The sequence below is a fragment of the Clostridia bacterium genome (assembly GCA_024653205.1).
In the GTDB taxonomy this organism is placed as follows: Bacteria; Bacillota; DSM-521; order Neomoorellales; family SLTJ01; genus JANLFO01.
Genome location: JANLFO010000012.1, coordinates 1 through 57,425, shown reverse-complemented (window position 1 = coordinate 57,425; position 57,425 = coordinate 1). Strand labels below are relative to the sequence as shown.

Below are 57,425 nucleotides of genomic sequence, written 5' to 3'. Positions count from 1 at the left end.
CTACAAGACGGCCGAACTGGTTAGTCGCCTGCGGCAGCAGGAGGCCGAGGTGGAGGTTGTCATGACCGAGGCGGCCACCCGCTTCATCTCTCCCTTAACCCTGTCTACCTTGGCCGGCCGGCCGGTATGGACGGATATGTTTGCCGTTTCCGGCCCCGTACCGCACGTGGAGCTGGCCCGCAAGGCGGAACTGGTGATCGTAGCCCCCGCCACCGCCGACCTGATGGCCAGGATGGCAATAGGCCTGGCGGACGAGCTCCTGACGGCGCTCATCCTGGCTACGCGGGCTCCGGTTCTGGTGGTCCCCTCCATGAACGCCAATATGTATACGCATCCGGCTACCCGGGACAACCTGCGCCGATTGAGCGAGCTGGGGTATCATCTTCTGGAACCCGAAAGCGGATTCCTGGCCTGCGGGGAGACGGGACCGGGCCGGCTTCCCGAGGTCGAGACCATCCTGGAGGCGGCCGCCCGCCTGCTGGTCCGGAGGGCGAGCCTGAAAGGCGTCCGGGTGGTGGTGACCGCCGGGCCGACCCGGGAGTACCTGGACCCGGTGCGGTTTCTGGGTAACGCCAGTTCCGGGAAGATGGGCTACGCCGTGGCCGCCGAGGCCCGGGACCGGGGGGCGGAGGTGGTGCTGGTGACCGGGCCCACCGCTCTGGCGCCTCCACCCGGGGTGAAGGTGGTCCGGGTGGAAAGTGCGGAGGACATGTTCCGGGCGGTCATGAGCCACGCCGCCGAGGCCCGCGTGGTGGTGAAGGCGGCGGCGGTGGCGGATTTCCGCCCGAAGGCCAAGGTCCCCGGCAAGATCAAGAAGGGGGAGGCGGAGACTTTGGTCATGGAACTGGAGCGCACTCCGGACATCCTGGCGGAATTGGGGCGGGTAAAGCCTCAGCACCAAGTCCTGGTAGGTTTTGCCGCCGAGACCGACGATCCGCTCCGCCATGCCCGGGATAAGCTCCAGGCCAAGAACCTCGATCTGATCGTCCTGAACGACCTTTCCCGGGCCGGGGCGGGATTTGAAGTGGACACCAATATAGTGACCCTGATCTTCCGCGACGGTCGGGTACGGGAACTGCCGCTCATGAGCAAGATGGAAGTGGCGCGGCGGCTGTGGGACGCCGTCGAGGAGCTGCTAACAACCGATAAGGAGTGAGGGCAATTGGCGGGCAAGTTCTTCACTTCGGAATCAGTGACCGAGGGCCATCCGGACAAGATGGCCGATCAGATCTCCGACGCCATTCTGGATGCCTTGCTGGCTCAGGATCCTTTTGCCCGCGTTGCCTGCGAGACCACGGTTACCACCGGCCTGGTCTTGGTCGCAGGAGAGATAACCACCAATTGCTACGTGGACATTCCCCGGGTGGTCAGGGAAACCATCCGTGAGATCGGCTACACGCGGGCCAAGTTCGGCTTTGACGGCGACACCTGCGCCGTGCTTACCGCCATCGACGAGCAGTCGCCGGACATTGCCCTCGGCGTTAACCGGGCTCTGGAAGCGCGCCAGGCCCAGGGCGAACTGGACGAGGTTGAAACCCTGGGGGCCGGAGACCAGGGCATGATGTTCGGCTACGCCACCACCGAGACGCCGGAATTCATGCCCTTGCCCATATCCCTGGCCCACGCCCTGGTCCGCCGGCTGGCGGAGGTGCGCAAGAGCCGGGAGATACCCTACCTGAGACCGGACGGCAAGTCCCAGGTCACGGTGGAGTACGATAACGGGCGTCCGGTAAGGGTAGAAGCAGTGGTGGTGAGCACCCAGCACCGGCCGGACATAGACATGGATACCCTCAAGGAAGAGGTAATGGAGAAGGTAATCCGGAAGGTCATTCCCCCGCACCTGATCGACGCGCGTACCCGGTTCTACATCAACCCTACGGGCCGGTTCGTTGTGGGCGGACCGCAAGGCGATACCGGCCTCACCGGCAGGAAGATAATCGTCGATACCTACGGAGGGATGGCCCGGCACGGCGGCGGATCCTTCTCGGGTAAGGATCCCACCAAGGTCGACCGGTCCGCTTCCTACGCCGCCCGCTACGTGGCCAAGAACCTGGTAGCCGCCGGCCTGGCGGAGCGCTGCGAGGTACAGCTGGCCTACGCCATCGGGGTGGCCCGACCGGTAGCGGTCAACGTGGATACCTTCGGTACCGGCCGCCTGGACGACGAAGAACTGGCCCGGCTGGCTCAGGAGCACTTCGACCTGCGGCCCGGCGCCATCATCCGTGACCTGAACCTGAGGCGGCCCATTTACCGGCAGGTGGCAGCTTACGGTCACTTCGGCCGCCCGGACCTCGACCTGCCCTGGGAGCGGCTGGATAAGGTGGAGGACCTGAGGCGGGATGCCGGCGCTTGATCTGCCGGAGGCGCAGGATCGGCCCCGCCTGGCCTGGTGCTGCGGGTATACGCCGGAGGAGATTATCGAGGCGGCAGGTCTGACGCCGTACCGGCTGGCACTCCTGCCCCATCGCCCCAGGAGTGCGGCTGCCTGGCTGCCGCCGGACTTCTGTTCCTACGCCCGTTCGCTGGCCGAGGCGGCCTTGTCCGAGGAGGGGTACCACCGGGCCGGAGTAATAATAGTCAATTCCTGCCAGGCCATGCTCCACCTGTACAATTTCTGGCGGCGGGCAAGACCGGGAGACTTCGTATATCTGCTGCACGTTCCCCGCCAGGGCGGCGAAGAGGCGGTTACATATTACGCGGAAGGACTCCGGCGTCTCTGGCAGGCCATAACCGCCCACTTCCGCGTCAGGGCCTCGGAGGCGGACCTGATCGAGACCATCGGTGTCTACGCCCGGGTTCGGTCCCTGGTGGAGCGGCTGAGGAGATTGAGGCGCCGCCGGCCGGCGCCGCTCACCGGGGCACAGGCGGCGGAAATCATGGCCCTGGCGGCCCGGTCGGCCAAGAGGGACTTTGCCCTTTGGCTGGCCGATCAACTGCCCTTCTGGGAGGAAGCGGCCGGGAAAGGCCGTGCGGTCGCCGGAAGTCCCCTGCCCGGTCTCGGCGATGCGCCGGCTTCCCCGGAGGAAGAGATACGGTGCGTGGTCACCGGCAGTGCCGCTCCCCCGGAGTTCATGGCCGCTCTGGAAGGACAGGGCGTGACCGTGGTGGCGGACGACCTGTGCACCTGCGGCCGCTACCTGGAGCCGGGCGGCATGCCGGAGCCCGGAGCGGCTTTTGATCCCTTCCTGTTTCTGGCTTGGCATTACTTGAATCGATCCCCCTGTCCCCGCATGGTGGAGGGGGACAGGCGGTGGCGGCGGCTGGTGGAGCTGGTGGAAGAGTACCGGGCCGGAGGCGTTATCTATTTCGGTCTCAAGTTCTGCGACTACCATCACTATGCCTTTCCGTTGGTGCGCAGCCGTTTGCAGGCGGCGGGAATGCCGTGCCTGCGGCTGGAGGGCGAGTACTGCTCCAACGACACCGGCCAGATGGGCACGCGGGTTCAGGCGTTTGTTGAGGCGCTGGGCAGTCGGCGGGGGTAGGGAGCATGAGGGATACCTGGCGCCGGCTTCTGGCCGGCCGCTGGCCGTACTGGCTGGCGAAGCTCTACCTGAAACGACGGCGGTACGGGTGCCGGGCTCTATGCAGCCTGGCCCTGACGGGAGCCGACCAGGTGCGCGCCTGGTACCGGGGGGAGCGGCCCGTGGTGTGGACCACGGCCTTCGTTCCCACCGAACTGATCTACGGTATGGGGATCATGCCCCTGGCGGTAGAGGTAATAGCCGCCCTGGTCACCGGCATGGGACTCGCGCCCCGTCTCCTCTCTGCGGCCGAAGCATCCTGGTATAGCTCGGACCTCTGTTCCTTTCATCGTACGGTAATGGGCGGGGCCTTACTGGACTGGTGGCCGCGCCCGGTCGCCCTGGTAGCCAGCACTCACCTGTGCGACGGCGCACCCCGGCTGTTCCACAACCTGGGTCGGCTTTACGGGGTTCCGGTCCGGATCATAGACGTGCCCGCCGAGTTCTCTTCCGAGGCCCGGGCCTACGTGGCCGGGCAACTCCGGGAACTATCCCGATGGCTGGCGGAGGTGACCGGCAGGAAGTTTCACCCCGAGGGCCTGGCGCGGGCCCTGGATCTGTCCAACCAGGCCCGGAGCTGGCTGATGGAGGCCAACCGGTATCGCCGGTCCGATCCCAGCCCCCTGCCCGGACAGCAGGCCCTGGACTTCCTCTGGCTGGGCTTTATGGGCCAGGGCGGCGAGGCGGCGGCGGGCATTTACCGGCAGCTGGCCCTGGAACTCAAGGCCCGGGCCGAGGCTTCCGGCACCGGGCCGTCGGACCGCCACCGTCTGCTGTGGCTGCACCTCAAGCCCTACTACCGAACGGAATTGTGGGACCTGTTGTCCGAGCACGGGGCGGTGGTTGCCTTCGAGGAATTCAGCCACGTTTACTGGCCGGAGCTGGCTCCGGATTCGCCCTGGACCGGCCTGGCCCAGAAGATGCTTTCCCACTTTTCCCTGGGGCCGGTAGAGCGACGGATAGAAGTGATCCGGCAGCTGGTGCGGGACTACGGCTGCACCGCCGTAGTCCAGTACGGGCACTGGGGCTGCCGGCAGAGCAACGGCTCAACCGGGATACTGAAAGAGGCGCTGGAGAAGGACGGGGTTCCCTACCTCTGGTTGCCGGGCGATTGCGTTGACGCCCGCACCTATGCCGTAGGCCAGACCCTCACCCGACTGGCCGCCTTCCTGGAAATGCTCGAGGCCCGCCGGCCGCCGGGCGGCGGGGCGCATAGGGGGGAACGGAATGGCTCTGGTAGCCGGGATTGACGTGGGCTCTCTTTCTACCGAGGTGGTACTTCTCACCCTGGACGGGGAGGTGGTGGCGGCAGAGATCGCCCCTACCGGCACCAGGGGGTGGGAAACCGCCCGCAGCGCCCTGGAGAGGGCGCTGCAGAAGGCAAGAGCTGCCCCCGAGGCGGTCGCGAGGGCGGTGGCCACCGGCTACGGCCGGCACAAGGTGCCCTTCGCCCACCGGGCGGTTACGGAGATATCCTGCCACGCCCGGGGGGCCTTCTTCCTCGAACCCGGGGCCCGCACCGTAATCGACATCGGCGGGCAGGACAGCAAGGTGATCCGCCTGGATGGAGAAGGCCGGGTGGTGGACTTTGTCATGAACGACAAGTGCGCTGCCGGTACGGGACGGTTCCTCGAGGTCATGGCGCGGGCGCTGGAAGTGGAGGTAGAGGACTTCGCCGCGCTGGCCGCCCGCAGCCGCCGGGGAAAGACCGTCACCAGCACCTGCACCGTATTCGCCGAATCCGAGGTGGTGTCCCTGCTCTCCGAGGGCGCAGAGCCGGCGGACGTGGCCCGGGGCCTGGCCGAGGCCGTGGCCGCCAGGGTAACGGCCATGGCCCAGCGCCTGGGAGTAGAGCCGGAGGTGGTAATGACCGGCGGAGTGGCCAAGAACCACGCGGTGGTGGCAGCCCTGCGGCGGGAACTGGGGCTTCCCGTGCAGGTTCCGGCGGAGCCGCAGATCGTCGGCGCGCTGGGCGCAGCCCTGTTCGCCCGGGGCGAAGCCCTGCGTACCGCCACCTCGGCCTAGGCGGGGAGGAAGCGCTTTGACCCTGCGCCTGCTTCTGGGCCGCGCGGGAAGCGGTAAGACGTACACCTGCCTCCGGGAAATCCGCGAGGAGCTGGCCCGTGACCCCTGGGGCGCACCCCTGCTGTTCCTGGTGCCGGAGCAGGCTACCTTCCAGATGGAGTACGCTCTGGTGAGCGCCCCGGGCGTGGCGGGCAGCGTGCGGGCCCGGGTGGTCAGCTTCCGGCGCCTGGCCCGCGAGGTCCTGCAGCGGGTCCGGCCGGCCGGCCGCCGGCCCCTGGACGAACTGGGCCGGCAAATGCTCCTGCGGCTGGTCCTGAGACGTCACCGCCACCGCCTGGGGCTGCTCGCCGATTCCGCCCGGCGTCCGGGTTTCATCGCCGAACTGTCCCGCGCCTTCCGGGAGTTCCGGCAGTACCGGATGGACCCGGGGGCGATGCGCAGCGGCGTGGACGCCTCGGCCGAGCCTCTACTGGCCGCCAAGCTGGACGATCTCCGGTTGCTGTGGGAGGCCTACCACGCCTTTCTCGAGCAGGGTTACTACGACCCCGACGAACTCCTCTCCCTGGCCGCCCGCCGGCTGCTCGAAGGCCGGCCGTTCGTCGGGGCCGCCCTCTGGGTGGACGGGTTTGCCGGGTTTACACCTCAGGAATACCACCTGCTGGCGGCCCTCTTGGCCCAGGCGGAACGCGCTACCGTTGCCCTGTGTCTGGACCCGGCCGAGGCCGCAGAACCCGAACCCGCGGCCTTTTACCCGGTCGCAAGAACCTACCTTCGCCTGAAAGACCTCGCCGCGAGAATGGGGCTGGCCTGCCGGGAGGAAACCGTGCCTCCGCCCGGCCACGACAGCACCGGCGGCTTTCCCCGCTTTGCCGCCAACCCGGCCCTGGCCCACCTCGAGCAGGAGTTCACCCGCGCCTCACCCCGGACGTACCCCGAGGCGCCGCCGGGTATAGCCGTGTTCCGCGCCCCGGACCCCTGGAGCGAGGTGGAAGAGGCGGCCGCCGAGATACGGCGCCTGGTACAGGGCGGCTATCGCTGCCGGGACGTGGCGGTAATGGTGCGCAATCTTGAGCAGTACCGCCGGATTATCGAGCCCGTCTTTCGCGCCCACGGCATCCCCTACTTTCTGGACTACCGCCGGCCGGCATCCCACCACCCTCTGGTACGTCTTCTAATGGCAGCGGTTGAGGTGGTAACCTCGGGCTGGGCCTCCGAACCCGTATTCCGGGCCTTAAAGACCGATCTCTGGCCCCTCGGCCGCCGGGAGGTCGACGGCCTGGAGAACTATGTGCTCGCCTACGGCATCGAGGGCAGCACCTGGACACAGGCCGAGCCCTGGGACCATCACCTCGGTCCCGACCAGGACCGGCGGGGATTTGCCTGGCTGCTGGAGGAAATCGACGGCCTCCGGCGCCGGCTGGTAGACCTCTTCGGGCCTTTGGGCCGCCGCCCTCCCGACCACCGCCAGACGGGCAGGGAATGGATCGCCGAACTGTGGGGGCTGATCGATAACCTGGAGGTGGCGAAGAGGCTGGAACGGTGGGAGGAAGAGGCCTGGCAGTTGGGAACCCCCGACCTGGCCGAGGAGCACGGCCGGGTCTGGCAGCAGGTGGTTGCCCTGTTCGAGGAACTGGCGGAGGTTCTGGGAGAGGAAGTGCTGGACGCCGCGGAGTTTGCCGAGGTGCTGCGCGCCGCCCTGGAAGGGCTCTCCCTGGGTCTGATCCCGCCCGGCCTCGATCAGGTTCTGGTAGGCTCGATAGAGCGCTCCCGCCAGCCGGACCTGCGCGCCGCACTGGTGCTGGGGCTCAACGAAGGAGTCTTTCCGGCGCGGGCCGTAGAGGAGGGGCTTTTCGACGACCGGGAACGGGAACTGCTGGCCCGGCAGGGCTTTGAGCTGGCCCCCACGCGCTACCAGAGGCTGCTGGCGGAGGACTACCTGGCCTATATTGCCTTTACCCGTCCCCGGGAAACCCTCTGGCTGAGCTACTGCCTGGCGGACGAAGAGGGCCGTCCCCTGCGTCCCTCGCCCTACCTGGCGCGGTTGAGAGACCTTTTCCCCGCTCTGGAAGAAGCGCACCCCGCCCCGGTCCCGGCCGCACCGGAGGAAAGTCCCGCCAGCCGTGAGTCCGGCAGGCTGCCTTCCCGGCTGGTGGAGGCACGGTTTCCCGAGCCGGTGGTCCTGAGCGTATCCCAGCTGGAGAGCTTCGCCCGCTGTCCCTTTGCCTGTTTTGCCGGTCACTTCCTGGATCTGCGGCCCCGGCCCCGGGCCCGAATGGATAAGCTCAGACTGGGGCAGTGGCTGCACGCCGCCCTGTACGAGATAACCCTGGAGCTATCGCGTGAGGGACGCGACTGGAGCGGGCTCACGGCCGAGGACGTAACCCGCTGCTCTCGCCGCGCCGTGCGGGAACTGATGAACGGGTTTGGTTCCGGCCGGAGCTCCGGCACCGGCGGGCCGGCCCTTTGGAGCGGGTGGCTCGAGCGCCTGGTGGGGCGCGCCGTGGAAATACTGGTGCTTCACGCCCGCGCCGGCGGTTTCCGGCCCGTGGCTGTGGAGGTCGCCTTCGGGCCCGGGTCCGACCTGGAGCCGCCGGCGGTCGAACTGGCCGGGGGTCGCACCGTTTTCCTAGCCGGGCGGATCGACCGCCTGGAAGCCGCCCGCGGCAGCGGGGGATGGTACCTCCGGGTCATCGATTTCAAGAGCGGCCAGCTCCTGGCGGCGCGCCGGGAGGTTTTGGCCGGGCTTGCCCTGGCCCTGCCCCTGTACCTGGAGGCCGCCAGGCTCAACGCCCCGCGCCTGCTGCCGGAGGCCGGACCCGCCCGCCCGGCCGGCATGTTCTACTTTCCCCTGGGCAACCCCGTAACCCTGAGCCGGGGACCGCTGGAACCGGAAGAGGCGACAACCGCCGGACGGCGCGGTTTCCGGCTCCAGGGCTGGTTCCTGGCGGAGGAAGAGGTCGCGGGACTGATGGTCCGGGATGCCGCCCTGCGGCCGCACCTGCTTCCCGGCGGGGGGAGGGCGAGAGGGGAGCCCCGGGCCCTATCGGATGGCGAGATGGAGCGTTTGCTGGCCGAGGCCCGGCAGAAGGCGGCGCAGGTGGCGGCCGCCATCCTGGAGGGGGAGATCTCTCCCCGGCCCGCCAGGATACGCGGTCAAACCGATTGCCCCCGGTGCCCGTACGCAGCCGTCTGCCGGCGGGGGGTGGAAGCGTGAAGGCGGCCGCTGAAGCCCGCTGGACCCCGGCCCAGTTGGAGGCGGCCGAAAGACGCGGCGGCGCCTTGCTGGTGGCGGCCGCCGCCGGGACGGGAAAGACGGCGGTCCTGATCGAGCGGATAAGGCGATGGGTTCTGGCGCCGCCGGGGGTGGATCTGGACCGTCTCCTGGTGGTTACCTTCACCGAAGCTGCGGCCTCGGAGGTCAGGGAGCGATTGGCCGACAGCCTGCGCCGGGCGCTCGAGAAGGATCCGGAAAACCTTCACCTCAAGCGTCAACTTGTGCGGCTGGGCCAGGCCTGGATCTGCACCCTGCACTCCTTCTGCCTGCAGCTTCTGCGGCGCTACTTCTACCACGCGGGGCTGGACCCGGAATTCCGCGTGGCGGGAGAGGAGGAATGCAAGCTCTTACAGGCCGAAATCGCCTCCTCGGTCCTGGAAGAAGGCTACGCCGAGAATCCCCGGGCAGTAATCCGGCTGCTGGAGCATTACGGGAGCGGGCGCGGCCCGGAGGCCCTTCTGGAACTGGTGCTGCACCTCTACCGCTTCAGTCTGAGCCATCCGCATCCGCAGGAGTGGCTGGACGAGGTGGCCGCCAGCTTCCTGCAGGCTCCTGCGGCCGAGCCGGAACAGCTGGTCTGGACGCAGGAGGTAAAGGACGCGCTGGCGTTGGAACTGGTCACGGCGGCAGAATGGCTGGCGGCGGCAGGAGAAATCGCCTCCGGCGCCGAGCCCCTGGGGGTGTGGGCACCGGTCCTGGCCGGGGAATACCGGACCATGGAAGACCTGGCCCGGGCGGCCGGGGATGGTCCCTGGGAGGAATGGCGCCGGAGGCTCGGCAGCTTCGCCTTTGGCCGGCTCCCGGCCGCCCGGCGGGAGGACCCCTCGCGTCCCTTTCCGGAAAGGGAACGGGCCCGCGAGCTGAGAGACCGCGCCAAGGAACGGGTGAGGGCTCTCAGGGAATACTACGGGGAGCTATCGGCCGAACGCATCCGGGCGGATCTGGCCCGCGTGGCCCCGCTCATGCAGGGGCTGGTGCGGCTCACGCAACGTTTCGCCGAAGCCTACCGCCGGGCCAAAGAGCTCAGAAGAATACTGGACTTCGCCGACCTCGAACACTATACCGTGCGGCTGCTGGAAGACCCGGAGCTTCCGGTAGCCGGGGAACTCCGCGCCCGCCTGGTGGAGGTCCTGGTGGACGAATGCCAGGACCTCAACCCGGTTCAGGAGGCCATACTCCGGCTCCTGGCCCCGGAGAACCTGTTCATGGTAGGCGACGCGCGGCAGAGCATCTATCGTTTCCGCCTGGCGGAGCCCCGCCTTTTTTCGGAAAGACTGCGCCGGCTCAAGCCCCAGGGCCGCCTGATCAACCTCAACGTCAACTTCCGCAGCCGGCGGCCGGTGCTCGAGGCGGTCAATTTCCTCTTCCGGCAGCTCGGCGAGAGCGGCGAGCAGGACCCCGATGATCTGGTCTACGGCGCTTCCTACACGCCGGCGGACCCGGCCGCTGCCGCCGAGGGTCCGGTGGAGGTTTACCTGCTGGAGCCGGCCCATAACGAGGGCGAGGAGCCGCAGGAGGAGAGCGGGCCGGAAAGGGAAGCCCGGCTGATAGCCGGCCGGCTGCGCAGGATGGTGGAGGGCACTCCGGAGAAACCCGGGCCGGAGTTCATGGTGTGGGAGGGAGACCGGTACGTGCCCGTAGGATACGGGCACATCGCCGTGCTCCTGCGGGCCACGCGCGAGCGGGCCAATGCCTACGCCGAGGTCCTGCAGCGAATGGGGCTACCGGCCAGGGCCGAGCTGTCTGCCGGGTATTTCGAGGCCCCGGAGGTGCGTCTGCTGACCGCCCTGCTGGAAATAGCCGATAACCCCTACCAGGACATACCCCTGGCGGCGGTGCTTCGCTCTCCGGTGGTGGGGCTGACCGACGAGGAATTGGCCGAGGTACGCCTGTGCCGGCGCGGCACCAGCCTCTACGAGGCGCTGCTGGCCGCTTCCGCCTCGGCTCCTCACCTCAAGCCGTTCCTCTCCCGCCTGGACCGGTGGCGCACCCTGGTAAGGCAGCGGCCCCTACCCGACGCCATATGGCAGCTCCTGGAAGAAAGCAGCCTCTACCGCCTGGCAGGTGAACTGGCCGAGGGCAGGCAGCGCCAGGCCAACCTGCGGGCTCTGATCGGCCTGGCCCGGAAATTCGAGAGCACCGACGGCCGGGGCCTCGGAGCCTTCCTCGACTACCTGGAGCGGCTGCGGGAAAGCGACGCGGACCTGGGTCCGGCAGCGCCGGGCGCCGGGCAGGGGCAAGCCGTGCGCATAATGAGCATTCACAAGGCCAAGGGGCTGGAATTTCCTGTGGTGGTCCTGGCGGACCTGGGGCGGCCGTTTAACCTCGGGGAAACCAAGGGCGACCTGCTGCTGCACCGCGACCTGGGCCTCGGCCCGATGCTGGTGGACCCGGAGCGGGGTTACAAGTACCCCACCTGGGCCTGGCTGGCAATCCGGGAGCGCAACCGCCGGGAGGTGCTGGAGGAGGAGAAGCGTATACTGTATGTGGCCCTTACCCGGGCGCGCGAGCGCCTGATCCTGGTGGGCACCCAAAGAGACCTGGCGGCCAGGGCCCGGGAGTGGAGCCGGGCCGCGTGGCGGCAAGGGTGGTCGCTGGGCCCGGCCTGGCTGCGGCAGGCCAACTGCTACCTCGACTGGCTGGGTCCGGCGCTGGCCCGGCACGCTGACGGTTGGCCGCTGCGCCGGCTGGGCGGCGGGCCCGGGCCAAAAGACGGCGCCGTAGCCAACCATCCCTCCCGGTGGCAGGTGTTTCTGCTCCCCGAGGTTTGCCTGCCCGCGGGCGTGGCGGAGACCCGGGTGCGTGGCACGGCACGAGCGGGTGGAGCAGGGCAGGCTGCGGCCGAGACTTCCCAGGGCGCGTTCGACCGCCAGTTGGCGCAGACCGCGGCCAAGGTCACGGTAAGCGAGTTGATGGCGGCGCTGGAGACCGAGGGTGATCTTCCCGGGCGGCCGCTTTGGAGGAGCAGTCTTCGCACGAAACCCGCCTTTCTCGGTGCCCAGGCCGAGACCGAGGCCGAGCGGGTGGGCCGGATCACCCACCTGGTGCTGGAGCACCTGGACCTCTCGGGCGATCTGGACCGGCAGGACCTGGAAAAGCAGTTGGCCGGCCTGACGGAAAAGGGGCTGCTTACCCCCGAGGAGGCGGAACGGGTCGACACCGCCTCGCTGGTTTGGTTCTGGAGTTCATCGCTGGGCAGGGAACTGCGTGCCCGGGCCCGGCGGTTGGCGCGGGAGGTCAGCTTCGGGGCAGGACTGCCCGCACGGCTCGTACACCCGGAGCTGCCCCCAGAAACGGCGGCAGAAGAGAAGGTACTGGTGCAGGGCAAGATCGACCTGCTGGCGGAAGTGGAAGACGGCTTCCTGCTGGTGGACTTCAAGACCGGCAGGGAGCCCGAGGAACGGGAACGGCTGGCAACCTATGTCCGGCAGTTGTTCTACTACGCCCGGGCGGTAGAGGCCGTTTTCGGACGGAAGGTTAGGGAGGCCTATCTGGTCTTCCTGGGGGAAGGGAAGATAGTACCCGTAGGCGTGGGGGAAACGGGGGAAGCATGATGCGGCGCAGGGAAAGAATCCTGGAATACCTGCGGCAGGCCGGAAAGCCGGTCACCGGCAGCCAGCTGGCGGAGGCCATGGGAGTGAGTCGGCAGGTTATCGTGCAGGATATCGCTCTGCTGCGGGCGGCGGGGACGGAAATCCTGGCCACTCCCCAGGGTTACGTCTGGCAGCCGCCGGCGCGTGAACAGGCGGCCCGGGCGGTAATTGCTGTCAACCACCCGCCCGAAGACACCGAAACCGAACTCAACCTCCTGGTCGATTTCGGTCTCAAGGTCGTAGACGTAGTAGTAGAGCACCCGGTTTACGGCGAGCTCCGAGGCTACCTGATGCTGCAGTCCCGGCGGGACGTGCAGCTCTTCCTTCAGCGAGTTCAGGGAGCCGGGGCAGGGCTGCTTTGCAGCCTTACCGGCGGGGTGCACCTGCATACCGTGGAATACTCGCGGGAGGAAGACTTCCGGCTGGCCTGCCGGGCGCTGGCCGAACGCGGGATCCTGTTGAGAGGGTAGGAGTTAACCCCGGGGCAAGTCCGGGTGCGTCGCCCCGTCTAAGTCGCACGGTCTAACCAGGATCGTATCTCGCTGCTTACCGCCTCCACCAGCCGGGGCAGAACCCCGGCCACCTCGGGGGAGAGTTCGGTACCCCAGTCAATCCTCGCCGGCTCAACGCCGTACACCACGGCCCGGGAAGGACCGCGCCCCAGCAGCTTCAGCAGATGCCAGGCATGGGCAAGATCGAGATCGTGCAGGGAAACCGCGCCCGGGGGCAGGATGGTTTCCTCCACCGCCTCCAGGGGAAAGCGGTAGATGGTACCCGGCGCTTCGCCCGCCCTCACGCAGTCCATGATTACGGCCGCCTCGGTGTCTTCCAGGTACGGGAGAATACCCGGACCGGCCGTGCCTGCGTCCACCAGCCTGACCTCCGGAGGCCAGTCTTCCCGGGACAACTCGCGCAGGGCGTGAATGCCCACCCCGTCGTCGGCCATCAGCAGGTTGCCCACGCCGATAACCGTAACCTTGGCCTTGTCCGTGGCGCCGGGACGGTCCATGTAAGGGTCTGGCCCCCCTGTACGTGCAGCGGCCCACCGTGGCCGCGCTTCTCGTTCATTAAGGGAATTCCCCTGCTAAGCGGAGGAATCCTTCTCCCTGCCCAAACAGGCCCTCTCGCCCTCGCCTCCAGGGCCGACATCTGCTTACACCCTCGACATTGCCTCACGAGGCAGAACCAGGGCAAAAGGTACGGACCCCTCGGCCGGAAAAGGCTATTGATTTCTCCCCACCATTCTAGTACAATAGGCGCGGTTGAAAGGGCTGCAATGCTGACGTAGCTCAGTGGTAGAGCAGCGCACTCGTAATGCGCAGGCCGAGGGTTCGAATCCCTCCGTCAGCTCCAGGAAAATCTAGACGCCGCAAGGATTTGCGGCGTTTCTTTTTTCTGGATAATGCCGTACAGCCCGCTTTTTGGGAGCAAATTGGGAGCAAACGAGGCCAAAATAAAACTCACGTCTTGGCCTGCCGCCTCTTGCCTCCGGAGATGATTTCGTCCAGCACCTCCGCCGCCTTCCGGTCCACGCTCTCTAGAGCCCGGGTGTAGAACATGTCCGTGGTCCTGGTATCCGCATGGCCCAGGCGGCGGCTCACGTTCTTAAGCGATATTCCTTCGGCAATGAGCAGCGTGGCAGACAGAGGTATGGCGAAGAGCCTGGATCGCCTGGAACTTCATCCGCGGCAGGCCGTGCCGCTCCAGGAATTCGGCAAACCAACTGGTAGCGGTGTCCGGATGCATGGGCCGGCCGTTCCAGGTGGTGAAGAGCCTGCCCGATTTCTCCCACAGATCACCCACTTTAAGCCTTTCCTCGGCCTGATGGGCCCTGTACTGCTTCAGAAGCTCCATTACCGACGACGGTACGGATATGATGCGCCTTGAGGTTTCGGTTTTGGGCTCCTTGGTGAAGACGCCCCTCTCGGGCAGGTACTGGCTGGCCTGCCGGACCTCTATGGTGCAGTTCTCAAAATCCACATCATGCCATTCCAAGCCTAAGAGCTCCCCTCGGCGAAGGCCGGTAGCCAAGGCAAGGACTACCAGAACCTTATATTTCAGGGGTTCCAAGGTGGCGAGAAGCCGGGCCGTCTGCTCATGGTCATAAGCTTCGGGCTCCTTTCGCTTCGTCTTGGGGGGATCGACCTTGCTTGCCGGGTTCATTGACAGAAGCCCCCACTTAACCGCGTGGCTGAAGAGGCTGCTGATTACCCGGTGGTGGTAAAGAACCGACGCTTCTGACAGTTTACCCGGCCTGCCATCCCTGCGGGCTCCCTCCTTACGGAGGCTGTTATAGAACTCGACCAGGTGCAGGGGCTTTACCTGTTCCAGCTTGAGGTGGCCCATAGCTTCCACGGCGCGGGCCAGGCATTCCTTATAGCGGTGGGCGGTCTTGGGTGCCAGCTCCACCTCGACGTACTCCCGGACCCACCTTTCCGCAAAGTCTTTGAGCGTTAGCTTGGACGGCTTGATGTAAAGCCCTTTTTGCACTTCGGCGCTGAACACATCCAGCAGTTTCCTAGCCTCCCGTTCGCTGGTGGCCTCCGGGAGATACGTATCGCAGCACTCGCCGTGGTAAAACCGCCCGCATTTTCGACAGAACCGGAAAGCCGGCTTCCAACCGTGGGTAAATCCCAGGACCATCTCCGCGACAGCAGCCCTGGCCTCACTCTTGCACTGGCAAAGCCAGCCAAGGCGCCCGCCTCGGGTGAGATGGTTTAACATAACCCGGATTTTGTTAAGCGGCGATAAATAGCAAGGTTGTCAAACAATTTTTAAAAAATTTACGTAAAAAATAAAAAGCCCGAACCGCTGGAGTAGGTTTACCCAATATTCCTGGCCATAGCGACGGATTGTTCACTTGGTAGCCGGGAGGGAGACTTGATACTGTTTAAGCAACTTGGCAAAGTCCCAGAGAAGGTTCATTTGGCCCTCGCTACACTCTCGAAGCAAGTCCTTTAGGTCTGCAATAAGCCGGTCCTCGGGCGCGGCTACCGTCTCTTCGATTTCGTCCATTGCGCCGACAATTGACGATAGGGGAACATGAAGGGCGGCAGCAAGGCGTTCAAGCGCCTCAAGGCTGGGGAGACGCGCCCCCGCCTCGATTTTTGCCACATAGGTCGGATGAAGCCCGGCATGTTCGGCAAGCTGCTCCTGCGTCATACTACGGGCTTGCCGCAGGGTGCGCAGGCGCGCCCCCAGTCTCTGCCGCCTGTCTTTCACTTTGCCACCTTCCCTCTTCCCTCTGCTAATATTCTTCGCTTCTCTGCGGTGGGTCAATTTTTATTTTGTCAGACCCAGAGACAGGAAGGAATAGCCCCTCAGTCTGTCGAATTAGACTATCTGTCATAATCGCTTGCCTACCTGTCTATTAGGCCGCAACATGAGAACGCACAAATCAGTCTTGGGTTGGCGAGAAAGGAGGTGCTAAGTCGTACTTTATTTCAGACCGCCTTGGTAAAGGGGGGATCTGCACCAGGGAAGGTAAGTAGACATTCCTACCAATCGGCCAGAATTCAAAAACCGGCAAGGGAGGAGGAAGAAGAATTGATGGCAAAAAAGGCGGTTGTCTTGTTGATTGCTTGATTGCCTAGGACATCGAGGTAATGGCGGGAATGGGCATTGCCGTCGGTGTGGCTCCCGATCGCTTCAACCGCAATGGCCAGGTTACTCGGGCGGAGTTCACTGCCCTCCTGATCAGGACCCTGGGCATCGCTGAGACCAAACCCGCCGCGGCGAGCTTCAAGGACATGAGCCCCGACGCCTCGTACTTTGGCGCGGTAGAGGCCGCTAGGGCCGCAGGCTTGGTGGGCAGCTATCCCGACGGGAGCTTCAGGCCCCAGGCCAGCATGACCCGCGAGGAGATCGCCGCGATGGTGGTGAGGGCTCTTGCCAACGCTGGCAAGCCCCTCGTGGTGGCCGACCCTGAGGCGGTACTGGCCCGGTTCGCGGACAAGGCCGCCATCGGTCCGTGGGTGCGGGAGGCCGGGGCACAGGCCGCGGAGGCGAGCATCGTTAGAGGCCGGGAAGGCAACCGATTTGCCCCTAAGGAGAACACCACCCGGGCCGAGGCTGTGGTCATGCTGAGGCGCCTCTTGGTAATCCTGGGCCGGATCGCCGGCTAGGAAGCCAGGAAAGCCTGGGGGAGGAGGTGGACAACGGACCTGTCTCCTCCCCTGCAGTTGAAACTACCAGGCGGGGCAGGAGAGAGCAATGGTGTATTGGGCTGCTTTGGCGTTTATTGCCGGCGGCATGTTGGGTTTTCTGGCGGCCTGCCTACTTCAGGCCGCGAGCCGGGCCGATAGCTTGACGGAAAGGCAGCCGGCGGCCGCAGGGAAGGACAGGTGGGAATGAAATGGGCAAGAAGGCTACCGGGCGAGGATCCCCGGGCGGCGGGGGTTTCCTTTCGGCTAGGGGCGGGCCGCGGCCCCGCCCCGGCTACGGCGGACAAAAGCCCGCCCCGCCGGACGGCGAGACCGCCCGGCAGGACGACGGTATCACAGAGCGGATATGCGGTCCTGAAGACCTGGAGCGGCTGGGCATTCCGGTGCTGGGGTGCGTCCCAGAGTTCCGCCAGGAGTGAGGATGTTGCCCCAGCCGGGGAGAAGCCCGAGGAAAACGGGAGAGGAAGCAGATAGATGCGCGCCAAGCGATGCCCACAATGCGGCGGAGTCTCGTACTCCTGCCGGACCGTTCTGCCGTGGCCTTGTCCCTTTTGCGGGGCGAAATGTTTTTACGTCCCTGACGAACCCTACCCGCCAGAGAAGGAGAACGCAATGGCGCCGGTTTTTATCGCGCTTTCCGCCCCCACCCTCGCACGGAAACGGGGGGAGGGGTGCGATGGCATGATGTGCTCTAGGAAAGTAAGGCCCCGCAGGGATTTGCGGGGTTGCTTTTTCTAGATAAACGCCGAAACAGCCCGGTCAGTTCCTCGGCCCGCGCCAGCACCGGTCTTGCACGGCCTTCCCGGTGGTTCTGCTGCGAAGCGTGGGGTCAAAAGCGGTACCGTTTTACAGATACCCCGGTGGGCCGTAACTGATCCGTAGGCGGTTACGGAACCGGCACAGGTGGCGGAGTACCCGCGGTCCTGCGATCAGGAATAGGCCCAGATTGCTAAGGGCATGGGCGGTATCGAAGGGAAAACTGGCGGCGCTGGCGGCGAGAAAGCCGGAGAGCCCCGTAGCAGGTAGGAAGGCGGCCCAAAACCAGAGATTCATCAGCAGTCCGAACACATAGCCCCATGCCAAGCCGAAGACGGCGAGCCCCGTCCGGCTTGGGTTGGGTTGCAGACGCGCCAGCCAGCCGGCGCTGGCGCCGGCCAAACCCCAGGCCAGCATCTGAAAGGGCGTCCAGGGACCGTGGCCCAGGAAGAAGTTGGAGACCAGGGCTGCGGTGGAGCCCACCATGAAGCCGGTCGAAGGGCCGAAGACCAGACCGGCGCAAATCACCAGGAAGGTCGTGGGCTGCACGCTGGGCAGGGCGGCGAAGGGCACGCGGCTGAGGGCAGCGAGTGTTCCCAACGTGGCCGCAAGGCTCAGTTCCCCCGCGGAAAGCGCCCTGGCCTCCCAGATCCATCCGGCCAGGACCGGTGCCGCCGTGGCCAGGAGAAAGCCCGCCAGGCCCCAGTCCATGGAAGTAAAAGCCAGGAGGAGCAGGCCGCCGGCTACGGCCGGAAGCGCTAGGTAGTTTGGGAGCTGACGCCGGTGGTGCCGCATATGCATTCCCTCTCTCCTCTCCCAAACCACCGTAACGCTTCCTCTACGGTCAAGACCGCGGTCTTCTCCCCACGGAAAAGCCGCCCTATTTGCGGGCAGTAGAATAGGGAGGAGGCCAATACTTCCGCCGCCGGGCCGTCGGCCACCACCGCACCGTCGCTCATCATTACCACCCGATCGGCGTAGCGGGCGGCAAACTCGGTATCGTGGGTGACCAGTACCACCCCCCTTCCTTCCGCCACTATCTCCCGCAGCCAGGCACCGAGCCTCTCCTTCAGGCACGCGTCCATTCCCCGCGTGGGCTCGTCCAACAGCAAGAGCCGTGGCCCGGCTACCAGCAGCAGGGCCAGAGCCACGCGCTGGCGCTCGCCGGCGCTGAGTTCCCGGGGGTAACGGTGGCGCAGGGAGGCCAAGCCCAACCTGTCCAAGGTGGCGGCTACGGCGCCGTTGTCCGTCCGGCCCAGAGCCGACAGGGTAAAGGCGAGCTCTTCCTCTACCGTGTCCCGAAATAGATAGTCGTTAGGGTCCTGGGAAAGGTAGGCCACGCCGGCGGCCAGACCAATGCCTTCCCCCGTTGTCCGCACCTTTCCTCGTGCCGGTCGCAACAGCCCGGCGATCAGCTTCAGGAGGGTGGTCTTGCCGGCGGCGTTCTCCCCCAGAAGGGCCGTCAGCTCGCCGCCACGGATCACCAGACCCACGTCCTTGAGCGCCTCGTGGCCGTTGGGGTAGGCGAACCAGACGCCGTGGAGTTCGGCCAGAACCGGAGACAGGCCCGGCGGCTGGCGGTCCGGGAAAGAGGAAGGGGAGGCGGCGTCCTCGCCCCCGCCTGAATCGCAGCTGACGGCGTAGCGTTGAACGGCTATACCGGTCGCACCGGGCGATGGAAAGGGGTTATCGTCCGGAACGGAACCGGGTTCGGGTCGCCGGGACAGGAGAGCCGGCAACTCCCGCCGGGCCTCCTTTACCGTAAGCGGTATCCGGGCGGCTCCCAGGGCGGCGAACAGCCGGGTTACCGGCGGCAGGAAGGGAAGAAGGCGGTCATCCTGCCGGCGGGCCAGATCTGCCGGCGGGGCGCAGGCCACGATCTTCCCACCCTCCAGCACTACCAGCCGGTCGGCCAGGTGCAGGCATCGCTCCAGCCGGTGCTCCACCAGCACCACCGTGCAGCCCATTTCCCGATTGAGGCGTTCTACCAAGTGCAGGAACTCCTCCGCCGCCACCGGGTCGAGTTGGGAGGTGGGCTCGTCCAGAATCAGCACCTCCGGCTGCATGGCCAGCACCGCCGCCAGGGCCAGCTTCTGCTTTTGGCCACCCGACAGGTTGCCGGTGAATTCCCCCTTGAGGTGGGTCAGTCCCAGGAAGCCGGTTACCTCGGCCAGCCGCCGCCCGATCTCCGACGGGGGCAGCCCCAGGTTCTCCGGCCCGAATACGATTTCAGCTTCCACCGAGGTCATGACCAGCTGCTTTTCCGGGTCCTGAAACACCAGGCCTACCCGCCCGGCGAGGTAACGGGGATCGAGCGCCCGCAGGTCTTTCCCCCGGAAAAGCACCCTTCCTTGCTGCCGGCCGCCGTAAAACCGTGGAGACAGCCCGGCCAACAAGCGCGCCAGGGTGGACTTGCCCGATCCCGATCCCCCGGCCAGCACCACCATTTCCCCCTCTTCAATGGTCAGACTGATGCCGGCCAGGGCGGGTCGATCGGTCTGCGGATACCAGTAGCTCAGATCTTCGATCGCAAATAGGGCCAATACTGCCACCCCCAACTCAGAATGGCCGGCAGGGAGAGTCCGGCAAGCACCGCCATCGGCAGCCAGAAGTCATTGTGGTCTAGGGGCGCCAGTCGCGGGTAACAGGCGTAACCGGCGGCCCCGGTGAGCAGGGCGTAGGAGGAAAGGGTGAGGCTCAGCCCCACGCCGGCCAGCACCGAGGCGTCCCGGGGCCGGAGAACTTCCCGCCGGAAGTGACTGCGGGGGCCGCACCCCAGCCCCCGGGCCTGGAGGGCCTCGGCGGTTTCTAGCGCGCCTTCCAAGCAGGAAACCAGCAGCACGTCCAGCAGCCAACCGGCCTTATCCAGCCGACTTCGAAGGCTCCCTCCCTCCAGGTTCACTCCCCGCACCTGGAGGGCCTCCCGTGCACGCACCAATTCGCAGGCGACGTTGGGCAGGGAGCGGGTGGCAAGGGACAGCACCAGCGAGGAACGGTAGGCCCAGCGCGAAAAGATGCCCAAGAGCCGGTCGGGGTGCAGGGTGGTGCTGGCTACGCAGAAGGCGGTGAGTACCCCCAGAAGCCTCATTCCCACGATCGCCCCGTAGACCAGGGCTTCCAACGAGACCCTCGCCGGTCCGGCACGGAGGATGACCGTCGCACCGCCCGGCGAGGCCGCGGCATTGATCAAGAGCATTAGCCCGGCGGTCCACAGCCCTAAGCGGAGGTAAAACCGCCACTTGGCGACTGCCTGGGCGGCGGTTACCCCCAGGGCGCCGGCGGCCAGCACCGCCAGCAGGTAAAGCGGGTGGGAGAAAACCAGGGCCAGACCCGCCAGGCTCCCGCAGTAGGCAAGGAGAGTCGCGGTGTGCAGGCGCTGCAGCAGCACGTCTTTGGGCTCGTAGAAAAGGCGCTCGAACAAGATCGGGGCCTCCCTCACTCGGCGGTGATCACTATTTCGCCCCTCGAGGGCTCCCAGGTTACACGGCAGCCCAGGCCTTCGGCCACGTAGCGGGCGGGAAGGTAGGTGCGGCCGTTTCGCACCACCGGCGCCACGTCCAGGGCCTGGAGCTGTCCGTTTACCAATAGGAGCGGCCTTCCAATGACCAGCGTCAGGCGGGTGTGCCCTTTGATCAGGGTTACCTGCCGAGGCGCGGCTTCAAACCGGATACCCTCTTCCGGCACACCCAGGGCGAGGGCCAGGAAGCGCACCGGGACCAGAGTCCGCCCGTCCTGTACGAAGGGCGCGGCGCCGGGCTCGAATTGGTGACTCTCTTCTCTTCCTTCCCGTATCATTGTGTAGTGGTTCCGGCCCAACCGGAACCGGACCTGAAACCCTTGTGAGCAAGGAGTGGGAGAGGAGACAGGCGCCGAGACGGGAGTGCCCAGGAGCCAGCTCCGGAGGGCCTCCGGCTGGCGCATGGCGGACAGGGCCAGGAGGGCCTGCTGGGTGGCCATCTCGTTGGCGCCGCCGCCTCTTACGTGCTCAAAGGCGCCGCCGGGCAGCTGAAAGCGCAGGAGGGCGGTGACCGGGTCGCCTTCCGGCTTGCGGAAGTCCGCACCCTGCGGGTCCAGGCCTAGTGCCACCAATCCCAAGATGACGGCGCTGCAGGACTCGGCGTTCTCCGCTCCCCAGGAGGAAAAGGCGCCGTCGGGAAGCTGCGCGGTCTTCAGGTACTCTACCGCCCTTTGAACCGCCGGGCTCTCGGGAGTTTCTCCCAGGGCAGCCAGGGCCATGAGCGCCATGCCGGTGGTGTCCACGTCCGCCGTATCGGAGTTGAGGGCGTCCCAGTGGAAAGAACCGTCCGGGTGCTGGCGCTCGATCAGCCACCTGCGGGCCGCCTCGGGCCGGGGCAGGGGCTCTCCGGCAGCCTTGAGGGCCAGTATCGCCCAGAGGTGCGCGTTCACCAGCCTCTCGCCCCCTTCCAGTAGGTGGTCGGCAAACTTGCCCGAAGGGAGCTGGGCGGCGGCCAGTTCGGCCACCAGGTTTCTGCCCTGGTAGTCAGAAGGGTTTTGCCCCGCTGCTAGAAGAGTGAGGATCAACAGTGCGCGGGTGGTGGTCTCCTGGCCTTCCAGAGATTGCAGCGTCCGGCCTACCCTGGCCGCGCTCAGGGGCTCGCCGCAGACGGCCAGCGCCACGTAGCTCCAAGGAGAAAGCGCTCCCCGGTTTCTTTCCGTTTCCAGCAGATAATCTCTTGCCTGCGCCAGCGCCCGGTTGACCGCTGAATCGGCCCGGGCGGAAGGCGCCAAATAAGTCAGCAGCACCAGCAGCAACAAGGCACCAAGTATCCGTTTCAACATCGACGCCTCCCCTTCAGTTGTCGTCCGTCAGCGCCTCCCAGGCGGGCGGGGGTTGTGCCAGGTCCCGGCTGTACCACCATATGATGCGGTCCCCGTGCCGCACCGGGTGCCTTGCCGCCGAGAGCATGGGTACCTCTCCGTTTACCTGGTACATCCAGCCTGAAGCTCCACGGTTACTCTGCCCGGCGATGGTTTCCACCAGCTCCGGGAAGCGGGCAGACATCTGGTAGGGCAGGCCGGTGGCCTCCAGTGCGCCTAGGGCGGTGGCGCCCCAAGGGTTATCGGGGTCGATCTTCACCTCGGCGGGCCCGAACAGCAGCTCGCCCTGCCCGCCCACCACCGCCACGGCCGCGGTCACGCTTTCGTTCGATCCCGGCGTTTTGGCTCGCTGGACAGCGGCGGCTGCAGGGCTCTCGGCGGCACGGGGGCCAGAAACGGTTGGTTCCTTCTCTCGATCCTCTCGATCACTCTGCGGAGCGGCCGTTCCGGGCTCTGGCCTCGGTGCGGCTTGGTCTTGCGTTTCCCCTGGCCCGGCCGGCTCGGAAGTTTGGGCGGCTTCTATCTCGGCCGGCGAGGACCGGACGGCTGGGGCAACCGGGGCAGGCTCACCCGGCTGTGCCGCCGTAGGGTTTTCCGCCTGTACGCTCGAGGGGGCGGTAGCGGGCAGAGACGGGCTTACCGCCAGCCATAGCCAGGCGCCGGCCGCCAGCAGGCCCAACACCGACGCCCAAAGCTTTACACGGCGCCTGCTTCTCATTAGGCTCATGGTTCCATCCCCACCTGTATGGAGGCGGGAGGGCAGACAGCCACGAACCGACCGGGACCGCCCTCCCGCCGATATCGAGGATCAGATCCGTCCGAGAGCCCGAAGGAGGTCGTAAACGGCCTTAGCCGCCTCCGCCCGGGTGCTCTGCCCCTGGGGCGCAAGCTCTGCGGCGGATCGGCCCTTCAGCAGCCCGCTCCCAACCGCGAGGGCTACTGCTTCCTTGGCCCAGGCGGAGACCATACCTGCGTCCGTGTATCCTGCCAGCACCTCGTCCGTCGCCGGCGCCTCCGCCCCCGCCGGACCATAGCGGCCTATGACCCGGGCCAGCATGACCGCCATTTCCTCCCGGGTGAGGGTCCGCTCGGGCGCAAAACCTCCTCGGCCGTCGCCCTGCACCAGGCCCGCCCGGTAGGCGGCCTCTGCCGCCGCCCGGGCCCAGTGGCCCTGGGGCAGGTCGGCAAAAACGGGCGCCGGGGCCGTCTCCTCCGGAAGGCTGAAGGCTCTTGTCAGGAGAGCCACGAACTGGGCGCGGGTGATTGCTGCCTCTGGTGCGAAACGTTCGGCGCTCGCACCCCTCACTACCAGCCGCCGGGCCAACTCTTCCACCTCTGCTCTTGCCTGGTGTTGTCCCAAGTCCCGGAAGGGGAGGCGGTACTCGGCCAGCAAAACGAGGCCGGGCTGTGGCACCGCGCAGCGGAAGGTTCGGGCATCCGGATCCAGTTTGCCGCCCAGGAAGGCCCAGCCTCCCCGCTCGTTTCGGCAGTATCCGGCCAGGCGCGCGGGGTCAAGGCTGGCGAGGCCAACTTCTTCCGGCAGGAGCAGGGTGATGGCCAGCGGCTCGGCGAAAGCCCCGGGCCGGTGCCGCTCGCCGGCAGGAGTGATGGTGCCCAGGCTAAGGTAGAAACTCCGAGGCAGGAGCGGGCGGGCGCCGGCGAATAAGGCGAGGGAACTAGCGTCCTTTTCTTCCAGCGATATTTCTACTCCCTCCCCCTCCACCGCAGACTTGACCACGTCTTCCAGAGCACCGGCCGGGATGGCCACAGTGGCGTCAGGGCAGCTCAGGACCAGGGCCAGGCCGGCCCCCCCGATTTCCCGGGCCACGGGCAGCGGCATGAACACGCTTATCCGCCCAACCTGGTCCGCACCCGCCGGGACGCTGAGGGTGAGTTCGGTCAGGCTAAGGACTTCCGCCTCCGCCACTCCCAGTGCCCGGAGTTTTTCTCCTGCTTCCGCCGCAGCCGAGAGGGTAGCCAGGTAGGTGCTAAAGGCCTCGGCGTCCAGGTACAGCGTTAGAGTGTTAGCTTCGGTTTGGGCGGAAAAGGCCGCAGCCGGCGGCGACGCCAGAGCCTGGGCGAGCAGCTGAACGGTTTCTGCCAGTTTGGCCTTGAGCTCGGCACCTGGCTCGTTGGTCTTCAGATCTGCCATGATTGCCTGCAGGCGGGATAGGGCCTCGCCTGGAAAGGTGGTACCGCCCTTAAGACCGGCCAGGACCTGCTCCACGGCTTCCGAGACCGCGGCTGGCGACGCCGAGGTGCCGGTAGAGGTGGAGCCCGATCCCACCAGTTTGTTCCAATCGGGCACCGGCGTGGTGAAGTCTATATTGTAGTACCATACAACCCGGTCACCGCTGCTCAGTTGATACTGGTCGGCGGCCACCACGGGCGAGGAGCCGTTAACGGCGTAGCACCAGCCGCTGTAGCTCTCGTTGGCCTGGCCGGCTATCTGGGTTACGAAGGCGCCCCAGCCCGTGTACTCCAGGTAATCATAGTCGAGGCCGGTAGCGTCTAGGGCACCGAGGGGAGTGAGGCCCCATCGGTCGGCCTCTGAGAGCCAGACGTACCCGGGGCCGAAGAGCAATTTTCCGTCCCGGCCCACCACCGCTACCCCTACCCGGCAGGTAGTGGGCTCATTCTCGTTTTGGCCACCGCTATCGGCAGTCACCGTCACCTCTGCCGAGCCGGTAAGCCCCCCATAGGTGGCGCGAACCACCGTGCGGCCGGGGCTGAGGCCGGTGACCAGGCCGTAGACCACGCTGGCCACGCTGGCGTCACCGACCGACCACTCGGCGGCTTCGGTGACTTCTGGGCCGTTCAAACCCTCACCGACTACAAAGGCTCTCAGTTGAACTGTTTCATCCTGTTTCACTTCCGCTGAAGCAGGAGCAATGGAAAGCGACGCCTGCGCGTGCGCGGCCTGCGGCACCAAGCACCCGAGCAATAGTATTAACAAGGCTACCAGGGCCACCGCATATTTCGACGAACTGCTCATTCGTGACAAGGTCAGCTTCCCTCCTCGAAGTTGCTTTTTGGCAAGTAAGTGGGCGGCCTCGCAGTACCTCGCAGGTCGGCTGCCGGCCGAACCGATCGGTCAAGACTCACTCAAACCGGCAAACGAAAAGCCCCGATCCCGCGCGGACCGGGGCGTCCCTTGCCCGTACTCCTGGGCCGAGCACCCGAGACACCTCCCTATCACGCGTAGATCAACGGTGTCCGGGACGGGCAGGTTTCCTGGCTCGGGTTCATCTCGTCCCTGCGCCTTCCCGGCTCTGTGCCCAGTGGCCTTATGCAGGGCCGATCCCCCTCACAGTGGCGGGACCGCGCCGGATTTGCACCGGCTTCCCTCTCCTCCGGGAGTCACCCCAGAGTCACCCGTCCCCGAACTGTGTTCAATTGGCAACTAATATCTTCTGCCTTGAGGGCAAGAATCCTTCCTTAAACAGCCATACCGGCAACGGCAACCGCGCTGGCGTACACCCCCGTATACTCCGCTCGCATCTGGCACCACCGGGCGGCAGCAGAGCAAGTAATTCTAAGGCTTTGCTGCCGTTTTATTCCCGGCGTTCGTCAAGCACCGGATCTCTCTGCGCTCCCGCTCCGGCAGGAAGGAAGTCTTCCCGGCGCGAACCTGTCATCTGGTGAGGGAGGGTATACCAGGGGAGGGAACGGTAACGGAAGAACTGTACGCCGCGGTTATCCTGACCGTGGGCGGTAGACCCGCCGCCGAGCCGTACTTCTACCGGGTGCCCCCGGCCCTCCGGGCGAGGGTACAGGTGGGCTCCCGGGTGGAAGTGCCCCTTCGCTCCAGAAAGGTCAGGGGCTGGGTGGTGGAGCTCACGCCGGAGTGCCCGGTGGCGGAAACCCGGGAGCTGGACCGGGTCATAGGGGAATTGCCCGCCTTCGATTCCGAACTCCTGGAACTGGCGAAATGGGTGTCCGAGACCTATCTCTGCCCTCTGGGAGTGGCCTTGAAGGCCCTGGGCCCGGTGTGGCTGCTGCAGCCGCCCCGCGCCGGCGAGGCGGTGGTGAGCCTGGCCGTTTCCCCGGAAGAGGCTGCGGCCGCCTGCGAGCAACTCCTCCGGAGGGCGCCCCGGCAGGCGCAGGTGCTGGCGGAGTTGCTGGCCGAGCCGGAGCGTGCCTTCCTGCCCCTGCAGCGGCTGGCGGCAGGGCGCCCGGCGGTGCGGGGCCTGGAAAGGCGCGGCCTGGTAAGGGTGGGTCCGCGGCCGGCGGAGCAGGCCGCTCCCCCGATCGGGCCGTCTCCCTTCAGGCTCACCCCGGCGCAGCAGAAGGCCCTGGCCGAGGTGGGGGCCGCAGTGCAGTCCGGGCAGTTTCGCGCCTTTCTTCTGCACGGGGTTACCGGCAGCGGCAAGACGGAGGTGTACCTGCAGGCCATTGCCCTTGCCGTGGCCGCAGGGAGGCAGGCCCTGTTCCTGGTGCCGGAGATCGCCCTCACCCCCCAGACCGTAGGCTATCTCCGCGAGCGCTTCGGCCCCCGGGTAGCCATACTCCACAGCCAGCTCTCCGTGGAGGAGCGGCGGCGGGCCTGGCAGAGGCTGGCCCGGGGCGAGGCGGGCATAGTGGTGGGCGCGCGTTCGGCGGTATTCGCCCCCGTCCCGCGCCTGGGTTTGATAGTGGTGGACGAGGAGCACGAAACCAGTTACAAGCAGGAAGTGCCGCCCCGGTATCACGCCCGGGAGGTAGCCTGGAAGCGGGCCCGTCAGGCCTCGGCGGTGCTTCTCCTGGGAAGCGCCACCCCTTCCCTGGAAACCTATTACTGGGCCCGGCGCGGGCTCATCCGGCTGCTGGTGCTGGACGAAAGGGTGGACCAACGCGAGCTGCCCGGAGCCGTGATCATAGACATGCGCGAGGAACTGCGGCAGGGCAACCCGGGCATCTTCAGCCGCTACCTGCACCGGCGGCTGGAGGAAGTGCTCGGCCGGGGCGAACAGGCAATACTGTTTCTCAACCGGCGCGGATACCACCCGGTCCTGATCTGCAGGCAGTGCGGGCAGCCCCTGAGGTGCCGCGCCTGCGACATTCCCCTTACCTACCACCTGAGCGACCGGCACCTCCGCTGCCATTACTGCGGTTTCTCCCTGGCGGAGGTCCCTTCCTGCCCGGCCTGCGGGAGCCGGGATTGGATGGGATTGGGTGCCGGGACGCAGAGGGTAGAAGAGGAACTGCGAAAGCATTGGCCCCGGGCCCGGGTGCTCCGCCTGGACGCGGACGCCGCACGCCAGCGGGGAGTGCACCAGCAGGTCTACGAAGCCTTCAGCCGCGGTGAGGCGGACATCCTGCTGGGCACCCAGATGGTGGCCAAGGGTTTCAACTTCCCCCGGGTCACCCTGGTAGGCGTAATCAATGCCGACACCACCCTGAATCTGCCCGACTTCCGCGCCCGGGAGCGCACTTTTCAGCTGCTGACCCAGGTGGCGGGCCGGGCAGGAAGGGGGGATAGATCGGGGGAGGTGGTGATACAGACCTACTCACCGGAGGACTACAGCGTCCGGGCGGCTTCCCGGCACGACTACCCGGCCTTCTACGAACAGGAGCTGCGGCAGCGACGCCGTCTTCGCTATCCTCCTTTCAGCCACCTGCTGCTGATCATGGCCAGCGCACCCAAAGAGGAGGAAGCGCGCGCGGCCGCCGAGGAGATCTATGCCCGGCTCGGCTCCTGCGCTCCGGAAGGGGTGAGTGTACTCGGACCCGCGCCCGCGCCGATCTCCCGCTTGCAGGGAAGGTACCGTTATCAGATTATAATAAAGGGGAGCCCGCCGGCGCGGCTGCGAGAGACGGCCCGGGCCGGTCTGGACGGGTATAAACCCGGCCGCGGGGTCAAAATTGCGGTAGACGTAAATCCGTTACTGCTCATCTGAGGGAGTCCGAGGGAGGTAGTCCATGGCGGTATATCAGATCCTGCGCGTGGGCAGCGACGTCCTGCGCCAGAAGGCTCGGCCGGTGCCCAAAATCACTCCCCACGTAGAGAGGCTGCTGGACAACCTGGCCGATACCATGTATGCGGCCCTGGGCGTGGGGCTGGCGGCACCGCAGATCGGCGTTTCCAAGCGGGTAATAGTGGTGGACGTGGGTGAGGGCCTTATAGAACTGGTCAATCCCGAGATAATACGGCGGGAGGGACGGGAGGTGGGTCCCGAAGGGTGCCTCAGCATACCCGGCCTGGAGGGGGAAGTACCGCGATCGGAACGAGTGGTGGTAGAAGGCTGGGATCGCAAAGGGGCCACCGTGCGGGTAGAGGGAACGGGGCTTTTGGCCCGGGCCCTTCAGCACGAGATCGACCACCTGGACGGGATACTCTTCACCGACCGCGCGCTGCGGGTATACCGGATAGACCAGGGCCCGTCAGGCTAGACTCTCCTTGAGCCGTCTCCTGCGCCGCCGGGGATTGGCCGAGAAGGCGGTGCGCAATCCGGCACCCGGTATCCTTGATTGTTGTCGAAGCGGTGCCGTATAATAGGAGCGAAAGGGTAGGCAATTGTTATAACAGTTCGGGCGCAAGATCCGACCACGGGAGAACATAGAGGAGGGGAAAGAGTTAATGTGGTTTCCCTTGTTTGATCCCACCCTGATACTGTTGGTGCCGGCCATTGTCCTGGCCCTCTACGCTCAGGCCAAGGTTCAGTCCACCTACCAGCGCTACCTGCGGGTTCCGGCCTCGAGCGGCCTGACCGGCGCGGCGGTGGCCCGCCAGTTGCTCGATCGGGCGGGAGTTAGGAACGTACGCATCGAGGTTACTCCCCGCACTCTGGGTGACCATTACGACCCCCGGGCCCGAATACTGCGGCTTTCGCCGGAAGTATACCAGAGCAGTTCCCTGGCGGCCATCGGGGTTGCGGCCCACGAGGCAGGCCATGCCATCCAGCATCATACCCGCTACCTGCCGCTGTACCTGCGCTCGGCCTTCGTTCCCGTTGCTCAGCTGGGCTCCAACCTGGCCTTCCCGCTCCTGTTCCTGGGAATAATCCTCGGCTGGCCGGAACTGGCGCGTATCGGGGTGTACGCCTTCGTGGGTGTGGTCTTATTCCAGCTGATCACTCTCCCGGTGGAGTTTAACGCCAGCAACCGCGCCATTGCCCTGTTGTCCACCGGCGGTTACGTGCACCGGCAGGAAATCCGGGCGGCGCGGGAAGTGCTGGGCGCCGCGGCCTTAACCTATCTGGCGGCCGCGCTTATGGCCGTGCTCAACCTGATCCGCCTCCTCCTCATTTCTTCCGCCATGGGGGGTAGGGAAGAATAGAGAAGGCGGGAATCGCCGCGCGCGAGCTGGCCCTAAGGGTCATCTTCAGCGTGAACGAAAGGGGGGCGTTCAGCGACCTGGCCACTACCCGGGCCTTGTCCGCGAGCCCCCTCGGTCGTTTGGACCGGTCCCTGGTAACCGAATTGGTGAGCGGTACGGTGAAGCGGCGCCTGACTCTGGACTGGGCTTTGGGGCGCTGGCTTCCGCGCGGGATGGCGGGAACTCCCCCCTGGGCCAGGAATATCCTGCGGCTGGCGGCTTACCAGATTCTGTACCTGGATCGGATACCGGCCTCGGCCGCCTGCGATACTGCGGTAGAGCTCGCCAAGAAGTACGCCCCACGCACGGCCGGCCTGGTAAACGCCGTGCTGCGAAGCCTGGCGCGGAACGGTCGCCCCGATCTTCCTCCCTTTTCCGCCGATCCCGTTACTCACCTCGCGCTCAAGCATTCTCACCCCCCCTGGCTGGTCCAGCGCTGGCTGCGGCGGTGGGGCAGGGAATGGACGGAGGCCCTGATGGAGGCCGCCAACCGCCCCCCCCCTCTGGCCGTGCGGGTAAACACTCTGAAGCGAGAACCCCGGGAGGTGGCAGCGGAATTCAAGGCCCGGGGGCAGGAAGTCCGGGAGTCCGGGTATGCTCCCGAGGGTCTGGTGGTAGAGGGGCTCTCCTTTCTGGAGGACCTGCCCGGGCTGCAGGCCGGGCATTACGTCTTCCAAGATGAGGGTTCTATGGTGGTCAGCCACGCGCTTTCGCCCCGGGAGCAATCACTTACGGTGGACGCCTGCGCCGGGCTGGGCACCAAGACCACGCACCTGGCCCAACTGAATCATAACCGGGGAGACATCCTGGCGGTAGACCGGCAGCCCGGACGCCTGCGCCTTCTCCGCCGGGCCTGCGCGCGCCTGGGAGTAACCTGCGTGCGTTCCCTGGCCGCGGATGCCCGCCGGCTGCCGGATCTGGTCGACGATACGCCTGAATTCGTACTGGTAGACGCACCCTGTTCGGGGCTGGGGGTGCTGCGCCGCCGGGCCGACGCCCGCTGGAAGAAGAATCCCCGGGACCTGGCCGTCCTTCCCGCACTCCAGCTGGAACTGCTCGAGGCCGCCTGGGCGCTGCTGCCCTCCGGCGGGGTTCTGGTCTACAGCACCTGCACGGTGGAGCCGGAGGAGAACCAGGAGGTGGTACGGGAGCTGCGGGACCGGCATCCCGATCTCGTACCCGAAGATCTCAATTCGCACCTGCCCAGGCCCCTGCCGCGACCCGAGGACCGGCAACAGGCAGCCCAGGGCTGGCTGCAGCTTTACCCCCACGTGCACGGCACCGACGGCTTCTTCATCGCCCGCCTGCGCAAGCGGTAAGGGGGCGGAACGATGGATAGAATAGATCTGCGAGACTTGGATTGGGCGGAAATGCAGACTCTGGTAAAGGAACTGGGTGCCGAACCCTACCGGGCCGAACAGTTGTTCGCCTGGATCCACCGGCGGGGCAGCACCGCCTTCGAGGAAATGACCGACCTTCCCCGCAGCCTGCGCCGGGTCCTGGCGGAGAGGAGTCATATCGGCTCGCCGGTGCCGGAGCGGCAGCTGGTTTCCGCCGACGGGCAGACCCGAAAGTGCCTCCTGCGGTTCCCGGACGGAGAGGGAGCGGAGACGGTCCTGATGCTGTATCCCCGCCGCCGCACGCGCGACCGGGTGAGCACCTGCATTTCCAGCCAGATCGGCTGTGCCCTGGCCTGCCGTTTCTGCGCTACCGGTGAACTGGGGTTCCGGCGCAACCTGCGGCCGTCGGAACTGGTAGGGCAGGTCTACTTCTGGAACCGCAGACTGGCGGCCGAAGACGGCGGGGAAGCGGTAACCAACGTGGTCTACATGGGAATGGGGGAGCCGCTGCTGAATTACGAGGCGGTGGTGAAGAGCATCCGCATCCTGAGCCACCCCGAGGGACTGAACCTGGGCCAGCGCCGCGTTACCGTGTCCACCTGCGGCGTAGTTCCGGGCATCCGCCGGCTGGCAGAGGAAGGCCTTTCGGTACGCCTGGCCGTGTCCCTGCACGCTGCGGACGACGAGTTGCGCAACCGGCTGCTGCCGATCAACCGGCGGTTCCCTTTGGCCGAACTGCTGTCCGCCTGCCGGCACTACGCCTCCCGGACGCGCCGCCGCGTCACCTTCGCCTACCTGCTGCTGGCGGGAATAAACGATTCCCCGCGGCACGCCAGGCGGCTGGGGGAGTTGCTCAGGGGAATACCTTGTCAGGTGAATCTCATACCCTACAACTCCGTGAGAGGAAAGGACTTTCGCCCCCCATCCCCGGAAGGGGTCCGGGCCTTCAGGGAAGTCCTGGAGAGGTTCGGACTGGAGGCCAGCCTGCGGGAGGAGCGGGGAGCAGACATCAGCGCCGCCTGCGGACAGTTGCGGGGTGGGTGACGGCGGAGGGATAGGCCGTGGCCTGGTTGCGGCAGTTGGAAGAACGCCTCAGCGCGTGGTGGGAAAGCACCGGTCGCCGAACCGTAGGAGCAGGAATCCAGCCGGTAGAAATCGCCAAGAAATTGCTGCGGGAAATGGGCTCCCACAAGAAGATAAGCGTGAAGCGGATATACGTGCCCAACCGCTATCTCGTATACCTCAGCAGCGACGACTGGATTGCCCTGAGCGCCATGGAACAGGCTCTGACCGAGGAATTGGGCGCCTACCTGGAGGAGAAGGCGGCCGAACGGGGGTTTACCCTGGTAGGCAAACCCCAAGTGCGGCTGGAAGTGGACGAGGCTCTGCCGTCGGGCCGCCTGCGTCTGCACAGCCGCTTCAGCGAAGACGAACCGGAACCCTCCGCCGAGCAGGCGAACCACCGGGTAACGCTGAAGGTGGTGCGGGGACCGGACAGCGGCCTCAGCGTGGCCTTGGGCCAGGAGGAAGTACTCATCGGCCGCCGGCCCGGGTGCCACCTGGTATTGACCGACCCGAACGTGTCCCGGCAGCACGCGGTAATCGAAAGGCGCCAGGAGCTCTATTGGCTTATCGACCTGGACAGCACCAACGGCACCTACATCAACGGTCAGAGGGTCCACCGGCAACCCCTCCGGCCCGGAGACCGCATTCAAATAGGAGACAGCGAACTGGAGGTAGAATGGCATTACTAGACGTCCTGATCACCGCCCTGCGTTACCTCTTCCTGGTCCTGCTTTACTGGTTCCTGGCACAGATTATTCGGGCGGCCTGGCAGGACCTGCATAGGGCCAAAGAGGGGACTGGGCCGACCGAAGGTCCGCCCGGAGCCCGCCTGGTGGTGCTTGATCCCACCGGCAAGAAAGGCCCGGTGTTTTCTCTGAAGGAGTATGTGACCATCGGCCGGGATCCGCACAACGACATCGTGCTGCCGGCACCGACGGTTTCCGCCCGGCACGCCGTCCTCGTCCGGCGGGGGCAAGACTATTGGGTTCAGGATGCCGGGAGTACCAACGGTACCTACATCAACGGGGTTCGGCTTCGGGGACCGGCCAGGATCAGTGCCGGGGATAGGATTACCTTGGGAGACACCACTTTAAAATTCCTGGGGTGAGGGGCCGTGGAAGCTCAGGCAAGGACGCATCCGGGTTTGGTACGCAAGGAGAATGAAGACGCCTTCCTGGTCAGGGAGGAGTTGGGAGTATTTGCCGTAGCCGACGGCCTGGGCGGGCACCTGGCCGGGGAGGTGGCCAGCTGGCTGGCGGTTCGGACGGTAGAAAGGGCGCTGGAGGAGGTCCCGTCGGGCCCACCCCGAGAGCGGTTGATGGAGGCCATCCGGGAGGCCAACCGCCAGGTGTTCCTGGAAGGACAAACCTGCGCCGAACACCGGGGAATGGGGACGACCCTGACCGTGGCCTGGCTGCTCGACTCCAACCTATACCTGGGTCACGTGGGCGACAGCAGCGCCTACCACTACCGGAGGGGCCGTCTGCGCAAACTGACCCAGGACCATTCCCTGGCGGAGGAGATGCGCCGTCTGGGCGGACTGGGCCCGGAAGCCGCCCGCCATCATCCGCAGCGGCACGTTCTCACCCGCGCCGTGGGCACGGAACCGGAGGTGGCGGTGGACAGCCTGGTAATGCCGCTGGAAGCCGGGGATCTGCTGCTCCTATGCACGGACGGCCTTTCCTCGCTGGTTTCGGCCTCGGAACTGGAAGCGGTGTTGCGGACGAACACCGGACTCGACGCCCTGCTCGACCGGCTCTTTGCCCTCGCCCTCACCCGCGGGGCACCGGACAACGTCACCGCCGTGCTGATCCGCTATGAATAGGGGTCTGGAGGCAAAACTGCTGCTGATCGTTTCCCTCTTCCTGCTGCTCCTCGTGGTGCACCTCTACCGGTCCGGGGAAGGCGGCGAGCGTCTGTGGCGCCTGGCCGGTCTGCTGGGCGGCTACTGGGCCGTCTACGCGGTCAAACGGTGGCGCTGGCCCCAAACCGATACCGTACTGCTTCCCGCCGCCTATCTTCTCAACCTTCTGGGACTGGTGGAACTCTATGGTCTTGAGCCCGCACTCGCCGACCGTCAGGTGCTGTGGGTGCTGATCGGCCTTGGCGGCCTGTGCCTGCTTGCCCTGCTGCCCGACTACCGCACCCTCCTGGAATACAGGTATTCCGCCGCCGTCCTCGCCCTGGTCCTGCTCGGCGCCACCCTGGCGGTGGGCACCAGGATAGGCGGGGCCAAGAGCTGGCTGAGCCTCGGCGTCCTTCGTTTTCAGCCGGTCGAGGCGGTCAAGCTGCTGATGGTCGTTTCCCTGGCCGGATATCTGGACGAGCACCGCGAGCTCCTTTCCGTGAACTGGCGGTCCTGGGGGAGAATAGGGCTCCCCGCCCCCCAGGCCCTGGTGCCCCTGGGCGCGATCTGGGGCCTCTCGCTCCTGCTGGTGGCCGTACAGCGGGACCTGGGGGCCGGGCTGATACTGTTTTGCACGCTGGTGACGATGCTTTACCTGGCCACCGGGCGATCCCTCTATCTGGTAACCGGAGCAGCACTACTGCTGGCGGGACTGGTGGCCGGCTATCACCTGTTCGGGCACGTGCAGGAGAGAATCTGGGTATGGCTCGATCCGTGGTCCGAGGCCTACGGAGCGGGGTACCAGGTGTTGCAGGGTCTTTTCGCCCTGGCGGAGGGCGGCCTGGTCGGGACCGGGGTGGGGCGGGGCTACGGCCACCTCATCCCGGCGTCGGCTACCGATTACCTGTTCGCCGTTCTGGCCGAGGAAATGGGTCTGGCCGGTGCCTTGGGAGTGATCGGCCTCTACCTGGTCTTGGCCTGGCGCGGGTTTGGGATCGCAGCCCAAAGCCAGGATGCCGCGGGCTCCCTGCTGGCCGGAGGCCTGACCGCGCTCCTCGCCCTGCAGAGCCTCGTACTCCTGGCAGGAGTAACCAGGCTCTTCCCGCTCACCGGGGTCACCCTGCCCCTATTCAGCTACGGCGGCAGTTCCACGGTGGTATTCTACCTGGTGATCGGCCTGCTCCTGCAACTGGGCGGCCGCAGAACAGGGCCGGAGGAAGAGCTGACATGAAGCGGCAGTTCCGGACCCTCAGCCTGGCCTTCGTCTTGGGCTTCGCCGGCCTGATGGCTTATCTCGGCTACTTCTACCTGGCCCGGGCTCCCGAGCTCGCCGCCCACCCGTTGAACCCCCGCCGGGAGTTGGAGGCCCGAACGGTAAACCGAGGAGGAATTCTCGACCGAAACGGCGAAATGCTAGCCCAAAGCCGGGGAAACGAACGGGTTTATCCGCTCGGGCCCGCTGCCGCCCACGTTATCGGGTATATATCGCACCGGCACGGGAAAACCGGGGTGGAGCAGGCGGCCGAAGAATGGCTGGCAGGGAAAACGGGAACGCAAGGCGCCGTCAACTGGCTCCGGCGCCTCATCGGCCGGGCGGGAGAGGGTTACGATGTGGTGCTCACTCTGGATGCCGGTCTGCAGAGGCGGGCCGCGGAACTGCTGGCAGCGAGACGCGGGGCGGTAATAGTAACGAACCCGGCCACCGGGGAGGTGCTGGCCCTGGTCAGCACTCCCGGGTTTGACCCCGGAAGGATAGACGAGGAGTGGGCGGAACTCGGCAGGCGGCCGGACGCGCCCCTGCTGAACCGGGCCCTGAACGGTCTCTATCCCCCCGGCTCGGTGGCCAAGATCCTTACCTGTGCCCTGGCGGTAGAGAAGGACCCGGCCTCGGCCGGCAAACACTATTACTGTCCCGGCTTTCTGGTGGTGGAAGGCCGGCGCCTGAACTGTTGGTCCGCGCACGGCGAGATCGATCTCTCCCGCGCGCTGGCCCAGTCCTGCAATGTAGCCTGCGCCCAACTGGCCCTGGAGCTGGGGGGCGAAGCGTTCCGAGGGGCGTGCCCCGGGTGGGGGTTCAATGCCGAGTGGGCCTTTGATCTGCCTGTAACCAGGAGCCGCTTTCCGGAACGGGAGCTAACCGGGAACGCTCTTGCCGAGGCGGGTATAGGCCAGGGCCCGGTCCTGGTAACGCCCTTCCACGTGGCCATGATTACGGCAGCCATAGCCAACGGCGGAGTTCTAGAGCCACCTCGGCTCGTTGCCGCCCGCAGGGACCCGGGGGGAGAGCTCATCCCGGTTGCCGCCTGCGGTGAGGAGCGCCGGATGTTCATCCCTTCCGTTGCCGATTACCTGAGGCGCGCCCTCACCGTAACGGTGAAGGAAGGCACCGGGCAAAGGGCCCGACTGAAGGGCATCGAGGTGGCGGGAAAGACGGGAAGCGCGGAGAACCCCCACGGCCCGGCGCATGCCTGGTTCACCGGGTTTGCTCCGGCGGGAGCTCCCCGGGTGGCGGTGACCGTGCTGGTGGAGAACGGCGGCTCGGGCGGAGAGGTGGCGGCCCCCATTGCCGGGGAGTTGCTGGCCGACGCCCTGCGGTTGACAGCGAGGTGAAGACACCGCTTGCGGGACCTAGTTCTGGGCGGGCGCTACCGCCTAACGGAAACTATCGGCGGCGGGGGCATGGCCGTCGTTTACCGGGCCGAGGACCAGCTCCTGAACCGTACGGTGACCGTCAAAATCCTGCGCGAGCAGTTTGCCAGCGACGAAGCCTTCGTGCGCCGCTTTCGGCGCGAGGCCCAGGCCGTGGCCAGGCTTTCTCACCCCAACATTGTGAGCATCTACGATGTCGGTGAGGAAGGGCCTTACCACTACCTGGTAATGGAGTACGTCCCGGGCGGGACGCTAAAGGACATTATCCGGGAGCGTGCTCCCTTGCCCTGGGAAGAAGCGGTGGGCTATCTCCTGCAGCTCCTTGAGGGCCTGGAACACGCCCATGCCAACGGTATCGTCCACTGCGACATCAAGCCCCACAACATACTGGTGACTCCGGCCGGGAGGGTAAAGATAACCGATTTCGGACTGGCCCGGGCGGCCACCGAAGCCACGGTTACCTTCCCGGGCAGCATAGTCGGCTCGGTCTCCTACCTTTCTCCGGAGCAGGCCAAGGGTGAGGTAGCAACCGCCCGGTCCGACCTCTACTCCGTCAGCGTGGTCTTTTTCGAAATGCTCACGGGCAGCCTCCCCTTCCGGGGCGAGACCCCGCTCTCTGTGGCCATGCAGCACCTGCAGAGCGAACCCCCATCGCCTCGCTCTCTCAATCCGGAAATTCCCGCGGGCCTGGAAAGGGTAATCCTGAAGGGCCTGGCCAAGGATCCCGCCGAGCGTTACGCCGGCGCGGCGGAAATGGCGGCCGAAGTCAGAGCTACGGCCGCCCCTCCCGAGGACGAGCCCACCCGGGTGCTGCCCAAAGAGCGGAAGACTGCTTCCGCCACCCCGGCGCCGGTCCCGGCGGAGGAGAACGCTTCTCGTCCACGGCGGCGGCTGCGCTGGTGGGTTCTCCCGGTTGTCCTGGCCGTGGCCCTTTACGGGCTTTACACCGGCTGGCAGCTGTACTGGAGGGTGGCGGAGGTGGAAGTGCCCGCCGTAGAAGGCCTGGCCCTGGAAGAAGCCCAGCGGGTCCTGACCGCCGTGGGACTGCGTTGGCAAATAGGGGAGCGGCGGCATGATGCCGAGGTACCGGAAGGCCACGTCCTCGGCCAGGAACCGGCGGCGAACGAACGGGTAAAGCGTTTCCGGGTGGTCATTCTGGACGTCAGCCTGGGACCCGCCTTGACCCGGGTGCCTCCCGTTGCCGGGTTTACCGAAAGGGCGGCGCGGCTGACCCTGGAAGAGGCCAACTTGAGGGTGAGTTCGGAACGTCAGGAGGTCTACGACGAGCAGGCTGCTGCCGGAACCGTTGTCCGCACCGTCCCTCCCGCGGGGAGTTCGGTGGCGGAGGGATCGGAGATCACCCTGGTGGTGAGCCTGGGGCCCAAACCCAAGCCGGTGACCGTTCCCAGCCTGATAGGCCGCACGCTGGAGGAAGCCAAGAAGGAATTGGAGCGCCTCGGCCTCAACCTGGGGCAGGTGACCCAGGCTAAGGAGGAAAGCAGCGAATACTTTGCGGGCGTGGTTATCGATCAGCGCCCCAAGCCCCAGGCCGCAGCCCTGGAGGGTGACGCCGTGGACCTGGTAATCAGTCGCGGGCCGGGCCCCCTGGCCAGGACGGCCCTGATAGAGAACATCCTCGTTCCCAACGACGGACGACCCCACCGGGTGCGGGTTATCATCAGCGACGCCAAGGGGCAGGACCGGGAGGTGTATGATCGCGAACACGGTCCCGGAGAAACCGTGGTCCTTACCGTGACCTTCTACGGCAGCGGCACCCTTGACGTGTACCTGGACGACCAGCCCTATTTGGTCAACCATCCTCTGAAGGGGTAGACCGCATGACCTACCGCGAAGGCCTGGTTGTGCGTGCCCGAGGCGGGTTCTTCGACGTAGAGGCTGACGGGGAGGTACGGCGCTGCGTCCTCAGGGGTAAGTACCGCTGGCGCCGGCAGGAGGTGGTCCCGGGAGACCGGGTGCGTTTTCGTCTCCTGCCCGAACATACCGGGGCCATCGAAGAGGTGTTGCCCCGGGAGTCCTGCCTGGTGCGCCCGGCCGTGGCCAACGTCCGCCAGGTGGTGATCGTGATGTCCCTGGCCGCGCCCCCCGTAAACCGGTTGCTGCTGGACCGGCTCCTGGTGATGGCCGAAGCCATAGGCCTGGCGCCGGTAGTGACCTTTAACAAGGTGGATCTGGCCGCCGGAGAGCCCGGTCCTTTGCCGGCCCTTTACGGCCGCCTGGGTTACCCGGTACTGGTCACCAGCGCGGTTACCGGCCAGGGGGTGGAGGGCCTGGCGGCCAGGCTGCAGGACAACATTTCGGTCTTCGCCGGTCCCTCGGGGGCGGGGAAATCCAGCCTGCTCAACGCCATGCTCCCCGGGCTCCGGCTCAAGACGGGAACGGTCAGCGAGAAGATCGGGCGGGGCAGGCACACCACGCGCCATGTAGAGCTGCTGCGCCTTCCGGGAGGCGGGTGGGTGGCGGACACCCCCGGCTTCTCCCAACTGCAGCTTCCGCCCCTGCGTCGAGAAGAACTGGGCTTCTGTTTTCCGGAGATCGCCGGCCGGGCGGGCAGCTGCCGCTTTTCCTCCTGCCTTCACCGCCAGGAGCCGGGTTGCGCCGTGCGGGCGGCGGTGGAGGCGGGCGAAATCGACGCGGAGCGCTACTCCCACTACCTGGAGCTTCTGGAGGAAGTAATTAGAGCCGAAAAGGACTACTGACCTTCCCGGGGGAGGAGAGCCATGCTTCAGGAGCCAAAATCCGGAGTAAAGATTGCCCCCTCGATTCTGGCCGCGAATTTCGGCCGCCTGGCGGAGGAAGTTGCCAGGGTAGAAGGGGCAGGAGCGGACCTCTTACACCTGGACATCATGGACGGGCACTTCGTTCCCAACCTCACCCTGGGTCCGGCGGTGGTGCGCGCGCTTCGCCCGCATTCCCGCCTCCTCTTCGACGTCCACCTGATGGTCTCCAACCCCGAGCAGCTCATAGAGGCGTTTGCCGAGGCCGGAGCCGATCTGCTTACCGTGCACGTGGAGGCCTGCCCTCACCTCCACCGGGTAGTCCAAAGGATAAGGGAGATGGGAAAGCAGGCGGGCGTGGCCTTGAATCCGGCCACTCCCCTGGTGGCGGTGGAGGAGATCCTGGAGGAAGTCGACCTGGTACTGGTCATGTCCGTTAATCCCGGCTTCGGCGGTCAGGACTTTATTCCGGGTGTACTCCCCAAGGTCGCGCGCCTAAGGGAGACCGTAGAAAAGCGGAGCCTAGGCTGCGAGATAGAAGTAGACGGAGGCATAGGCCTTGAGACCGGGCTGCGGGCGGCGGAAGCCGGTGCCTCCATCCTGGTGGCCGGCACCTACGTCTTTAACCACCCCGACCCGGCGGCGGCCGTTGCCGAACTGCGGCGGGCGGTGAACCACGACCGCTGAACCGGGCCCAACCTCGCTAGCCCGAAGCCTCGCCGTAAAGCAGCGCCCGGAGCCTCTCGAGAACCGCCGGCACCCGCTCGGGATGCCGTAGCGGCGTAACGGGCTGCCATTCCGGCCACGGGCCCAGGAGGTATTCGTACGGATCGGCACAGCCCCGCGATACCTTCAGCTCCCGAACCTGCCCCGATGCCGCCGCACACTGCTTGACCTTGGGCCGGAGGGCGTCTACCTGGGTCGCGTGCTCCAGGTGAAACACCACTACCCGGGTGGCACGCCGGGGATCGGAGGTTCCCAGCTTGCCGCAGACGTACTCGTGAGGGAAGAGCTCCTCAAACGCCCCCAGGAAGGCCCAGCAACGGTCCAGGTCCGGAAGCACCACGGTTATCTTCCAGCAGCTCCAGGCCGGACCAAGGGCGACCTCCCGGCGGCCTTTCTTGAGCTGATCCAGGAGCCCTTCCAGGCACGGCAGGCAGCGCTGGTTCAGCCGTCTCTTGCTCACGGTAAGATAAGGATCGGTCTCGAAAGCAGTCCAGCCCTCCGGAGCAACCCTCCGGGAAACGTGAATCGCCATGCTAATCACCTGCATTCGCGTCCGGCCGGATGATTATCAGTTCCATCTCTTCTTCTTCCTGAAGCTCAAACCGGCTCTTTACTTCCACCGGACACAGGAACTCGATCATGTCCGTGTAGTAGTCGCCAACCCGGGGAAATACCAGTGCTCCCTCCACAAAGGTCCCCGCCCGACCCAGCCGGGCCGGAAGGCAGAAGGCATCGCAGTACTCGCGACACGGCGAAGCCAGGACCACCCCCCGGGCTTCCGCCACCTGCCGCAAACGGGCCAGATCCCCGGCCTTCACTCTGAGGTTTACGGTGCCGGGACGGGGATTGAACCCCAACTTTTCCCGGCATTGCTCCTGTACCCATTCCAGCCGGGTGAAGGCGGCAGCTTCGCCCCTCCCACGGCAGTAACGCCCTTTTACCCGCATTGCCCTTCAGACCCTCCCCAAGCATGACCTGGCCATTTCCGCGACATCCAGTACCGCCAGGCCCCGTTCCTTCGCCTCGGGCTCAAGGGCGCTAAGGCAGAACGGACAGGCTACCGCCAGTACCTCCGCCCCGGCTCTCCGCGCATTGTCCGCTATACGGGAGGCCAAACCGGATCTGCCCCGGGGTGGGTCGTACCACATTCTGCCCCCGCCGGCCTCGCAGCACAGGGCCCGCTCGCCCTCTGCCTCCATTGCCAGGAGGGAGACGGCGGGAAGCGAGCCCAGGATTGCCCTCGGGGGGCGGTAAAGGCCGTGGCGGCGCCCCAGGTGACAGGGGTCGTGGTAGGCCACCTTCCTGGGAGGCCCGGCCCGCAGAGGAGCGAGGCCTCCCGGCAGGAGATCGGCCAAGACCTCGGTGTAGTGGCGTACGTCCAGGTGCCGGGGATAGAGGGTCTTTAGCGTGTGGTAGCAATGGGGACAGAAGGCAATAATCCGCCGGATGCCGTGACGGGAGAACACCGCCAGGTTGGCCTCGAGCATGGAATCGAAAAGCGCTTCTTCGCCGAGGGCGTAGGCCTCGCCCCCGCAGCAGCGCTCCTCTTTCCCCAGGAGGGCAAAATCCAGCCCGGCCGCCACCAGCACCTCTACCAGGGCATTTGCCGCCTGCGCGATCCGGCGATCGTAGCCTGCCAGGCACCCCAAATAGAGGACGGCATCGGTCTCGCCGGGCCGGCGCGTACCTGCTCCCGCCGCCGGGTTTCTCTCGTCCGCCGGCCGCCCCCAGGGGTTGCCGTAAAGGCGAAGCCGGCGCAGGACCGAGCCGGCGCCCGAAGGAACCTTCCCCCTCTCTAAGAGGTGGCTGCGCGCGGCGGCCACCAGGTCGACCAGGGGCACCGGGGCCGGGCAATCCAGCTGGCACTGAGCACACAGGGTACAGCGGTACCAGAACTCGCCCGCGCCAGTGTCGTCGGGTTCCAGCCTCCCGGCAAGCATCTCCCTGAGAATCGTTATCTTGCCCCTGGGCGTAGCCACCTCGCCCCGGGGCTCCCAACCGTCGCTCAGGGGGCAGGAGCGCCGGCACAGGCCGCAGTTTACGCATCTATCAATGGCCTCGGTGGTGGCAGACAAGGAACTAGTCCTCCAGTCCCAGCTTGCCCGGGTTCATGATCCAGTTGGGATCAAGCGCTTTCTTGATCTGCCGCATGACCCCAAGGGCCGGACCGAGTTCCCGGCGGGCAAAGGGGGTGCGGGTCACGCCCACCCCGTGTTCCGCCGTTACGGTGCCGCCCAGCTCGAGCACCCGTCGGTAAAGCTCTTCCCGCAGGCGGTTGGCCTTCTCCCACTCTGCCGGACGCTTCCGGTCTGCCGGGACGACGCAATGCACGGTCCCTTCTCCGGCATGGGCTATTACGCCCACCGGCAGACCCGCCTCCCGCGAAAGACCGGCGACCTCATCGAGGAATGCCGGCAGGGCCTTTGCCGGCACGCCCAAGTCTTCTGCCCACACCGCCGGCCTCAGCCGGATGAGGTGAAAGTAAACCCTTCCGTACCAGTCCCACCGCCCGGCCTGCTCGGGCGGGGTTTCCCAAACCCTCACGCGGCCGGACTCGAGGACGGACAACACCTCCGACCGTGCCCCTTCCACCTCGGCCCGGGGCCCCTGAAATTCTATCATCAAACGGCCCCCGGAGACCCCCGTGCCCTCTTCGAGTACGGCAAGAGTGGTGCGGGGTATAAATTCAAAGGCGGAAGGAACCACGCCTGCTCCTCGCAGGCGTCCGAGAACCGCCGGTATCTCTTCCGGGCGATCGGTTTCCGCCTCGATTAACAGCGCCGCCGGCGGCCGGGGCCACACCCGGAGGGCAACCCCGGTAATCACCCCGAGCGTTCCTTCGGAGCCCACGAAAAGGTCCTTGAGGTCGTAGCCGCAGGCGGACTTGAAGGTAAGGGCCCCTAGCTCCACCGCCCCTCCGTTGGGTAGAACTACCGACAGCCGGCGCACTTGCTCCCGGACCGTGCCGTACTTCAGGCTCCGCATTCCACTGCCGCCGGCAGCCACGGCCCCTCCCACGGTAGATACCCGGCCGCTGCCCGGTACCGTGGGGGCAAAAAGACCGTAACCCGCCAGCACCCGGTTGAGATCGGCCCACACCACGCCCGGCTGCAGGATCACCAGGGATTCCCCCGGCTCAATTCGGATTAACCGGTTCATGAGGGATAGGTCCAGCACGATCCCGCCCCGTACCGGAACCGCACCCCCGGCAACGCCGGTACCGGCGCCGCGGGGGACAACCGGCACCCGCTCCTCCTGAGCCAACGCCAGCACCGCGGCCGCCTCCTCTTCGGCCCGGACCAGCACTACCGCCTCGGGCAGCCTCTCGGCTGCGGTAAGGGAAAAATCCCGGGCATAGCAGGCCAGTACCGAGGGAGAGGTCAGCACCCGTTCGCTTCCCACCCGGGCTTTAAGCTTCTCTACCCAGTTCGGCATCCTCAAAGCCTGGCCTTTCCCGTGTGCCCGCCTGGCCGGCAGGGTCGAGACATCAGGGGTTGAATAGCATAGTTCGGTTAAATTCTATCACACCTGCCGTCATCCCGATGCAGGGCAGAATAGGTCATTCACGCAAGTTAAGCCAATCATATTGGGAAATTTGAACGATAGACCTCAGTGTGTTTCCTTGGTATGATATTTCTCGCAGGAACAAACATTGGAGGTTTTCGCTTTTGTCTATGGCAACTCAAGCCAGTTTAACCGAAGGCGCCGTAGAGTGGCTGCCCCACCGGAGACTCCGGCAAAAAGACCTGGAGCGATTCTGGTTTCATGATTTCCTGCACACCGATCCCCCGCTGACTCCCATGGGCGCCTCGCTCCTGCACTGGCCGGAAGGCTCCAGATATGCTGCAGCCAGCCTTTCTTACCCGTATTCTTACGGCTATGATTACCGTCTCTATTATGGCCGTGTCTATGCTTCGCCCTTGCCGGTAACGGACCCGGAGGAAGTTAAGAGAAGGGAACGGGTCTTTAGCTCGGTCAGCAGTGAGCTGTTCGCCGAGTGGCCCAAGTGGTATGCCTCGTGCGTACGCGAGTGGATCAGCCTGCTGGAGTACCTAAAGGGCATACGCAAGGAGTTGCTTTCCCTGGCCAAGCTTTCGGAGGTCCTCAGAGAGACGATTGAGGCTTCCAAGCGGGCCTGGGAACTACACTTTTACGGGCTGTATGCTGCCTTGAGCGCCTACACCGATTTCGAGGCTCTCTGCCAACATTACGGCATAAGCGAGAAGGAGACCAGAACCTTCCTGCAAGGGTACGATACCAAAGTATACGAGACGGACCGGGCGCTCTGGGGCCTGGCCGGCTTGGCCCACGACCTCGGCCTGGAGGAAGCCTTTGTCTCCGCAGAGAGTAGCGAGGCCCTGGAGAGGTATCTGGATAATTCGCCCAGGGGACGGGCATGGCTCAAGGAATTTCGGGATTTTCTCGAGTACTACGGGCGGCGGACCACGGCGGCAATTTTCGATCCCTACTATCCGACCTGGCGCGAGGAGCCCTGGCCGGTGCTCTTCACCCTCAAGACCTACATCCTTAAGGGCGGGTTTCGCTTCGAGGACCATACCAGGAAGATCATCGAGGAGCGGGACCGGGCGGTAAAGGCCACCGTTGCCCGTTTGGGAGAGCAGGCGGCGCAGGAATTCCTTCTCCGCCTTCGCCCTGCTCAGGCCGCCTATCCCTTCATAGAGGACCATAATTTCTACGTGGACCAATGGGCCTACGCCGAACTACGCTATACTCTGTTGGAATGCGGGCGCCGCTTGGCCGATAACTCCATCCTGACCGTACCGGAAGAAGTGTTCTTCTTGACCGCGCCCGAACTCATGCAGGCCATGCAGGCGCTGAGCCGGGGTCGACCTCCACAGGTAGAGGGGCTGGAGCTATTCATTCCCGAAACTGTAGCCGAGCGCAAACAACGGTGGCTGGAGCTTCACGAAATCCATCCCCCCCGGGTCCTGGGCACTCTTCCCAAGACGGAAATACGAGACCCGCTATTCACCAAAGTTTGGGGGTTCACGCGCGGGACCATTGCCGCGCTGGCGGCAGAGGACCTGCTCTCCGGTGCGCCGAAAAGAGGGACCCCTCGCGCCCTTCAGGTGCTTGGCCTGCCCGGTTCGCCCGGGGTTGTAGAGGGCAGAGTCCGGGTGATACTGGGATACGAAGGCTTTTCGGAAGTTCTTCCCGAGGAGGTTCTGGTGGCGCCGTTCACTACCCCCGCCTGGACACCTCTTTTCTCCAAAGTAAAGGCGGTGGTCACCGACTGCGGAGGGTTGCTGGCCCACGCCGCCATATGTGCTCGCGAGTACGGCATTCCTGCCGTAGTGGGTACTACTACGCGAGGCCAACGGGCTACCGAGTCGCTCAGGACCGGCCAGTACGTGCGGGTTAACGGAACTAAGGGGGTGATAGAGGTCCTGGAAGAACCCACCGAGGCTCAAGCGCTATAGGCGAAACGAGTGGGAACAGCACGAAGGGAGGCTTTCTCGGCATGTCAGAAAATTCCAGAAACCTCTGGGCTAATCCGGGAGTGGCCGGGATCTTGGGGTTGTGCTGTGTCGTGATTCCCCTCTGCTGCATGAACCTGGGTTGGCTCCCTCCCGAAGGCGGACCTTGCCTGCTGGGATGGCTCATCTTTGGGGGTTTGATTCAGGTAATAGCCGGGATCATCGAACTACGAAGAGAAGGGGGCATACTGTTGGCCACGCCCCTGATAGTATTCGGGTTCATGCTCTGCATAACGCCGGCGTTCGGGGAAATGGTAAAGCTTTGGATCGGTGCCACGTCGGCCCCTGCGGCGGCCAACGGAGCGGGCTTCCTGGTAGTGGCAGTCTACGTGATCTCTCTGTTCGTTGCCACCGGCACGATAAGCGGCCTTCTGTTCGTCCTTTGCATACTCTTGGACATCGGTCTGTGGCTGGCGGGCCTATCGTTCCTGGGGGTCGTGGGCGGAGCCCTGGCCGCCGTGGGGTGGATAGTCCTTCTGGTATTCGCCCTGGGAATGCTGTATATGGCCTGCGGCATATACCTGGCAGAAGTCTTCGGAAGACCGATCCTGCCTTTAGGCAAGCCCATTTTCACACCTAACCGGTAGAAGGAGGGCTTGGGATGGCAACAAGACGGTTCCCCATGCCGTGGGAGGTAAAGGTGCCGGCCGAGCTCGAAGGCTGGGAGGAAATGTACCCCCCGTATTACCTTTTCAGTGAGGACAGGAAGGACTGGGAGGGCAGGCATTTTTGGTACCGGGACAAGATCCACGCGGCCGACCCCATGCCTCCGTGGGACCTGATCTTTCAGGAAGCGTGGCAAATGGCCCTATCCCAGAACAACACCCGGGTCTACTGCCTCCCGCCGGCGCAAGGCGTTGCCCACCGGATCGTCGGCTGTTATATGTACATTACTCCGGTAGAGTCGCCTTCGCCGGAAACCGTGGCCAAGAAAGCAGAAGTGTTCCAGCAAAGACTGAACTACATGCTGGAACACTACCCGGAGCTCTGGCCGAAATGGCTGGACAAATTCACCGCTACGGGCAAGGAGCTGCAGTCCATCGTGATACCGGACCGGCTGCCGGATATCGAGCCCGATGAGATTATTTATCCGGCACCCCGGGGGTACTATTCCACCTTCAATGTCATCGAGGCCTACGACCGGGTAATCGACCTCACCTTCAAGGCCTGGCAGTACCACTGGGAGTACCTGAGCCCCTGCTACCTGGCCATCCTGACCTTCTCGGACGTAGCCAGAAAGCTGTTCCCGGGAATAAACGACGCCGTGCTGGGCCGGATGATCAGCGGCGTCTCCGTGGCCATGCTGCGCCCGGAAGAAGAACTCTGCAGGCTGGCCCGGACGGCTATGGATATGCCCAAGGTAAAGGAGGTGCTGAAGCGGGACATCCCTGCAGCGCAAAAGCTTGAGCTGCTCAAAGACTCCGCTGAAGGCCGTGAGTGGCTTAAGGCCTACGACGAGAAGAAGGAACCGTGGTTCTACATGTCCTGCGGCAGCGGCTGGCTGCACTACGAGGGAAGCTGGATTACCCACCCGGATGTCCCCTTCGGCTACCTCAAGGGATACGTGGAGCGGCTGGAGCGCGGCGAGGCGATCGAGCGCTCGGTCGAAGAAATCCAGGCGGAACGCGACCGTCTGGTGGAGGAATACGCCGCCCTGATCCCGGAGGAGGAAGACCGCCGGAGCTTCGAGGACCTGTACAAGACCTGCATGCGGATCTACCCCTTTGCCGAGGATCACATCTTCTGGGTGGAAAACTGGTTCCATACCATCCTGTTTGAGAAGATGCGGCAGTTCGGCCGCCTTCTTGCCAGGTACCAGTTCCTGAACGAGCCGGACGACATCTTCATCTTCAATCGCTTTGAGATACCGGTCATGCTGGAAGACCTGGTTACCGCCTGGGCTCTGGGAGAAGGTGTGCCGGGCCGGGCCGCCCTGTGGAAGAAGAAAGTCCAAAGAAGGAAGGAAATCCTGGAGGCGGCCAAGAAATGGGGCGAACCGCCCGCACTGGGAATCCCGCCGGAGGAAGTCACCGAGCCGGTGACCATTGCCAACTGGGGCGTCACCACCGAAACCGTGCGGAAGTGGCTGGACGCCATGGGCGGCGCGGCCGCGGGCGAGGAACAGGTAACGGAGCTGAAAGGCTTCGCCGCCTCGGCCGGAGTAGCCGAAGGCAAGGTCCGTATCGCCCGGTCGCTGGAAGAAGTGGTTGACATCCAGCCCGGAGAGATTCTGGTAGCTCCGTATACCAATCCTTCCTGGTCACCGGTATTCACCAAGATCGCCGCCACGGTCACCGACATCGGCGGTCTAACCACCCATGCCGCCATCGTAGCCCGCGAATACGGCATCCCGGCGGTAACCGGCACGGGCTCGGCTACCACCACCCTCAAGAACGGGGATTTGATCCGCGTGGACGGCAGCACCGGGGTGGTGACCATTTTGCGGCGAGCCTAGGGCTAAACATTCTTGGGCTGGGGCCTATCCCGGGAACGGGAAGGCCCCTTTTTCTAAAATCGCTTAATTTAATTATCTGGCTAACTTGTTTTAGATCATATGAACCATAGACAGAAGCAATACAAATAGTTTATTCTCAAATCAGAGCACAGATGTACTATTCCTACAATAACGAGGAGGTGGAAAGGCATGGAGGCAGAAAAGCAGGTTTTCTGGCTAGAAGAGCTGGGAAGGGATCACAACGACCTGGTCGGGAAGAAGTGCGCCAATCTGGGCGAGCTCAGGCGGGCGGGTTTCCCTGTACCCCAGGGGTACGCCCTCAGCCTTAAGGCTTACGACCGGTTTATGCAGCAAACCGGCCTGGTCGAGGAGCTCCGTCGTTATTTTGCCTCCGAAGCCTGCGACCCCGAAGATCTGGAGAAACTGTCGAAGGTGTCCGACCGAGCGCGCGAAATGGTCGAGCAGACGCCCGTTCCGGCTGAACTCGAAGCTACCATAGTAACCTACTATCAAGAGCTCTGCCGGCGAGAGGGGCGGACCGACGTCCCGGTGGCCACCCGGTCCGCCGGTCCGGTCAGCCATCCCGGTCAGTACGAGAGCTACCTTTACGTCAGCGGTCCGGACGCGGTCGTACACCACGTGAAGAAAGTATGGTCCAGCACCTTCAACGCCCGCTCCCTGGCCGCCCGCGCCCGGCTCCAACTGCCCCTGGAGTATGACCCGATAGGAGTGGCGGTCCTGACCATGGTGAGGGCCCGCGCCGCCGGCGTAATGTTCACGGTAGATCCCACCAACGGCGACCTTTCCAAAGTGGTAATTGAGGGAAGCTGGGGCCTGGGAGAGGCGGTGGTATCCGGATCGGTAACTCCTGATCGTTTCAAGGTTAACAAGGTCACCCTGGAAATCGAGGACAAACACGTATCCTATAAGGAACGGGAGTTTAACTTCGATCCCTCCCTGCGGCGTTCCTGCTACCGCGATCTTCCGGAAGAAAAGGCCAAAACCCCCTGCCTGGAGGACCGGGAAGTAATAGAACTGGCCAAGGTGGCCCGGCGGGTGGAAAAGCACTACGGTTGCCCGCAGGATATCGAATGGTGCATCTGCGAGGATCGGGATTTCCCGGACAACGTGTTCCTGGTTCAGTGCCGGCCGGAAACGGTGTGGAGCAAGAAGGCACAGGGGCCGGTTCTGGGCAAGAAGACCGGCTTTGATATGCTCACCGAAAAGGCCATGTCCGGAGTGAAACTGAGAGTATCCTGAAGGGGAGGGGCGAATGATGGCCGCCATTGCCGATTTACGGGGTTTTATCGCCGCCTGCGAAGAAATTGGGGAGCTCAAGCGGATCTCCGCCGAGGTGGACTGGAACCTTGAGCTCTCGCACATTTCCAAGCTCAACGAGGAACGCGGGGGTCCGGCACTGCTGTTTACCAACATAAAGGGCTATAAGACACCGGTGTTCACCGGGGCACTGGCCACCACCAGACGCCTGGCCCTGGCCCTGGGCATGCCGGTGGATCTCAGTCTGTGCGAACTGGCCAAGCAGTGGAGCAAGCGCGCCATTAAGGAGGTCATCCGTGCCCGAGAAGTAGAGGGCGGGCCGGTAACCGAAAACGTACGGAGCGGCGATGAGGTAAACCTGGAGGAGTTCCCCGTACCCTTCTATTACCCCTTGGACGGCGGCCGCTACATCGGCACGGCGGTGTTTGCGGTGGTCAAGGATCCGGAAACGGGGGAGATCAACCTCGGGACCTACCGGATGCAGATGTTTGACCGCAACAGCATCGGCGTGCAGATGCTGCCGGGCAAACGCGGAGAAAGAATCTTGCGCAAATACAAGAAATTGGGAAGGCCGTGTCCGGCGGCGGTAATAATCGGTGCCGACCCGGTACTGCTCATGGCCGGTGCGGGCATGCACGAGGGAGCCAGTGAATACGACGTGGCCAGCACCATCAGAGGGGAGCCGGTCGAGGTATTTATCAGCGACCTGACCGGATTGCCGCTGCCGGCCAAGGCAGAGCTCATCCTGGAAGGGGAAATCGAACCGGACCCCGAGAAGTGGCGGACGGAGGGGCCGTTCGGGGAATACACCGGCTACTACACCGACGAGCTCAAAAAACCCATCAAGAAACCGTGGATGCTGGTCAAGCGGGTTATGTACCGCAACGATCCCATCCTTTGGGCCACTTCGGTGGGACGGCCGGTCGGCGACCAGCAGATGCTTCTGGCCTTCACCCGCACTGCCACCCTGTGGACCGAACTGGAAAGGATGAAGATACCCGGCCTAAAAGGCGTGTTCATTCCCCCTCAGGCGGCCGGTCGCTTCTGGGTAATTGCTTCGGTAAAGCAGGCCTATCCCGGGCATTCGGCCCACGTCGCCGACGCCATCCTGGCCACCCACACCTGCAACTACGGGACCAAGGGGATCATCGTGGTAGATGACGACATCGAACCCGACGACCTGGACCGAGTATGGTGGGCTTTGGCCGTGCGCTACGACCCCATGCGGGGCACGGAGATCATCAAGCGCGGCCGGTCCACTCCTCTGGATCCGGCTCTGGACCCAAACGGCGACAAGCTCATCACCTCACGCATCATTATCGACGCTACCATACCCTTCGAATGGGGCGAAAAGAGGCCGGTTGAGGTGCGCCTGGACGAGGCTACAGTGGCCAAGGTAAAGGCCCGCTGGTCCGAGTACGGGTTGGCCTAGACCGTGCCCCACGGAGAATCACTGAACCATCACGTTTTTGGGAGGTAGATGACATGGTAAAGGTCAAGGAAGAAGCCGTTAAACGGGCCGCAAAGGTAAAACTGGTACTCCTCGACGTCCACGGGGTCATGACCTCCAACGAGGTGCTCTATGACGACGACGGCCGCCGTTACCGCCCCTTTTCCCACCAGGACGGGTTCGGGGTAAACGCTCTGCTGGTTAACGGCATTGAAGTAGCCATCATAACCCGAATGTCTAAATTGGTGGCGGCACGGGCGAAGGATATCGGCATTAAGCGCTACTATGAGAGCAAGGAAAAGGAAAGGAAATACCAGGAGCTCCTTGAAGAGCTGCAACTCACCGATGAGCAGGTGTGCTATGTGGGCGACGAGATAATCGATTTGGCGGCGATGAAGCGGGCAGGGTTTGCGGTCGCCCCATCCGACGCCTGTGCGGAGGCCAAGGAGGTAGCCCACTACGTTACCGACGCCGCAGGAGGAAAAGGAGTGGTCCGAGAGCTGGCCGAGCTTATCTTAAGGGCACAGGGTAAGTGGGAGGCCTTTGTGGAGTTGGTTCAAAGGAAAGGTTGGGGATGATCGGCGGTAGCCCAGGTATTGTGACGCACCGGGACATAATCGGGGCCAACCAATCTCTCTGCGGAGGCCTACAACAGGGGAGATCATCCCTCCTGCGAGCGTTAGCTGGGCGATGAAGCGGGGAGGTCCCAGGCGAGGGGGATAGAGCACAGACCAGCCGGAGGGTGGCCTCCCCACAAACACCAGCCTAGGGGGTAGCAGAATGCAGGCCGTAAAGGACAACCGCGAATACATCGAGGCTCTTGCTGCAAAGGGCGAACTGCTGCGCATAACCGAACAAGTTGACTGGGATCTGGAGGCGGGAGCCATCGTACGTAAGACCTGCGAGGAGGGCGGCCCAGCCGTTCTTATGGAGAACATCAAGGACTATCCCGGGCACCGCTTCCTGGGGGCTCCTCTCGCCAGCTATCGGCGGCTGGCCATCTGTCTCGGGTTGGAACCGGGGAGCCCTATCCCGGAGATCGCGGCCGAATACCAGCGGCGCACCGGCAGGGCACCGGTGGCTCCGGTACTGGTGGACCGATCTCAGGCGCCCTGCAAGCAGAACATACTCATGGGTAAGGACGCCGATCTTTGCGCGCTTCCGGCTCCCATGGCCCATGACGGCGACGGTGGCCGGTACATCGGGACCTGGCATTTTGTAGTAACCAAAGATCCGGATACCGGGGATGTAAACTGGGGCATGTACCGCCAAATGGTGTTCGATTCGCGGCTCATGACCGGGCAAGTCCTACCCATATCGGACGCGGGTAAGGTTTTCTTCGGCAAGTACGTACCCCGCGGGGAGCCAATGCCGTTCGCCACGGTCATCGCCCCGGACCCGCTGGCTGCCATTGCCGCCTCCGCTCCCGCCGCAGTGCCGGAGCCGGAGTTCACGGGGATGCTCATGCAGCGGCCGATAGAACTCGTAAAGTGCGAGACCTGCGACCTGGAGGTACCGGCCCACGCGGAGGCCATTATTGAGGGGGTTATCCTACCGGACGTACGACTGGAAGAAGGGCCCTTTGGAGAGTATACCGGCTTCCGGACGGCACCCCGGGACAAGCGGGTTACCTTCCTGGTTAAGTGCATCACCTTCCGAGACAACCCCATTACTACGATATCCTGCATGGGCGTGCCGACCGACGAAGGGCAACTGCTGCGATCCTTCTCATTGGGGCTCGAACTGGAGAAGCTCCTGCGCAGCCAAGGTCTACCTATCACCGGCGTCTACATGCCCGCGATTTCGGCTCACCACATGATGATCGTGGGCGTGAAACCGGCATACACCGGAATCGCCACGCAGATAGCCCAACTCGCGTTCGGAAGCAAACTGGGTCCCTGGTTCCACATGCTGGTAGTCGTGGACGATACTGTGGATATATACAACCTCAACGAAGTGATCCATACCCTGTGCACCCGCTGCCATCCAAGAAAGGGGATTCACCTCTGGGACGGCGCGGGGACACAACTCTATCCCTTCCTGTATCCTGACGAAAGGGTGAAGGCGTACGGCTACAAGGTAGTGTTCGACTGCTTGTTCCCCAACGATTGGGACGAACTAACCGTGAGACCAAAGCTGGTTTCCTTCCGGTCGGCCTATCCTCAGGATGTGCAGGACAAGGTTCTGGCCCTCTGGAAGAAGTACGGGCTGTAGGTGGGACAGGAGGAAGGAAGAATGGCCAGCTACGATACCTTTGTTAACAGCCTCGGCGAGCTACGCGAGCAGGAAGAGCTGACGTTGCTGGTAAGGGATCTTACCCCGGGCAGGCACAAGTACTGCTACAAGCAGGTTAGGGCCCTGGTGTCCTCGGATCCAAAGAAGTACCCGGACGAGCTTCAAATACGCTATCCAAAAGGGCAACTGGCACCGCAGGTGTATTCCATCCAGGTATTAGAGGTTGTGCCGTTAATACCGGAAAGGTACTTCTCCTAGTCGGGCGGAGCTAGGCCGGCTCCTGTTATTAAGTGGGGGGGCGGGGATAGCCAGTGCCAGGGTCCGTTCCCGTATGTGACGGTAGACCCTCAGGTGGTGTCGCAATGCCAAGGGCCGGGTGGAAGAAGACCTGGGAAGCGATCCAAGTCTTCGCCAACACTCTGGACCGCTCGAAGCTGGCGGCCCAATTGCTGCAATGCGCTTGCTACCTGGCAGGGGCTCCGCGGGGGATTATGGCGGTAAGGGACGGAGAAGGAAGGGGATACAGAGTCTATCACCACCCCCCAGAAGGTAGATGTGGGAATCTGGTCCTAAGCCTGGCGGAAATCCTCTCCCCCAAGCGGGCCGGCGGCGATAATCCGACCGATCCGGTGGCGCTGGAGGAAGCCCTATTGGTGCAGGAGGAGCCTCAACTTCTGGAATCCAATCTCCTGATCCCCCTGCGGGCGGCAGGAACCCTGGTAGGGATAGTCGCTCTTCCCGGCCTCCGCCCTGGCGAGGTAGCGGAAGATCGGTATCCGCACCTGATAATGGTTTGTTGCTGCGGCGCACTAGCGCTTGAGGTAGCGCTAATGAGCGAGCAGGCCGAGCAGAGGTTACAGGAAAAAGTTGCCGAAATGCACGTTGCCAACCTCGTCCTTAGGGAACAGCAGCGGGCCTGGCAGAGCTATCTCGAGGTCCACCACAGGCTGAGTCAATTGGTGCTGAACAACGAGGGCATAGCCGCCATCGGGCAGGGCATTCACGAGACTGTAGGGCGGCCCATATTTGTGGAGGACGAGCTAGGGCAAGGCCTCATCCAGATAGGTTGGCCAGCGGACCAGCCTCCGCACAAGGTAGGCGGTGTCGTGGAGCGTGGCGCCGCTGGCCTCATGCCCCTGCAGCAGCCGCGGTATTTTGGTCGCCACGAAGGCCAGCACGAGATGGTTATACCTCTGGTGGCCGGGAAGGAACTGTTGGGCCACCTGCACGTGCTACTGGAGGGCCGGTTGGGCAGCCTCGAGCACATGCTGCTGCAGAATGCGGCTATGGCGTTGTCCTTGGAGCTTGTAAAGCAACGCACCGCCCGTGAGGCAGAACTCCGCCTGCGCATGGATTTTCTGAGAAGATTACTTCGCGGGGGAGAAATGCCGCCGACCCACCTGGAGGCGGAAGCCAGTCGTCTCGGCCTTCGGTTTGAACCCGGCTACCGCGTGCTCCTGATAAGACCGATTGGCGAGAAGGCCGGAACCACTGAGGCCTGCGGAGCCCTGGCGAAAGCCCTAAACTCGGTGAGAGACCGATTTCAGGAGCTGGAGTACGAGGGCTTTGTAGTTGACGGGGGAAAAGACAGCCTGCTGGTGGTGCTGGGAACGGAAAAGGATGAAACCGAGGGGCGCAAACGAATGGGCGCCGTGGGGGCCGAGTTGCTGGCGCTCCTTAACGGCCAGGGGATCAACGCCCGGGGTGGGATAAGCGGTCCGGGAGGGAAGGCCTCCGATCTTCCGCGGTTACTCAAGGAGGCGAGCAAGGCCCTGGAGATGTCCGCCGCGGGTATGGGCCAGGTCCCGGTAGCCTGGTATCAGGATCTGGGCGTCTTTGCCTGGGTGGAGCTGGATCCCGAGGGTCTAAAGCAAGCAACGCGCCGGCTGCTCGGGCCGGTCCTGGAGTACGAGCGCACGCATAACCTTAACCTCCTTGACACGCTGTCCCTTTATTACCGGCACAACTGCAACCTCAGGAAGACGGCTGCCGCCGGGTATATGAGCCTCAGTACGGTCCGATACCGGCTGCAGCGCATTCGGCAGCTTTCCGGGCTGGATCTGGAGGACCCGGACACGCGCCTGCAGGTGCAGCTGGCACTGAAGTTCCTGGCTCAATAACCGGGGAACGGGAGGGGACGAGGTGGCGTTTACCGACCTGCGGGAATTCCTAAAGGTATTGGCGGGCCTGCCCGGCGAACTGTTGGAAATCGAGGAACCGGTAGACCCCGAGTATGAGGCCGCCGCGGTGCTGGGCTACCGGCCGCGCAACGGCCCGGCGGTACTCCTCCGGGACGTGGCGCGGTACCCGGGCTGGAGAATAGTGGGGAATGTCCTGGGTACGCGTCGCCGCGTAGCGCTGGCCCTGGGCGTAGGCGAGGAAGACCTCATCGCCGAGTACTTCCGGCGCAGGTGTTCGGCGATTCCTCCGAAGGAAGTGCCCACCGGACCGGTTAAAGAGGTGGTAATAACGGCGCCTCTGGACCTCAAGGATTATCTCCCCGTACCCACCTTCCACGAGGGTGACGCCGGACCCTACGTTACCGCCGGTGTGTGCATCGCGCGGGACAAGGCGAGCGGCCGGTATCATCTCGGCATTCACCGAATTCAGCTTAAAGGCGGCAACCGGCTGGGGATCTTTCTGGCCAACCCCCCACTGGCCACCTGGCTGGAAAGCCGTGAAAGCTGCGGAGAGCGGTTGGAAATAGCCATCGCCGTGGGTGTGGACCCGGCAGTACTGCTGGCCGCCGTTACCCGCAGCCCGGTCGGTCCGGACAGACCGGACAAGATGTCCATTGCCGGAAGCCTCCGGGGCGAACCGGTGGAACTGGTGCCGTGCGAAACCGTAGATCTGCGGGTACCGGCAACGGCCGAACTGGTCATAGAAGGCAGGATTGTGCCCGGGCGCAGGGAGAAGGAGGGCCCGTTCGGGGAGACCAGCGGCTATTACTTCACCTTCGATAATCCGGTATTAGAGGTAACCGCCATATGTCACAGGAAAGCACCGATCTACCAGGCCATCGTTCCGGGTACCGATGAAGCGGAAACGATAGTAGGCCTTTCCTCGGTTTCGGAGCTCATTCACCGGCTGAGGGAAGCGCTACCCGGGTTCTGCGGTTTTGCCCTCATTCCCGGAACCTGCGGTTTTCACGGGGCATTGTCGTTGAAGAAGAAAACCAAGGCAGAGGCACGGCAGGCGGCGCTGCTGGCTCTCTCCCTGGATCCTCGGCTCAAACAGGTGACGGTAGTAGACGACGACGTAGACGTTCATTCGCCGGAAGATGTGACCTGGGCGGCGGCCACCCGGTGTCGGCCCGATGAAGATATCATCGTGTTACCCCGGCTGCCCGGCTATCCGATCGATCCCGCATCTGACGGTTCATCCACCGCCAAGGTTATCGTGGACGCCACCAAGCCCGAGGCCGAAACGGAGAGATTCAGACGGGCCGTACCCCATCCGTCGGCCGTAGCCAAGGCAGAAGGCATATGGAAACGCCACCTCCAAGGAGGCCGTAACTCATGAGGCTCATTCTGGGAATATCCGGTGCCACCGGAAGCGTGTACGGAATCCGGACCCTGCAGGTGCTTTCCGCCTTAGGGGTGGAGACCCACCTCATTATGACTCAGCATGCAGAGCGAAACATCCTGATTGAGACCAGCTATACTCCTGAGCAAGTCAGAAAGCTGGCCTGCTACGTCCACGATGTGCGGGACGTGGGAGCGGCCCCGGCGAGCGGTTCCTTCATATCGGGAGGGATGATAGTAGCTCCGTGTTCCATTAAGACTCTCTCCGCCATAGCCAATTCCTACAACGATAATCTCCTGGTCCGGGCGGCAGACGTGATGCTCAAGGAAAGACGGAAACTGGTACTGGTGGTGAGGGAGACTCCTCTTCACCTGGGCCACCTGGAACTGATGGTCCGGGTGGTTCAAGCCGGCGCCGTACTCCTTCCGCCCATGCCCGCCTTCTACCACCAACCGCGAACCATAGAGGACCTGATAGATCAGACGGTGGGCAAGGTACTCGACCAATTCGGTCTGGAGCATAATCTTTTCAAGCGGTGGGAAGGTGCTGACTACTTTGACGCGGCTGCCGCCCGAATTACCTTTTAAGTCGATTTAGGCCCGAGAGTACGGGAGGTATGTCTCATGCTGTCCGACCAAATCTACTGGAACCCGGTGCTGGAGACCATGCCGCGGGAGAAGCTGCGGCAGTGGCAGTTCAGGAAGTTCAAGGAGATCTTCACCTGGGCCTACGAGCATTCGGGCATGTACCGGGCCATGTACGATGCCGCCGGCATCAAGCCGGAGGACATCCGCACCTGGGAGGACATCCGGCGCGTGCCCATGGCGGAGAAGGCCCACTACCGGGGAGCCCAGTGCCAGGACCCCTGGCCCTACGGCAAGAGCCTGTGCGTGCCCATTGAAAAGGTGGTGGAATTTCACCAGACCAGCGGCACCACCGGCCAGCCCATCTACCAGCCGGACACCTGGGAGGACTGGGAATGGTGTCTGGAGTGCTGGTCGTACATCCTCTGGGGGGCGGGGTTCCGGCCCTCGGACCGGGTATTCATCCCCTTTGTGTACAACGTGAACACCGCCTTCTGGCAGGGGCACTACGGGGCGGAAAAGATCGGCTGCGAGGTCATTCCCGGCGGCGGCATGGGCACCGAGGAGCTGC

50 protein-coding genes, 1 tRNA gene and 1 riboswitch (1 of these 52 running past the window's edge) are annotated in these 57,425 nt (G+C 64.7%); of the genes, 37 read left to right on the top strand and 14 right to left on the bottom strand.

Annotation, left to right across the window (positions count from 1 at the left end; all coding sequences use genetic code 11):
- The 8 genes from coaBC to NUV99_07570 all read left to right on the top strand — a co-directional run.
- On the top strand, window positions 1-1,156 hold the 3' portion of the coding sequence (coaBC, locus tag NUV99_07605) for a bifunctional phosphopantothenoylcysteine decarboxylase/phosphopantothenate--cysteine ligase CoaBC (protein MCR4419973.1). It extends 50 nt beyond the left edge of the window; the window shows 1,156 of its 1,206 coding nt (coding positions 51-1,206); its start codon lies off the left edge, out of view; its stop codon occupies window positions 1,154-1,156.
- 6 nt (window positions 1,157-1,162) lie between these two features.
- Window positions 1,163-2,353: a methionine adenosyltransferase gene (gene metK / locus NUV99_07600; GenBank protein ID MCR4419972.1), complete on the top strand. Its 1,191-nt coding sequence runs from the start codon at window positions 1,163-1,165 to the stop codon at window positions 2,351-2,353.
- Entirely contained in the window at window positions 2,340-3,482 is a 1,143-nt protein-coding gene (locus NUV99_07595; protein ID MCR4419971.1) for a 2-hydroxyacyl-CoA dehydratase family protein, read from the top strand. Before metK ends, NUV99_07595 begins: the two co-directional genes overlap by 14 nt.
- Before the next feature lie 5 nt (window positions 3,483-3,487).
- Window positions 3,488-4,771, top strand: a complete 1,284-nt coding sequence (locus tag NUV99_07590) for a 2-hydroxyacyl-CoA dehydratase family protein (GenBank protein ID MCR4419970.1) — start codon at window positions 3,488-3,490, stop codon at window positions 4,769-4,771.
- Window positions 4,749-5,546: an acyl-CoA dehydratase activase gene (locus NUV99_07585; GenBank protein ID MCR4419969.1), complete on the top strand. Its 798-nt coding sequence runs from the start codon at window positions 4,749-4,751 to the stop codon at window positions 5,544-5,546. The genes NUV99_07590 and NUV99_07585 overlap by 23 nt, the downstream gene beginning before the upstream one ends.
- Before the next feature lie 1,174 nt (window positions 5,547-6,720).
- Window positions 6,721-8,760 carry a PD-(D/E)XK nuclease family protein gene (locus NUV99_07580; GenBank protein MCR4419968.1) on the top strand — a complete coding sequence of 680 codons (2,040 nt, stop codon included), beginning with the start codon at window positions 6,721-6,723 and terminating at the stop codon, window positions 8,758-8,760.
- Window positions 8,757-12,374, top strand: a complete 3,618-nt coding sequence (addA, locus tag NUV99_07575; GenBank protein ID MCR4419967.1) for a helicase-exonuclease AddAB subunit AddA — start codon at window positions 8,757-8,759, stop codon at window positions 12,372-12,374. Before NUV99_07580 ends, addA begins: the two co-directional genes overlap by 4 nt.
- Window positions 12,374-12,883: a transcription repressor NadR gene (locus NUV99_07570; protein MCR4419966.1), complete on the top strand. Its 510-nt coding sequence runs from the start codon at window positions 12,374-12,376 to the stop codon at window positions 12,881-12,883. Before addA ends, NUV99_07570 begins: the two co-directional genes overlap by 1 nt.
- 38 nt (window positions 12,884-12,921) lie before the next feature.
- Here the strand turns inward: NUV99_07570 and NUV99_07565 are convergent, their stop codons facing one another.
- Window positions 12,922-13,422, bottom strand: a complete 501-nt coding sequence (locus NUV99_07565) for a hydrogenase maturation protease (protein ID MCR4419965.1) — start codon at window positions 13,420-13,422, stop codon at window positions 12,922-12,924.
- Between the two features lie 269 nt (window positions 13,423-13,691).
- Here NUV99_07565 and NUV99_07560 point away from each other — a divergent pair.
- Window positions 13,692-13,766 (top strand) — tRNA-Thr (locus NUV99_07560).
- Between the two features lie 107 nt (window positions 13,767-13,873).
- Here NUV99_07560 and NUV99_07555 read toward each other — a convergent pair.
- The 3 genes from NUV99_07555 to NUV99_07545 all read right to left on the bottom strand — a co-directional run bounded on the left by NUV99_07555 (window position 13,874) and on the right by NUV99_07545 (window position 15,635).
- The gene (locus NUV99_07555) at window positions 13,874-14,014 is read right to left on the bottom strand and encodes a hypothetical protein (protein MCR4419964.1); all 141 of its coding nucleotides are present in this window, start codon (window positions 14,012-14,014) and stop codon (window positions 13,874-13,876) included.
- Window positions 14,015-14,018: 4 nt separating this feature from the next.
- Window positions 14,019-15,056 (bottom strand): site-specific integrase, encoded by a 1,038-nt coding sequence (locus NUV99_07550; GenBank protein ID MCR4419963.1) that lies wholly within the window; start codon window positions 15,054-15,056, stop codon window positions 14,019-14,021.
- A gap of 213 nt (window positions 15,057-15,269) precedes the next feature.
- Window positions 15,270-15,635, bottom strand: a complete 366-nt coding sequence (locus NUV99_07545; GenBank protein MCR4419962.1) for a helix-turn-helix domain-containing protein — start codon at window positions 15,633-15,635, stop codon at window positions 15,270-15,272.
- Window positions 15,636-16,027: 392 nt separating this feature from the next.
- On the opposite strand from NUV99_07545, the gene NUV99_07540 reads away from it, so the two are divergent.
- The 3 genes from NUV99_07540 (at window position 16,028) to NUV99_07530 (ending at window position 16,995) form a co-directional block, all read left to right on the top strand.
- A complete protein-coding gene (locus NUV99_07540) occupies window positions 16,028-16,537 on the top strand; it encodes an S-layer homology domain-containing protein (GenBank protein ID MCR4419961.1) in 510 nt (169 codons plus the stop codon).
- Between the two features lie 88 nt (window positions 16,538-16,625).
- A complete protein-coding gene (locus NUV99_07535; protein ID MCR4419960.1) occupies window positions 16,626-16,766 on the top strand; it encodes a hypothetical protein in 141 nt (46 codons plus the stop codon).
- A 1-nt stretch (window position 16,767) separates the two neighbouring features.
- On the top strand, window positions 16,768-16,995 hold the full coding sequence (locus tag NUV99_07530; protein ID MCR4419959.1) for a hypothetical protein: 228 nt from the start codon (window positions 16,768-16,770) through the stop codon (window positions 16,993-16,995).
- Between the two features lie 427 nt (window positions 16,996-17,422).
- On the opposite strand, the gene NUV99_07525 is transcribed toward NUV99_07530, so the two are convergent.
- The 6 genes from NUV99_07525 to NUV99_07500 form a co-directional block, all read right to left on the bottom strand.
- Window positions 17,423-18,127, bottom strand: a complete 705-nt coding sequence (locus NUV99_07525; GenBank protein MCR4419958.1) for an ECF transporter S component — start codon at window positions 18,125-18,127, stop codon at window positions 17,423-17,425.
- Window positions 18,091-19,875: an ATP-binding cassette domain-containing protein gene (locus tag NUV99_07520; GenBank protein ID MCR4419957.1), complete on the bottom strand. Its 1,785-nt coding sequence runs from the start codon at window positions 19,873-19,875 to the stop codon at window positions 18,091-18,093. The genes NUV99_07525 and NUV99_07520 overlap by 37 nt, the downstream gene beginning before the upstream one ends.
- The gene (locus tag NUV99_07515; GenBank protein ID MCR4419956.1) at window positions 19,848-20,753 is read right to left on the bottom strand and encodes an energy-coupling factor transporter transmembrane protein EcfT; all 906 of its coding nucleotides are present in this window, start codon (window positions 20,751-20,753) and stop codon (window positions 19,848-19,850) included. Before NUV99_07515 ends, NUV99_07520 begins: the two co-directional genes overlap by 28 nt.
- 14 nt (window positions 20,754-20,767) lie before the next feature.
- A complete protein-coding gene (locus tag NUV99_07510) occupies window positions 20,768-22,129 on the bottom strand; it encodes a stalk domain-containing protein (protein ID MCR4419955.1) in 1,362 nt (453 codons plus the stop codon).
- Window positions 22,130-22,145: 16 nt separating this feature from the next.
- The gene (locus tag NUV99_07505; protein MCR4419954.1) at window positions 22,146-22,490 is read right to left on the bottom strand and encodes a DUF4430 domain-containing protein; all 345 of its coding nucleotides are present in this window, start codon (window positions 22,488-22,490) and stop codon (window positions 22,146-22,148) included.
- 489 nt (window positions 22,491-22,979) lie between these two features.
- Window positions 22,980-25,166: an S-layer homology domain-containing protein gene (locus NUV99_07500; GenBank protein ID MCR4419953.1), complete on the bottom strand. Its 2,187-nt coding sequence runs from the start codon at window positions 25,164-25,166 to the stop codon at window positions 22,980-22,982.
- 211 nt (window positions 25,167-25,377) lie between these two features.
- A riboswitch (cobalamin riboswitch) is annotated at window positions 25,378-25,565 on the bottom strand.
- A 247-nt stretch (window positions 25,566-25,812) separates the two neighbouring features.
- Here NUV99_07500 and priA point away from each other — a divergent pair.
- The 13 genes from priA to rpe all read left to right on the top strand — a co-directional run bounded on the left by priA (window position 25,813) and on the right by rpe (window position 39,790).
- Complete coding sequence (gene priA, locus NUV99_07495) at window positions 25,813-28,050, top strand: primosomal protein N' (GenBank protein MCR4419952.1); 2,238 nt, start codon at window positions 25,813-25,815, stop codon at window positions 28,048-28,050.
- A 22-nt stretch (window positions 28,051-28,072) separates the two neighbouring features.
- The gene (gene def, locus NUV99_07490; GenBank protein MCR4419951.1) at window positions 28,073-28,543 is read left to right on the top strand and encodes a peptide deformylase; all 471 of its coding nucleotides are present in this window, start codon (window positions 28,073-28,075) and stop codon (window positions 28,541-28,543) included.
- 187 nt (window positions 28,544-28,730) lie between these two features.
- Window positions 28,731-29,429 carry a zinc metallopeptidase gene (locus NUV99_07485; GenBank protein ID MCR4419950.1) on the top strand — a complete coding sequence of 233 codons (699 nt, stop codon included), beginning with the start codon at window positions 28,731-28,733 and terminating at the stop codon, window positions 29,427-29,429.
- Window positions 29,426-30,787, top strand: coding sequence for a 16S rRNA (cytosine(967)-C(5))-methyltransferase RsmB (gene rsmB, locus NUV99_07480; protein ID MCR4419949.1), 1,362 nt, complete (start codon window positions 29,426-29,428; stop codon window positions 30,785-30,787). Before NUV99_07485 ends, rsmB begins: the two co-directional genes overlap by 4 nt.
- A 12-nt stretch (window positions 30,788-30,799) precedes the next feature.
- On the top strand, window positions 30,800-31,852 hold the full coding sequence (rlmN, locus tag NUV99_07475; GenBank protein ID MCR4419948.1) for a 23S rRNA (adenine(2503)-C(2))-methyltransferase RlmN: 1,053 nt from the start codon (window positions 30,800-30,802) through the stop codon (window positions 31,850-31,852).
- Between the two features lie 17 nt (window positions 31,853-31,869).
- Window positions 31,870-32,562, top strand: a complete 693-nt coding sequence (locus NUV99_07470) for a DUF3662 domain-containing protein (GenBank protein MCR4419947.1) — start codon at window positions 31,870-31,872, stop codon at window positions 32,560-32,562.
- Window positions 32,550-32,981, top strand: a complete 432-nt coding sequence (locus NUV99_07465; protein ID MCR4419946.1) for an FHA domain-containing protein — start codon at window positions 32,550-32,552, stop codon at window positions 32,979-32,981. The genes NUV99_07470 and NUV99_07465 overlap by 13 nt, the downstream gene beginning before the upstream one ends.
- Before the next feature lie 6 nt (window positions 32,982-32,987).
- Entirely contained in the window at window positions 32,988-33,698 is a 711-nt protein-coding gene (locus tag NUV99_07460; GenBank protein MCR4419945.1) for a Stp1/IreP family PP2C-type Ser/Thr phosphatase, read from the top strand.
- A complete protein-coding gene (locus tag NUV99_07455; GenBank protein ID MCR4419944.1) occupies window positions 33,691-34,950 on the top strand; it encodes an FtsW/RodA/SpoVE family cell cycle protein in 1,260 nt (419 codons plus the stop codon). Before NUV99_07460 ends, NUV99_07455 begins: the two co-directional genes overlap by 8 nt.
- The gene (locus NUV99_07450; protein MCR4419943.1) at window positions 34,947-36,329 is read left to right on the top strand and encodes a penicillin-binding transpeptidase domain-containing protein; all 1,383 of its coding nucleotides are present in this window, start codon (window positions 34,947-34,949) and stop codon (window positions 36,327-36,329) included. The genes NUV99_07455 and NUV99_07450 overlap by 4 nt, the downstream gene beginning before the upstream one ends.
- 9 nt (window positions 36,330-36,338) lie before the next feature.
- Entirely contained in the window at window positions 36,339-38,201 is a 1,863-nt protein-coding gene (gene pknB, locus NUV99_07445) for a Stk1 family PASTA domain-containing Ser/Thr kinase (protein MCR4419942.1), read from the top strand.
- Between the two features lie 5 nt (window positions 38,202-38,206).
- Window positions 38,207-39,085, top strand: a complete 879-nt coding sequence (gene rsgA / locus NUV99_07440) for a ribosome small subunit-dependent GTPase A (GenBank protein MCR4419941.1) — start codon at window positions 38,207-38,209, stop codon at window positions 39,083-39,085.
- A 21-nt stretch (window positions 39,086-39,106) separates the two neighbouring features.
- Window positions 39,107-39,790 carry a ribulose-phosphate 3-epimerase gene (gene rpe / locus NUV99_07435; protein MCR4419940.1) on the top strand — a complete coding sequence of 228 codons (684 nt, stop codon included), beginning with the start codon at window positions 39,107-39,109 and terminating at the stop codon, window positions 39,788-39,790.
- A gap of 16 nt (window positions 39,791-39,806) precedes the next feature.
- On the opposite strand, the gene NUV99_07430 is transcribed toward rpe, so the two are convergent.
- From NUV99_07430 to NUV99_07415, 4 genes are read right to left on the bottom strand one after another with little or no spacing between them, the layout of a single operon-like run.
- Window positions 39,807-40,361, bottom strand: coding sequence for a hypothetical protein (locus NUV99_07430; GenBank protein ID MCR4419939.1), 555 nt, complete (start codon window positions 40,359-40,361; stop codon window positions 39,807-39,809).
- Between the two features lies 1 nt (window position 40,362).
- Window positions 40,363-40,776, bottom strand: a complete 414-nt coding sequence (locus tag NUV99_07425; GenBank protein ID MCR4419938.1) for a CTP-dependent riboflavin kinase — start codon at window positions 40,774-40,776, stop codon at window positions 40,363-40,365.
- A gap of 6 nt (window positions 40,777-40,782) precedes the next feature.
- Window positions 40,783-41,904, bottom strand: a complete 1,122-nt coding sequence (locus NUV99_07420) for a (Fe-S)-binding protein (protein MCR4419937.1) — start codon at window positions 41,902-41,904, stop codon at window positions 40,783-40,785.
- 4 nt (window positions 41,905-41,908) lie between these two features.
- Complete coding sequence (locus tag NUV99_07415; protein MCR4419936.1) at window positions 41,909-43,264, bottom strand: FAD-binding oxidoreductase; 1,356 nt, start codon at window positions 43,262-43,264, stop codon at window positions 41,909-41,911.
- 239 nt (window positions 43,265-43,503) lie between these two features.
- On the opposite strand from NUV99_07415, the gene NUV99_07410 reads away from it, so the two are divergent.
- The 12 genes from NUV99_07410 to NUV99_07355 form a co-directional block, all read left to right on the top strand.
- A complete protein-coding gene (locus tag NUV99_07410) occupies window positions 43,504-45,270 on the top strand; it encodes a PEP-utilizing enzyme (GenBank protein ID MCR4419935.1) in 1,767 nt (588 codons plus the stop codon).
- Between the two features lie 41 nt (window positions 45,271-45,311).
- Entirely contained in the window at window positions 45,312-45,914 is a 603-nt protein-coding gene (locus tag NUV99_07405) for a hypothetical protein (protein ID MCR4419934.1), read from the top strand.
- Window positions 45,915-45,928: 14 nt separating this feature from the next.
- Window positions 45,929-47,782, top strand: a complete 1,854-nt coding sequence (locus tag NUV99_07400; protein MCR4419933.1) for a PEP-utilizing enzyme — start codon at window positions 45,929-45,931, stop codon at window positions 47,780-47,782.
- Window positions 47,783-47,971: 189 nt separating this feature from the next.
- Window positions 47,972-49,042 (top strand): PEP/pyruvate-binding domain-containing protein, encoded by a 1,071-nt coding sequence (locus NUV99_07395; protein ID MCR4419932.1) that lies wholly within the window; start codon window positions 47,972-47,974, stop codon window positions 49,040-49,042.
- A gap of 16 nt (window positions 49,043-49,058) precedes the next feature.
- Complete coding sequence (ppcB, locus tag NUV99_07390; protein MCR4419931.1) at window positions 49,059-50,492, top strand: phenylphosphate carboxylase subunit beta; 1,434 nt, start codon at window positions 49,059-49,061, stop codon at window positions 50,490-50,492.
- Window positions 50,493-50,545: 53 nt separating this feature from the next.
- Window positions 50,546-51,088: an HAD hydrolase family protein gene (locus NUV99_07385; GenBank protein MCR4419930.1), complete on the top strand. Its 543-nt coding sequence runs from the start codon at window positions 50,546-50,548 to the stop codon at window positions 51,086-51,088.
- Between the two features lie 202 nt (window positions 51,089-51,290).
- Window positions 51,291-52,724: a phenylphosphate carboxylase subunit alpha gene (gene ppcA / locus NUV99_07380; GenBank protein MCR4419929.1), complete on the top strand. Its 1,434-nt coding sequence runs from the start codon at window positions 51,291-51,293 to the stop codon at window positions 52,722-52,724.
- A 21-nt stretch (window positions 52,725-52,745) separates the two neighbouring features.
- Window positions 52,746-53,003 (top strand): phenylphosphate carboxylase subunit gamma, encoded by a 258-nt coding sequence (locus NUV99_07375; GenBank protein ID MCR4419928.1) that lies wholly within the window; start codon window positions 52,746-52,748, stop codon window positions 53,001-53,003.
- A gap of 104 nt (window positions 53,004-53,107) precedes the next feature.
- On the top strand, window positions 53,108-54,865 hold the full coding sequence (locus tag NUV99_07370) for a helix-turn-helix domain-containing protein (protein ID MCR4419927.1): 1,758 nt from the start codon (window positions 53,108-53,110) through the stop codon (window positions 54,863-54,865).
- A gap of 22 nt (window positions 54,866-54,887) precedes the next feature.
- Window positions 54,888-56,267: a UbiD family decarboxylase gene (locus NUV99_07365; protein ID MCR4419926.1), complete on the top strand. Its 1,380-nt coding sequence runs from the start codon at window positions 54,888-54,890 to the stop codon at window positions 56,265-56,267.
- Window positions 56,264-56,857 (top strand): UbiX family flavin prenyltransferase, encoded by a 594-nt coding sequence (locus tag NUV99_07360; GenBank protein MCR4419925.1) that lies wholly within the window; start codon window positions 56,264-56,266, stop codon window positions 56,855-56,857. Before NUV99_07365 ends, NUV99_07360 begins: the two co-directional genes overlap by 4 nt.
- A 36-nt stretch (window positions 56,858-56,893) precedes the next feature.
- Window positions 56,894-57,425: phenylacetate--CoA ligase family protein (locus NUV99_07355; protein ID MCR4419924.1), on the top strand; the 532-nt coding region annotated here is incomplete at its 3' end.

What these genes read in the sequence shown, in the direction of transcription:
- ppcB (MCR4419931.1), top strand. Translation starts at nt 49,059, where the DNA reads ATGGCCGCCATTGCCGATTTACGGGGTTTTATCGCCGCCTGCGAAGAA.
- NUV99_07535 (MCR4419960.1), top strand. Translation starts at nt 16,626, where the DNA reads ATGGTGTATTGGGCTGCTTTGGCGTTTATTGCCGGCGGCATGTTGGGT.
- NUV99_07570 (MCR4419966.1), top strand. Translation starts at nt 12,374, where the DNA reads ATGCGGCGCAGGGAAAGAATCCTGGAATACCTGCGGCAGGCCGGAAAG.
- rpe (MCR4419940.1), top strand. Translation starts at nt 39,107, where the DNA reads ATGCTTCAGGAGCCAAAATCCGGAGTAAAGATTGCCCCCTCGATTCTG.
- ppcA (MCR4419929.1), top strand. Translation starts at nt 51,291, where the DNA reads ATGCAGGCCGTAAAGGACAACCGCGAATACATCGAGGCTCTTGCTGCA.
- def (MCR4419951.1), top strand. Translation starts at nt 28,073, where the DNA reads ATGGCGGTATATCAGATCCTGCGCGTGGGCAGCGACGTCCTGCGCCAG.
- NUV99_07375 (MCR4419928.1), top strand. Translation starts at nt 52,746, where the DNA reads ATGGCCAGCTACGATACCTTTGTTAACAGCCTCGGCGAGCTACGCGAG.
- NUV99_07525 (MCR4419958.1), bottom strand. Translation starts at nt 18,127, where the DNA reads ATGCGGCACCACCGGCGTCAGCTCCCAAACTACCTAGCGCTTCCGGCC.
- NUV99_07430 (MCR4419939.1), bottom strand. Translation starts at nt 40,361, where the DNA reads ATGGCGATTCACGTTTCCCGGAGGGTTGCTCCGGAGGGCTGGACTGCT.
- NUV99_07395 (MCR4419932.1), top strand. Translation starts at nt 47,972, where the DNA reads ATGGAGGCAGAAAAGCAGGTTTTCTGGCTAGAAGAGCTGGGAAGGGAT.
- NUV99_07500 (MCR4419953.1), bottom strand. Translation starts at nt 25,166, where the DNA reads ATGAGCAGTTCGTCGAAATATGCGGTGGCCCTGGTAGCCTTGTTAATA.
- NUV99_07485 (MCR4419950.1), top strand. Translation starts at nt 28,731, where the DNA reads ATGTGGTTTCCCTTGTTTGATCCCACCCTGATACTGTTGGTGCCGGCC.
- NUV99_07400 (MCR4419933.1), top strand. Translation starts at nt 45,929, where the DNA reads ATGGCAACAAGACGGTTCCCCATGCCGTGGGAGGTAAAGGTGCCGGCC.
- NUV99_07385 (MCR4419930.1), top strand. Translation starts at nt 50,546, where the DNA reads ATGGTAAAGGTCAAGGAAGAAGCCGTTAAACGGGCCGCAAAGGTAAAA.
- NUV99_07410 (MCR4419935.1), top strand. Translation starts at nt 43,504, where the DNA reads ATGGCAACTCAAGCCAGTTTAACCGAAGGCGCCGTAGAGTGGCTGCCC.
- NUV99_07450 (MCR4419943.1), top strand. Translation starts at nt 34,947, where the DNA reads ATGAAGCGGCAGTTCCGGACCCTCAGCCTGGCCTTCGTCTTGGGCTTC.
- NUV99_07405 (MCR4419934.1), top strand. Translation starts at nt 45,312, where the DNA reads ATGTCAGAAAATTCCAGAAACCTCTGGGCTAATCCGGGAGTGGCCGGG.
- NUV99_07585 (MCR4419969.1), top strand. Translation starts at nt 4,749, where the DNA reads ATGGCTCTGGTAGCCGGGATTGACGTGGGCTCTCTTTCTACCGAGGTG.
- NUV99_07425 (MCR4419938.1), bottom strand. Translation starts at nt 40,776, where the DNA reads ATGCGGGTAAAAGGGCGTTACTGCCGTGGGAGGGGCGAAGCTGCCGCC.
- rlmN (MCR4419948.1), top strand. Translation starts at nt 30,800, where the DNA reads ATGGATAGAATAGATCTGCGAGACTTGGATTGGGCGGAAATGCAGACT.
- rsgA (MCR4419941.1), top strand. Translation starts at nt 38,207, where the DNA reads ATGACCTACCGCGAAGGCCTGGTTGTGCGTGCCCGAGGCGGGTTCTTC.
- NUV99_07415 (MCR4419936.1), bottom strand. Translation starts at nt 43,264, where the DNA reads ATGCCGAACTGGGTAGAGAAGCTTAAAGCCCGGGTGGGAAGCGAACGG.
- NUV99_07580 (MCR4419968.1), top strand. Translation starts at nt 6,721, where the DNA reads ATGGCAGCGGTTGAGGTGGTAACCTCGGGCTGGGCCTCCGAACCCGTA.
- NUV99_07565 (MCR4419965.1), bottom strand. Translation starts at nt 13,422, where the DNA reads ATGGACCGTCCCGGCGCCACGGACAAGGCCAAGGTTACGGTTATCGGC.
- NUV99_07540 (MCR4419961.1), top strand. Translation starts at nt 16,028, where the DNA reads ATGGGCATTGCCGTCGGTGTGGCTCCCGATCGCTTCAACCGCAATGGC.
- NUV99_07465 (MCR4419946.1), top strand. Translation starts at nt 32,550, where the DNA reads ATGGCATTACTAGACGTCCTGATCACCGCCCTGCGTTACCTCTTCCTG.
- NUV99_07550 (MCR4419963.1), bottom strand. Translation starts at nt 15,056, where the DNA reads ATGGTCCTGGGATTTACCCACGGTTGGAAGCCGGCTTTCCGGTTCTGT.
- NUV99_07590 (MCR4419970.1), top strand. Translation starts at nt 3,488, where the DNA reads ATGAGGGATACCTGGCGCCGGCTTCTGGCCGGCCGCTGGCCGTACTGG.
- NUV99_07360 (MCR4419925.1), top strand. Translation starts at nt 56,264, where the DNA reads ATGAGGCTCATTCTGGGAATATCCGGTGCCACCGGAAGCGTGTACGGA.
- NUV99_07455 (MCR4419944.1), top strand. Translation starts at nt 33,691, where the DNA reads ATGAATAGGGGTCTGGAGGCAAAACTGCTGCTGATCGTTTCCCTCTTC.
- NUV99_07530 (MCR4419959.1), top strand. Translation starts at nt 16,768, where the DNA reads ATGGGCAAGAAGGCTACCGGGCGAGGATCCCCGGGCGGCGGGGGTTTC.
- NUV99_07595 (MCR4419971.1), top strand. Translation starts at nt 2,340, where the DNA reads ATGCCGGCGCTTGATCTGCCGGAGGCGCAGGATCGGCCCCGCCTGGCC.
- NUV99_07370 (MCR4419927.1), top strand. Translation starts at nt 53,108, where the DNA reads ATGCCAAGGGCCGGGTGGAAGAAGACCTGGGAAGCGATCCAAGTCTTC.